Source organism: Flavihumibacter profundi, assembly GCF_020076305.1.
Taxonomy (GTDB): Bacteria; Bacteroidota; Bacteroidia; order Chitinophagales; family Chitinophagaceae; genus Flavihumibacter; species Flavihumibacter profundi.
Window position 1 is genome coordinate 807,401 of the sequence record NZ_JAIQXE010000003.1, and the last position, 44,506, is coordinate 851,906.

37 protein-coding genes and 1 tRNA gene (1 of these 38 only partly in view) are annotated in these 44,506 nt (G+C 41.9%); 20 read left to right on the forward strand and 18 right to left on the reverse strand.

Annotation, left to right across the window (positions count from 1 at the left end; genetic code table 11):
• Positions 1-632 carry the 3' portion of a quinolinate synthase NadA gene (nadA, locus tag LAQ65_RS18180; RefSeq protein ID WP_224118432.1) on the forward strand. The gene continues 385 nt to the left of window position 1, outside the view, so 632 of the gene's 1,017 nt are visible here — the last part of the coding sequence; its start codon lies beyond the left edge, outside the window; its stop codon occupies positions 630-632.
• A 170-nt stretch (positions 633-802) separates the two neighbouring features.
• The gene (locus LAQ65_RS18185) at positions 803-1,939 is read left to right on the forward strand and encodes a DEAD/DEAH box helicase (protein WP_224118433.1); all 1,137 of its coding nucleotides are present in this window, start codon (positions 803-805) and stop codon (positions 1,937-1,939) included.
• Positions 1,940-2,055: 116 nt separating this feature from the next.
• On the opposite strand, the gene mnmG is transcribed toward LAQ65_RS18185, so the two are convergent.
• Both mnmG and ybeY read right to left on the reverse strand, forming a co-directional pair.
• On the reverse strand, positions 2,056-3,924 hold the full coding sequence (gene mnmG / locus LAQ65_RS18190) for a tRNA uridine-5-carboxymethylaminomethyl(34) synthesis enzyme MnmG (RefSeq protein ID WP_224118434.1): 1,869 nt from the start codon (positions 3,922-3,924) through the stop codon (positions 2,056-2,058).
• Positions 3,925-4,031: 107 nt separating this feature from the next.
• Positions 4,032-4,472, reverse strand: coding sequence for an rRNA maturation RNase YbeY (gene ybeY, locus LAQ65_RS18195; protein WP_224118435.1), 441 nt, complete (start codon positions 4,470-4,472; stop codon positions 4,032-4,034).
• A 28-nt stretch (positions 4,473-4,500) separates the two neighbouring features.
• Here ybeY and LAQ65_RS18200 point away from each other — a divergent pair, with 28 nt between their 5' ends.
• The 3 genes from LAQ65_RS18200 (at position 4,501) to LAQ65_RS18210 (ending at position 6,350) form a co-directional block, all read left to right on the forward strand.
• A complete protein-coding gene (locus tag LAQ65_RS18200) occupies positions 4,501-4,758 on the forward strand; it encodes a FeoA family protein (RefSeq protein ID WP_224118436.1) in 258 nt (85 codons plus the stop codon).
• Between the two features lie 42 nt (positions 4,759-4,800).
• Positions 4,801-5,370 (forward strand): nicotinate (nicotinamide) nucleotide adenylyltransferase, encoded by a 570-nt coding sequence (gene nadD, locus LAQ65_RS18205; protein ID WP_224118437.1) that lies wholly within the window; start codon positions 4,801-4,803, stop codon positions 5,368-5,370.
• A gap of 92 nt (positions 5,371-5,462) precedes the next feature.
• On the forward strand, positions 5,463-6,350 hold the full coding sequence (locus LAQ65_RS18210; RefSeq protein WP_224118438.1) for a serine hydrolase: 888 nt from the start codon (positions 5,463-5,465) through the stop codon (positions 6,348-6,350).
• On the opposite strand, the gene dgt is transcribed toward LAQ65_RS18210, so the two are convergent.
• Positions 6,347-7,723 carry a dGTP triphosphohydrolase gene (dgt, locus tag LAQ65_RS18215; protein ID WP_224118439.1) on the reverse strand — a complete coding sequence of 459 codons (1,377 nt, stop codon included), beginning with the start codon at positions 7,721-7,723 and terminating at the stop codon, positions 6,347-6,349. The genes LAQ65_RS18210 and dgt overlap by 4 nt on opposite strands.
• 88 nt (positions 7,724-7,811) lie before the next feature.
• Here dgt and LAQ65_RS18220 point away from each other — a divergent pair, with 88 nt between their 5' ends.
• The 3 genes from LAQ65_RS18220 to LAQ65_RS18230 are packed head-to-tail and all read left to right on the forward strand — an operon-like array spanning position 7,812 to position 15,254.
• Positions 7,812-11,096: a UvrD-helicase domain-containing protein gene (locus LAQ65_RS18220; RefSeq protein WP_224118440.1), complete on the forward strand. Its 3,285-nt coding sequence runs from the start codon at positions 7,812-7,814 to the stop codon at positions 11,094-11,096.
• Between the two features lie 14 nt (positions 11,097-11,110).
• Complete coding sequence (locus tag LAQ65_RS18225; protein WP_224118441.1) at positions 11,111-13,969, forward strand: PD-(D/E)XK nuclease family protein; 2,859 nt, start codon at positions 11,111-11,113, stop codon at positions 13,967-13,969.
• Between the two features lie 37 nt (positions 13,970-14,006).
• Positions 14,007-15,254 (forward strand): chromate transporter, encoded by a 1,248-nt coding sequence (locus LAQ65_RS18230; protein ID WP_224118442.1) that lies wholly within the window; start codon positions 14,007-14,009, stop codon positions 15,252-15,254.
• A gap of 13 nt (positions 15,255-15,267) precedes the next feature.
• Here LAQ65_RS18230 and LAQ65_RS18235 read toward each other — a convergent pair whose 3' ends face one another.
• The 5 genes from LAQ65_RS18235 to LAQ65_RS18255 all read right to left on the reverse strand — a co-directional run bounded on the left by LAQ65_RS18235 (position 15,268) and on the right by LAQ65_RS18255 (position 19,909).
• Entirely contained in the window at positions 15,268-16,413 is a 1,146-nt protein-coding gene (locus LAQ65_RS18235) for a methionine aminotransferase (RefSeq protein ID WP_224118443.1), read from the reverse strand.
• A 5-nt stretch (positions 16,414-16,418) separates the two neighbouring features.
• Positions 16,419-17,342 (reverse strand): helix-turn-helix domain-containing protein, encoded by a 924-nt coding sequence (locus tag LAQ65_RS18240; protein ID WP_224118444.1) that lies wholly within the window; start codon positions 17,340-17,342, stop codon positions 16,419-16,421.
• Between the two features lie 18 nt (positions 17,343-17,360).
• Entirely contained in the window at positions 17,361-17,750 is a 390-nt protein-coding gene (locus tag LAQ65_RS18245) for a RidA family protein (protein ID WP_224118445.1), read from the reverse strand.
• 108 nt (positions 17,751-17,858) lie between these two features.
• On the reverse strand, positions 17,859-18,941 hold the full coding sequence (locus tag LAQ65_RS18250) for a mannose-1-phosphate guanylyltransferase (protein ID WP_224118446.1): 1,083 nt from the start codon (positions 18,939-18,941) through the stop codon (positions 17,859-17,861).
• The gene (locus LAQ65_RS18255) at positions 18,941-19,909 is read right to left on the reverse strand and encodes a KpsF/GutQ family sugar-phosphate isomerase (protein WP_224118447.1); all 969 of its coding nucleotides are present in this window, start codon (positions 19,907-19,909) and stop codon (positions 18,941-18,943) included. Before LAQ65_RS18255 ends, LAQ65_RS18250 begins: the two co-directional genes overlap by 1 nt.
• A gap of 351 nt (positions 19,910-20,260) precedes the next feature.
• Here LAQ65_RS18255 and recQ point away from each other — a divergent pair, with 351 nt between their 5' ends.
• Together recQ and LAQ65_RS18265 are read left to right on the forward strand one after the other, a co-directional pair.
• Positions 20,261-22,576 (forward strand): DNA helicase RecQ, encoded by a 2,316-nt coding sequence (gene recQ, locus LAQ65_RS18260; RefSeq protein WP_224118448.1) that lies wholly within the window; start codon positions 20,261-20,263, stop codon positions 22,574-22,576.
• 90 nt (positions 22,577-22,666) lie between these two features.
• A tRNA-Phe gene (locus LAQ65_RS18265) sits at positions 22,667-22,739 on the forward strand.
• 38 nt (positions 22,740-22,777) lie between these two features.
• Here LAQ65_RS18265 and LAQ65_RS18270 read toward each other — a convergent pair.
• Positions 22,778-22,975, reverse strand: coding sequence for a hypothetical protein (locus LAQ65_RS18270; protein WP_224118449.1), 198 nt, complete (start codon positions 22,973-22,975; stop codon positions 22,778-22,780).
• 343 nt (positions 22,976-23,318) lie between these two features.
• Here LAQ65_RS18270 and LAQ65_RS18275 point away from each other — a divergent pair, with 343 nt between their 5' ends.
• From LAQ65_RS18275 to LAQ65_RS18295, 5 genes are all read left to right on the forward strand, one after another.
• Entirely contained in the window at positions 23,319-23,903 is a 585-nt protein-coding gene (locus LAQ65_RS18275) for a hypothetical protein (RefSeq protein WP_224118450.1), read from the forward strand.
• Positions 23,896-25,074 carry an SIR2 family protein gene (locus LAQ65_RS18280; RefSeq protein WP_224118451.1) on the forward strand — a complete coding sequence of 393 codons (1,179 nt, stop codon included), beginning with the start codon at positions 23,896-23,898 and terminating at the stop codon, positions 25,072-25,074. Before LAQ65_RS18275 ends, LAQ65_RS18280 begins: the two co-directional genes overlap by 8 nt.
• Entirely contained in the window at positions 25,067-26,887 is a 1,821-nt protein-coding gene (locus LAQ65_RS18285) for an ATP-binding protein (RefSeq protein WP_224118452.1), read from the forward strand. The genes LAQ65_RS18280 and LAQ65_RS18285 overlap by 8 nt, the downstream gene beginning before the upstream one ends.
• Before the next feature lie 516 nt (positions 26,888-27,403).
• Positions 27,404-27,637 (forward strand): transposase, encoded by a 234-nt coding sequence (locus tag LAQ65_RS21220; RefSeq protein WP_224118473.1) that lies wholly within the window; start codon positions 27,404-27,406, stop codon positions 27,635-27,637.
• A 756-nt stretch (positions 27,638-28,393) separates the two neighbouring features.
• Positions 28,394-28,669, forward strand: a complete 276-nt coding sequence (locus LAQ65_RS18295) for an ATP-binding protein (RefSeq protein ID WP_224118453.1) — start codon at positions 28,394-28,396, stop codon at positions 28,667-28,669.
• 304 nt (positions 28,670-28,973) lie between these two features.
• Here LAQ65_RS18295 and LAQ65_RS18300 read toward each other — a convergent pair whose 3' ends face one another.
• From LAQ65_RS18300 to LAQ65_RS18335, 8 genes are all read right to left on the reverse strand, one after another.
• Positions 28,974-29,291, reverse strand: coding sequence for a DUF6527 family protein (locus LAQ65_RS18300; protein ID WP_224118454.1), 318 nt, complete (start codon positions 29,289-29,291; stop codon positions 28,974-28,976).
• A 13-nt stretch (positions 29,292-29,304) separates the two neighbouring features.
• Positions 29,305-30,483, reverse strand: a complete 1,179-nt coding sequence (locus LAQ65_RS18305) for a ThiF family adenylyltransferase (protein ID WP_224118455.1) — start codon at positions 30,481-30,483, stop codon at positions 29,305-29,307.
• Positions 30,458-30,742 (reverse strand): multiubiquitin domain-containing protein, encoded by a 285-nt coding sequence (locus tag LAQ65_RS18310; protein WP_224118456.1) that lies wholly within the window; start codon positions 30,740-30,742, stop codon positions 30,458-30,460. The genes LAQ65_RS18305 and LAQ65_RS18310 overlap by 26 nt, the downstream gene beginning before the upstream one ends.
• Before the next feature lie 21 nt (positions 30,743-30,763).
• A complete protein-coding gene (locus tag LAQ65_RS18315) occupies positions 30,764-30,997 on the reverse strand; it encodes a DUF2188 domain-containing protein (RefSeq protein WP_224118457.1) in 234 nt (77 codons plus the stop codon).
• A gap of 262 nt (positions 30,998-31,259) precedes the next feature.
• A complete protein-coding gene (locus LAQ65_RS18320; RefSeq protein WP_224118458.1) occupies positions 31,260-33,623 on the reverse strand; it encodes a S8 family peptidase in 2,364 nt (787 codons plus the stop codon).
• A 4-nt stretch (positions 33,624-33,627) separates the two neighbouring features.
• Entirely contained in the window at positions 33,628-34,722 is a 1,095-nt protein-coding gene (locus tag LAQ65_RS18325) for an AAA family ATPase (RefSeq protein ID WP_224118459.1), read from the reverse strand.
• Positions 34,723-34,913: 191 nt separating this feature from the next.
• Positions 34,914-35,111, reverse strand: coding sequence for an Arm DNA-binding domain-containing protein (locus tag LAQ65_RS18330; protein WP_317197004.1), 198 nt, complete (start codon positions 35,109-35,111; stop codon positions 34,914-34,916).
• Between the two features lie 195 nt (positions 35,112-35,306).
• Entirely contained in the window at positions 35,307-35,744 is a 438-nt protein-coding gene (locus LAQ65_RS18335; protein ID WP_224118460.1) for a hypothetical protein, read from the reverse strand.
• 106 nt (positions 35,745-35,850) lie between these two features.
• On the opposite strand from LAQ65_RS18335, the gene LAQ65_RS18340 reads away from it, so the two are divergent.
• From LAQ65_RS18340 to LAQ65_RS21225, 3 genes are all read left to right on the forward strand, one after another.
• A complete protein-coding gene (locus LAQ65_RS18340; protein WP_394369736.1) occupies positions 35,851-36,051 on the forward strand; it encodes a hypothetical protein in 201 nt (66 codons plus the stop codon).
• Positions 36,052-36,185: 134 nt separating this feature from the next.
• Complete coding sequence (locus tag LAQ65_RS18345) at positions 36,186-37,679, forward strand: amidohydrolase family protein (RefSeq protein WP_224118462.1); 1,494 nt, start codon at positions 36,186-36,188, stop codon at positions 37,677-37,679.
• A 197-nt stretch (positions 37,680-37,876) separates the two neighbouring features.
• Entirely contained in the window at positions 37,877-38,095 is a 219-nt protein-coding gene (locus LAQ65_RS21225) for a hypothetical protein (RefSeq protein WP_394369733.1), read from the forward strand.
• Between the two features lie 131 nt (positions 38,096-38,226).
• On the opposite strand, the gene LAQ65_RS18350 is transcribed toward LAQ65_RS21225, so the two are convergent.
• Positions 38,227-40,656, reverse strand: coding sequence for an ABC transporter permease (locus LAQ65_RS18350; RefSeq protein WP_224118463.1), 2,430 nt, complete (start codon positions 40,654-40,656; stop codon positions 38,227-38,229).
• An 838-nt stretch (positions 40,657-41,494) separates the two neighbouring features.
• Between LAQ65_RS18350 and LAQ65_RS18355 the strand changes: the two genes are divergently transcribed.
• Both LAQ65_RS18355 and LAQ65_RS18360 read left to right on the forward strand, forming a co-directional pair.
• Complete coding sequence (locus LAQ65_RS18355; protein WP_224118464.1) at positions 41,495-43,213, forward strand: tetratricopeptide repeat protein; 1,719 nt, start codon at positions 41,495-41,497, stop codon at positions 43,211-43,213.
• Positions 43,214-43,800: 587 nt separating this feature from the next.
• Positions 43,801-43,962, forward strand: a complete 162-nt coding sequence (locus tag LAQ65_RS18360; protein ID WP_224118465.1) for a LytTR family transcriptional regulator DNA-binding domain-containing protein — start codon at positions 43,801-43,803, stop codon at positions 43,960-43,962.
• Positions 43,963-44,506: the final 544 nt, after the last annotated feature.

Sequence of the window (44,506 nt, forward strand, 5' to 3'; positions counted from 1 at the left end):
ACCATATTGTGATTTCATATATTAATTGTTCTGCAGATATAAAAGCGCTGAGTGATATCATTTGTACCAGTAGCAATGCAGAAAAAATTATTGAAAGTTTACCTGCTGACCAGCCTATTATTTTTGCGCCAGATAAGAACCTTGGGGCATACCTTAACAAGAAAACCGGGAGGAATATGGTTTTGTGGAATGGTGCCTGCATGGTTCATGAAATTTTTAGCCTGGAAAAAATAACAAAGCTGAAAATACGGCACCCGAATGCAAAATTGATTGCTCACCCTGAGTGTGAAGCGCCTTTGTTGCGCATTGCGGACTTCATAGGGAGCACAACGCAGCTTTTGAAGTATTCTCAACAGGATAGTGGAAATGAGTTCATTGTTGCGACGGAAACAGGCATTTTACACCAAATGCAAAAAGCGAGTCCTGGTAAAATATTTATTCCGGCTCCTCCGGATAATAGTTGTGCCTGCAATGATTGTCCGCATATGAAACTGAACACCCTGGAGAAGTTATATCTCTGCATGGAATACGAAACACCTGAAATTACAATGGAAGAATCTCTCCGGCTTGCGGCAAAGAAACCAATTGACAGAATGTTAGAAATCAGCAGGGCTGCAGGTTTGGTAGGTTAATCGGGTTTATTGACATATGTTATCGTTTTTTTGTGTACCTTTGCATTTCTGTACATCGCTCCCTCTATTCCGAATCCCACACTTCGTTATGGGTTGGTTCGTTTGTAAGGCTGGTAAAGTAACAATCCCAATTGTTAGCCTTACCATTTTTATCATTTAAATATTTTGTTTTGAATTTTTCGCAATTAGCGGTCATTGAGCCTGTTTTAAAGGCACTGACTGATGCTGGTTATACCCAGCCCACCCCTATTCAGGAAAAAGCTATCCCCGTTGTCCTTGCCAGGAAAGATCTGCTGGCCTGTGCCCAGACAGGTACCGGTAAAACCGCTGGTTTTGCCATACCCGTACTGCAGCTTCTTAAAGAAGATAAAGAATCAGGTAAACGCTTTAACGGAATCCAGGTGCTGGTTTTAACGCCCACACGTGAATTGGCTATCCAGGTAGAGGAGAGTTTCAGGAATTATGGCAAGTATCTCGGTTTTAGCAGCATGACCATTTTTGGTGGTGTTTCCCAGGTACCCCAGGTTCAATCGCTTCAAAGAGGAGTTGACATTTTGATTGCAACTCCAGGCCGGCTCCTTGATTTATTGGGGCAGAACCTTATTTCGTTGAACCATCTGCGTTATTTTATACTTGATGAAGCTGACCGCATGCTGGACATGGGTTTTGTTCATGATGTAAAGCGGGTGTTGAAGGTTATTCCACAGCAAAGGCAATCCTTGTTTTTCTCAGCTACAATGCCTGCCGAAATAAGGCAATTGGCTGATACCATTCTGAAATCGCCGGTTAGTATTGCGGTTAATCCTGTTTCATCTACCGCAGAATTAATCAGCCAGTTTATGTTCCATGTTGGTAAAGAAGAAAAACGTTTTCTTTTGATGAACCTGTTGCATAACAGTAATATTGACAATGTGCTTGTTTTTACCCGCACAAAATATGGTGCTGATAAAGTGGCTAAATTCCTGGTTAGGGAAGGCGTACCTGCTGCTGCCATTCATGGGGATAAATCCCAGGGTGCACGCCAGCAAGCTTTGAATAATTTTAAGGCTGGAAAAATAAGGGTATTAGTCGCTACGGATATTGCTGCCCGCGGAATAGATATTGATTCCCTGGCGCACGTTATAAATTTTGACGTTCCGAATGTTGCTGAAACCTACGTTCACCGGATTGGCCGTACTGGTCGTGCAGGTGCCTCAGGAACAGCCATTTCTTTTTGTGAACCTGAAGAACGTGCCTATGTAAGGGAAATTGAAAAACTGATCGGTAAGAAAATTCCTATCAGGCAGGCTGGACAGGTAGCTGTTTAATCAAAGACTTTTGTAAGTTCTGTTTTATAGAAAAGTGAACCATTGGTTCACTTTTTTTATGTCCTGGGTTTTCTAAGGGATGATATTTTAGATATAAATAATTGAATAACAAATACTTATCTACCCATATAGACCATCAGGATCTGAACATCGCTGGGATTAATACCGGAAATCCTGCTGGCTTGTCCAAGTGTTCTCGGGCGGATTCTCTTTAATTTCTCCCTGGCTTCATTACTGATTGCTGCTACTTTAGTGTAGTCAAACTTTTCAGGGATTTCCAGGCTCTCCATCTGGTTCATCCTGTTTACCAGTTCCTTTTCTTTCTCGATATAGACATCATATTTAAGTTGGACTTCTGCTTGTTCATAAGCATTATCCTTCTGGTTAACCAGGTTTTCCTTTAACCTGGGAATTGCCTGGATCAGGTTTTTTAAATTGATATTGGGTCGCAGTAACAATTGTGCTGCCCTTTGTTTTTGGGTGATCGGGGCTGACTGATTAGTTTCCAGGTAAGCATTTACTTCGCCTGGTTCAATGGCAAACTCCTGTAATAATTTAATGACTTCCTCTGTATCTGATTTTTTCTTGGTTACATTGTCCATTCTCTCCTGGCTGGCCAATCCCATTTTATAACTTCTTTCAGTAAGCCGCAAATCAGCATTATCCTGGCGAAGTAAAGTCCTGAATTCTGCGCGGCTGGTAAACATTCTATAAGGCTCTTCGGTGCCTTTGCTAATCAGGTCATCTATTAGTACACCAATATAGGCATCACTTCTTTTTAAAATAAAAGGTTCTTCTTCTTTTACTTTTAAGTGTGCATTAATCCCTGCCATTAATCCCTGGCAGGCGGCCTCCTCATAACCGGTAGTTCCATTAATTTGTCCGGCAAAAAAGAGGTTTTTGATAAGTTTTGTTTCCAGGGAATAAGTTAACTGCGTTGGTGGAAAATAGTCGTATTCAATAGCATACCCTGGCCGGAACATTTTTGCTTGTTCAAATCCCGGAATTGACTGCAGTGCCTTGTATTGTACATCTTCCGGAAGGGAAGTTGAAAAACCATTGACATAGATTTCCACCGTATTCCAGCCTTCTGGTTCTACGAAAATCTGGTGTCTTTCCCGGTCGGCGAAACGGTTGATTTTGTCTTCAATACTTGGACAGTATCTTGGACCAACACCTTCTATCCTGCCTGTATACATGGGGCTCCTGTCAAAACCCGTTTTGAGTAATTCATGGGTTTTGGTATTTGTATAGGTAATATGACAACTTCTTTGCTGTTCTGGCCGGATAGTCTCAATATCGAGGTAAGAAAACCCTATAATGGTTTCATCACCCGCTTGAGCTTCCATTTTCGAATAATCCAGGCTTCTGCCATCAATACGGGGTGGGGTTCCTGTTTTTAGCCGGTCTGCTTCAAATCCCAGTTCAACCAGTTGTTCTGTTATTCCGGTTGCTGCTTTTTCAGCGACCCGGCCACCGCCAAAGGTTTTTTCACCGATATGTATTATGCCATTCAGGAAGGTACCACTTGTAATTACTACTGCTTTTGATGAAATTTCATGTCCAAGTCCTGTTATTACCCCGGCCGCAACACCGTTTTTGATGATAAGGCCTTTCACCATATCCTGGTAGAAATCAACATTGGGTGTTTTTTCCAGCATTTCCCGCCAGGTAGCAGCGAAAAGCATCCTGTCGCTTTGGGCCCTGGGGCTCCACATTGCTGGTCCTTTTGAAAGGTTAAGCATCCGGAACTGAATCATGCTTTTATCAGTAACAACACCTGAATATCCACCAAGGGCATCAATTTCCCGTACAATTTGCCCTTTTGCTATACCACCCATGGCTGGATTACAGCTCATTTGGGCTATAGTTTGCATATTCATGGTAACTAATAGCACCTTACTACCCATATTGGCAGCAGCGGCAGCAGCCTCACAACCGGCATGGCCAGCACCAACAACAATAACATCGTAAAGAGGAAACATCCATTTAATTTAATGGGCAAAAGTACAAAGAGATTAGGAGAACAGCTGTTCCACGTGGAACAATATAAATTGGCAATTTAAATTTTGAAGGTTTGTTCCACGTGGAACTATTTGGAAAAATAGGCAGACAAATATTTGTCTTCCATTTTACGCATTAATTTCTCTTCTTCCTGGGTTTTGTCACGGTAACCACAAAGATGTAAAGCACCGTGAAAAATGACCCGGTGTAATTCCCGGGTAAAACTTTCCTCCAGGTTCTTAGCGTTATCCCTTATCCTGTCGATACTGATATATATTTCACCGGATATGGGGGTACCCGGGTCATTTAGTTCAAAAGTGACGATATCTGTATAGTAATCATGCTGCAGGAAATCCCTGTTTATGGCTAATAAATATTCATCGCTACAAAAGATGTAGTTGAGATTGGCAAGTTTTTTCTTTTCCTGTTTGAAAAGCATCTGCAAAAACCCTTTACAGGCATTTCTGTTGGAGAAATGGAACCCCCCTGCCTGGTAATGAAACTGGATTATATCGGTTGCTTTTTCCATCATTTCCAAAAATCGTAAAACATTCCGAATGCTGGGACATAGTTTTGAGGGTATTATGATGAAAAGACTGTCAGATATAGGTGTTGGGCATACTGTTGTGATAAAGAGCTTTGAGAATAATGATATTTTCCTGAAATTAATGGAGATGGGTTGTGTGCCAGGGGAAAAGGTAAGGGTTGAACAGGTGGCCCCGCTTGGGGATCCCATAGCTATAACGGTGTCTGGCTATAATCTTAGCCTTAGGCTGGATGAAGCCCGGAATATATTTGTTGAAGAAGTTGCCTGACCTCTTTTTTTGTGGCTTGCCCAAGGCTTCTTAATTTGAACTATGAAAATTGGTTGCTACTTTGGATCTTTTAATCCCATTCATATCGGCCATTGTATAATCGCCAATACCATTGCGAATAACACAGATCTTCACCAGGTTTGGCTGGTGGTGTCTCCTCAAAACCCCTTCAAACCATCAGCTGGATTATTAAATGAATACCATCGCCTGCACCTGGTTCAGTTGGCAATTGAAGGTATTCCAGCCCTGAAAGCCAGCAATATTGAATTCCATTTGCCAAAACCATCTTATACTATTGATACCCTCACCTATTTAAAGGAAAAATTTCCTCAGCACCAGTTTGCCGTAATCCTGGGTAGCGATGGCCTCCAGAACCTTGACAAGTGGAAGAACGCCTCGGTATTACTGGAGGAATATGATTTTTATGTGTATACAAGGCCGGGCTTCCCTGTATTGGAACCATTACCCGGACGAATTAAAGTGGTCGATGCACCAATGCTCGATATTTCTGCAACGGCAATCCGGGAAATGATAAAGTCCGGGAAAGACATAAAATTCCTGGTACCCGATCCGGTGAAAGAAGAGATTGAAAAAAATGGGTATTATCGCTGATTCATCGATTTTAATAATGGGATAACATTAATAATCAACCACTTATAATTTTTATGAAGAGGGTTTGCACTTTCATACTGCTGTATTTTGCAATGTTTACAGCAAATTCACAGGGAACTGACCACAAGCTGGAAAAACAGGTTCAGGAATTATTGAATGGATTTAACGGCCAGGCAGGTGTTTATATCAAGTATCTCCGTTCCGGGAAATCAGTGGCTATTGCCGCAGATACGATATTCCCAACCGCGAGTATGGTCAAAATCCCGATTCTGATCGGAATTATGGATAAAATACAAAAAGGCGAATTGTCTTATCACCAACCCCTTATTTACAGGGATTCCTTACTGTATGAAGGGGAAGACATCCTGGGCTCTTTTAAGGATGGTGAGAAAATTGGTTTGGCTAAAGTTATGATGCTGATGATGACTACAAGTGATAATACAGCCAGCCTTTGGTTACAGTCACTGGCGGGAACAGGCACCCGTATCAACCAGCTGCTGGATAGCATGGGGTATAAAAATACGCGTGTTAATTCCAGGACTCCCGGAAGGGAGGAAAACAAGGCATTATTTGGGTGGGGACAAACTACACCACGTGAAATGGTTTCCCTGTTGGAGAAAATTTATCAAAGGGAAATGATTAATCCTGCTGTTTCTGACCGAATGCTTAGGGTCATGGGCCGTAATTATTGGGATGAAGAAGCCCTTTCCCAGCTGCCGCCGGAAATTTTTGTGGCTTGTAAGAATGGTGCGGTGGATGCATCAAGAAGCGAAACCATGCTGGTTATGGCCCCTCATGGCCCATATATTTTTTCTATTATTACAAAAAACCAGAAAGATACCCGGTGGGATAGTGATAATGAAGGCTGGGTGCTGGCCAGGAAATTATCAAAGCTGCTTTGGAATTATTATGAACCCCGGTCTTCCTGGAAACCGATACTGGGAACCGATGGAAATCCCAGCGCAATCCGCAATGACTAGGTATGTGTTGGCAAGGATATTCCCCTCAGGTTTTTATATAGTTCCATGGCATAGGAATCAGTCATGCCCGAAATAAAATCAATGACCGATAGCGCTTTTTCATAATCACTGTCATCTTCCCCCCGGAACTGTTGCGGCAATAATTTTAAAACCTTTTTTTCCCGGTGTGATGGGGAATGGTGCAGCACAGCAGGAATGAAGGACTGCAATAGGGCACTCATCACTTCATATCCGGCCAGTTCAATTTTTACTACGGTTTCGTGGTTATAAATTTTCTTAACGGTCACTTTATTGATTTCCTCTAAAGCCTTTATGGATGCAGGTTCTATGCCTTCTATCAAAGAGCGGTTGTATCTTCCCGTTAGTATATCTTCCCTGTTCCGGATAAACTCCTCCACACAGCTTATGGCCAGGTAATTAATGCATTTTGCCCTTAAATAGGCCAGTTGCTCCCGGGGGTCATTTTCCAGCTCAGCCAGGGTTTTTCGGATACGGTCCATTTTATCCCAGGGGGAGGTTTCCAATAGCTGCACCAAAAGGTTCACGGCCATATCGGCTTCTATGATCCCCAACCGGTGTGCATCTTCCCAATCTATTACCCGGTAGCAGATATCATCAGCGGCTTCCACTAAATATACAAAAGGATGCCTCCGGTAAACGAGGGGCTCAATAGTATCTACCACCATTCCCAGCACGTTGGCTACTTCTGTGAAAGCAGGTTTTTCGGACTGGAAAAACCCATACTTTTTGGTATGGATCTGGCCCGGGTCACTGGCAATGGATTCACAGGGATATTTGGCAATGGCCGCCAGCGTGGTATAAGTTAGTTGGTAGCCTCCCTTCTGGCGGTTGGCATAATGGTGGGTAAGGATCCTGAACGCATTTGCATTGCCTTCAAAATGGGTAAGGTCCTGCCACTCCGCTGCACTGAAATGCTGCTGGAGGGGTTGTCCGTTTAATATTGTCCCGGCTTTATCAATAAAATAGGCTGAAATGGCTGCTTCACCAGAATGGCCAAAGGAAGGATTCCCGATATCATGGGCCAGGCAGGCGGCCGCAATAACACTGGAAAGATCAGCTACATAAAAATGCCTGGAAGCCTCATCCAATGAATCCTTCAACACTTCGGTAAGCCGCTCCCCTACCAGCTTCCCCAACGACCGGCCTACACTGGCCACTTCAAGCGAATGGGTAAGCCTGTTATGTACCAAAACAGGTCCGGGTAACGGAAAAACCTGCGTCTTATCCTGCAGGCGCCTGAATGCTGCTGAAAATATCAGCCGGTCAAAATCGCGTTCATAGGGAGTTCTTGGTGTGGCAGAAATTACGCCCTGTCCAAAGCGCCCATGTGAAAAACAGTTGTTCCAGTCCATTGTATTGTTCTAAATACCAAAGATGCAAATTGCTGCTGGTAATCTCCTTAAAAAACAGGTAATTTGATTCTTTCCATGTCTTTTCCTTATGCCATTAACTCCCTCTTCCAGACCGTTACATATTTATCGTGCCTCAGCTGGCTCCGGTAAAACTTTTCTACTGGCTGCAGAATACCTCTGCCTGATTTTCGGGCAACCTGATAAATACAGGGAAATCCTTGCGGTTACTTTTACAAATAAGGCCACGGAAGAAATGAAGCACCGCATCCTCGAAGAGCTGCGGCAATTGGCATTGGGAAAGGAAACGGAATACCGGAAAATCATTATTGAAAGATACCCCGGACTTACTGGGGATGGCTTACTGGCCAGGCAAGCTGACCTTGCCTACCGGACTATTTTGCATGACTATGCGAAATTTTCAGTTACTACCATTGATAGTTTTGTACAGCAGGTAATCCGCTCTTTTGCCTACGAAATTGGCCTGGATGCCGGGTATGAACTGCAGTTGAACCAGGATTTGGTTAAGCAGGACCTGGCCGACCGCCTTTTTGAATTACTGGAAACTAATGATGAGCTGCTGCAATGGATTAAGCGATTGGCGATTGAACGTATTGAAAACGGGAAATCCTGGGATTTCAGTGACGAGATGTTAAACTTCGCCGGCGAAATATTCAAGGAAAGGTTCTACCTGTTCGAGGCCAATATGCGTAACCTTGAGCATCCCGCCGACAGTTTCGAAGCTTTGCGTAAAAGATTGCAGCTGCAGGTCGAAAACCTCGAAAACCCAATGTCTGCATTTGGTGCAAGGGCCCTGGCGATATTGGCAACAGCCGGACTTACAACTGAAGACTTTCCTTATGGAAAATCGGGATTTGCTAACTATTTCAATAACCTGCAACAAAAAAAAGAGGTGGCCCCGGGCACCAGGGTGCTGGCTGTTTTAGATACCCCGGAAAGCTGGGTTACCAAAAAAACAAATCAGGATACCCGAAGCAGGATAGAAAGGATCTACCCTGAATTAAATGACCTGCTGAATAAAGCAGTTAGCCTTTACCGTGAGCATGCATTGAATTACCATACAGCAAAGGCCGTGCTGCAACAATTGAATAACCTCAATTTACTTCGCTTACTCGCAGAGCAGCTGGCCGGTTATCGCCGCGATAATAATGCACTCTTGATGTCAGATACCCAGCAATTGCTCAGGGAACTGGTTCGCGATAATGACGCCCCCTTCATTTACGAGAAAACAGGAAACCGTTACCAGCATTTCCTGCTTGATGAATTCCAGGATACCAGCACATTTCAATGGGAAAATTTTCGTCCGCTTGTTGAACAATCTGTGTCCACCGGCCAGTTTAACCTGATTGTCGGGGATGTGAAACAATCTATTTACAGGTGGCGGAACGGCGACTGGCGTTTATTGCAGGAACAGGTTAGGAAAGATATTGGCGACTATAATGTCCAGCCAGAAACCCTGAAGGAAAATTACCGCAGCAATAAGCTGGTCATTGACTTCAACAATTTTTTATTCCAGGCTGCACCCGCTTTATTACAGCAGCATTTCAATAATGAAATGAATACGGTTGACAATGCAGCCATCCATAACAGGCTTGAAAAAAATGGTTACTACACTATTATCCAGGAAGCCTATGCTGACGCATTTCAGCAGGCTCCTGCAAATGCGGCAGAGGGCGGCGTTGTGGATATCAGGTTCTTTGAAAAGGAAGACAGCCGTTCACCAAATTCCTGGCGGCCATCTGCAGAAGCGTGGTTATGTGAACTGATTGAAAAACTAATCCTGGAGAAAGGCATTGATCCGGCCCGCATTACTTTACTTACCCGCGGCAACAGGGACGCGAGGTATCTTATTGACCTGCTGTTGCAATACCAGCAAACCCCTGCGTCTAAATGTTCTTATGGCCTTGTGTCTACAGATGCCCTTGTGGTGAATGCATCCCCGGCGATCCAGTTGCTATTGTCAGCGCTGAAATTCCTGATTAATGAAAAGGACAGCTTATCACTCGTGGAACTGGTCCAGGCTAATGCTATGCGTCTCCAGCTCGGACTGAGTAACCAGGACTGGTACCGTGCTGAAATAAACCACGCCCTGCAACAACTTCCGGAAGCATTCCGCTTTCGCAGGAAGTATTTATTGCAAACGGGTTTGTATGAATGTGTTGAAGAACTGATCAGTATTTTCTCAATTGATGAATGGACCAGCGAGCAGGCTTATACACTGGCCTTCCGCGATCTTGTAAATTCTTTTAGCGGCAAGGGCAAAGCAGATATTCGCGGTTTTTTACAGTGGTGGGAAGTTGAAGGCCAGGAAAAAGCCCTGCCGATGTCTTCGGCCCTGAATGCTATACAGGTAATGACCATCCACAAATCAAAGGGACTGGCTTTTGACGTGGTGATTATTCCTTACGCCGACTGGAAGCTGGTGAATGAAGGCGGCTTGCTTTGGTGCGAATGGCAGGACCCTGCTGAAGGCATAACCATCCTGCCCGTAAATATTACCAGTAGCCTGGCGCGCACTAGTTTTGCCTATGAATATTTTGAAGAACTGCTGATGTCAAGGATGGATTCGCTGAACCTCTTGTATGTAGCCCTTACCCGTACACGCCAGGCAATGTATATCATGGCGCCTAAACCATCAACAAAAAAGAATGATGATGGTGGCATGTCTGTTATTGGAGACCTGTTATGGCAATCAATAAAAGGAACCGATAATATTTTGGTGAACTTTGAAAATGACAGGATGATTATCGATGGGGATATACAACCCCGCAAAGATGCCGGGAAGGAAAAGGCTACCATTGCTATCCTTCCCGTATCCACCCATTCCTCTTTAATTACAGATTTGCGCGAGCCCGCAAAACATGAATTGATATTGCAATCGGCGAGTTCCGCCCAGCAAATGATCGGACAATTAGCCCACCTGGTACTTTCCAGGGTTTCTGCTCTTGCCGACCTCGATATGGAAATACAGAAAATGGAATTGGAGGGCTTATTGACTTCTGCGCATTCCGGCCAGGTTAAGGAAACTGTTCAGCAGGCGTTGCAGAACCCGCAATTGTCGGCCTGGTTCAACGGTAATTTTATTACCCTGAATGAAAAAGCCATCTTGCTGAAAGGCGGGGCAATTCGCCGGCCAGATAAAGTACTGGTAGGGGAAGGCGAAACAATCCTGCTTGATTTCAAATTTACACAGCAGGCTTCACCTTCGCACGGCAAACAATTAAAACAATACCAGGACCTCCTGGAGGAAATGGGCTACCACGGGGTGCGTTCTTTCATTTATTATGGTTATAACCAGGCGCTTGTTCCTTTAGCGCAATTATCAGCAGAACAGGGAAATTTATTTGAAAATTGATCAACGGCAGTATTATGTTTCTGAAAGAAGTTGCAGAGGAATTGTATAAACGCTTTGGACCGGAATTATCTCGGCTTGCCATTGTATTTCCCAATAAACGTCCTGCTGTTTATTTCAGGCAGCACCTTGGCAACCTGATCAACCAACCCATCTGGAGTCCTGATTTGCTGACCATATATGAGTTTATACAACTTTCTGAAAGAAAACTTCCTGCCGACCGCCTCCTGCAATCATTTCTTTTGTATGATGCATACCGTGAGGTTATGCAGGAACAGGACCCAGGCAATACAACAACCTATGAAAGATTTTTTGCCCTTGGGGAAATTTTACTGAATGATTATGCAGAGCTGGAATCTAACGTGATTTCTATTGCTGACCTGTACAGCAATATGGCAAATATTGCAGCTATCGACCAGGGCCTTGACTACCTGACGGAAGAACAACAGGAATACCTGCAAAAATTCTGGAAGAATTTTTCGGCAGAAAGACTGAGTGCACAAAAGGAAAAATTCCTGCAGTTATGGAGAAATTTGCCTGCAATTTTTAAACGCTTTGAACAGCTGCTGGATGAAAAAGGGGTTTCCACAACTGGCACATTGTACAGGAACCTTGTCAGCGGTAAAAATAGCAATCAGGATTTTATAGATGGCTATAAACAACTTGTGTTTGTTGGCTTTAACGCCCTGAACCGTGCAGAACTTCAGCTATTCAGCCAATGGCAAAAAGCTGGGAAGGCTATATTCTTTTTTGATGCCGACCTGCATTATATTGCTGACCCCCTCCAGGAAGCCGGATTGTTTTTACGCAGGAACCTGCAGTTATTTGGCAATGAACTGGAAACGAAGAACCAGGTCAATCGTGCCGATCGCCCTGTCCATGTTATTGCCGCCGAAGGCAATGCCGCACAGGTAAGGTTATTGCCGCAAATACTGTCAAAAATTCCAGGCCTTGCTGAACACCCCGAAAGAGTAGCCCTTTTTCTTTCAGACGAACAACAGCTGATGCCAGTATTGCACGCATTGCCGGACAGTATCCCTTATATAAATATCACGATGGGTTATGGATTGGTACAGTCGCCGGTATTTTCATTGATGCAGGCAATAATCCATGTGCAGCAATCCTTGCAAAAGAATTCAGGCAAAAGAATTTATTACCAGCCTTTATTGCAGTTATTGCAGCACCCATACCTCTATGAAGTAAAAGCGGCAGCCGACCTGGTAACGGAAATTAATAAACGAAGCCTGGTATCTATATCCGCTGTACAATGGTCTGTTATCGAAGAAAAAAGAATCCGGCATATTCTTACACCGGTTGAAAACCCGGTCGAAATAATCGGACTGATAAAAAAAGTGCTTGAGTTGCAGGCCGAATCTATGGGCGAAGGCGCCATTGCAAGCCTTGAATCACAATTATTATCTGCTGCATATTTCCAGCTCAACCGGCTGGAAGACTTGTTACAGCAATTTGCTCATACCCTTAGTCTACCATTTGTTGGTGATACAATTTTACAGGTTATGCGATCCTTATCGGTTCCATTGGAAGGCGAGCCGCTTAAAGGCCTGCAGGTGATGGGCCTGCTGGAAAGCAGGGGACTGGACTTTGAACATATAATCCTGCTTAATGTAAATGAAGGAACACTGCCAAAGAAATCGGTGGCGCCGACCTTTATTCCGGATAGTATCCGCCGTGCATACGGGTTAAGTGTAATGGAAAAGCAGGATGCGATTTTTGCCTATGTGTTTTACCGCTTACTGCAAAAAAGCCATTCAGTATTTTGTCTATACAATAGTACCGTAGACGATAGCGGAACCGGTGAACAAAGCAGGTTCCTGAGCCAGCTGGAATATGAAACAACAATTCCTTTTATTAAGGAAACGGTACAAATAAATATAACACCGGAGGCAAAACCACCCATCCAGATCAGTAAGGACGAAAAGGTGATGCAAACAATGCGGAAGTTTTTAGCTTCTCCCCTGTCACCATCGGCCATTAATAATTATCTCGATTGCAGGCTTCGTTTTTATTTCAGGCACCTTTTGAATATTCAGGAGCCGGAAACATTCCAGGATGAAATTGATGCGAGAATGCTCGGCAATATTTTACATAAAGCGATGCAGGAACTTTATGTTAATCTGGCCGATGCCAGGAACGGGAATAATTTGGTGGAAGCCGCAGATTTCAGTTTGTTGGAAAAAAACATTGATGAAGCAATTGACCGGGCATTCGGGCAGGAGCTGGCGGGTGATGCAACCTATACCATTCAATACTCGGGCAGTTATAAAGTTATCGTCGCCGTTATTAAAATATATATCCAGGCAATTTTGAAAGAAGATGAAAGATATGCGCCCTTCAGGATCCATTATCTTGAACAGAAAGTGGAAACCATTTTTCCATTGCAGGTAAACAACAAGGAATGGAAAATAAAACTAGGCGGGTATATTGACCGGGTGGATGAGAAAAATGGTGTCTACCGGATTATCGATTATAAGACCGGCAAGGATAAAAAATCCTATGCTTCAATCGAAACACTTTTCAACCGACTTGATAAAGACAGGAATAAGGCAGCACTGCAAACCTTTATTTACACGCATATACTGCAACAGCAATTGCCGGGTTCACCACCAGTGGTTGCCGGCATTTATGATGTTCGCAATATGCGTAAGGAAGGCGAAGCTTTTGACTGGCAGTTTACGGAAACGGGCGGCAGTGGTGGTGCGGTTACACACCTGCGGATGCCCGGACTTGTTCAGGAAACAATGCAACACCTTAAAATGGTAATGGAAGAGTTGTTCGATGAAAGGGTATTATTTGATCAAACTGCCAATGTTGAAAAATGCCAGTATTGCACGTACAAAGTATTATGCGGAAGATAATATTTGCCGCATGGAATAATTGAATATTTTTAGTAGCATGGTTTTAATTAGGCACATTCCTTTTTTAAGAGCAGTTTTCCTGCATAGCCTTACGGCCTTCGGTGGCCCGCAAGGCCATATAGGGATGATGTTGAAAACTTTTGTTACACAGCGAAGGGACCTTACCCAGGAAGAACTGATGGAATACAATGCTTTCTGCCAGATGCTGCCAGGGGCATCTTCAACCCAGGTGTTAACACTTATCGGGTATAAGCGGGGCGGACTGCCATTAGCCATACTAACCCTTATTGTCTGGATACTTCCAGCCTGTACCTTAATGGGTGCCCTGTCATTTTTAGTCCGGTATTTTGAACATCATGATGGAGAACAGGCGGTACTGAAATATATAGCACCGATGACCATTGGGTTTCTCGCTTATGCCTCCACGATAGCTTTCCGCCTTGCAATCCATAATACCATTACCAGGGTAATTATGGTGATGTGCACCATACTAAGCCTTGCATTTTTCAAAATTCCCTGGATGATCCCCCTGCTGATCGTTATCGGTGGCTTTGTTACAAACCTGAGTGATCGCAGGATTCCGCAGGGTAATGAAGTACCCAAGAAAATCAAATGGGGAAATATCTGGCTGTTTGCTTTTATTTTCATCATGGCTGGTGTGCTGAGTGAGCAGGCAAGGAAATATGACTGGCCTAACAGGCGCCCGATAAATCTTTTTGAAAACACTTATCGTTTCGGCAGCATTGTTTTTGGTGGCGGACAGGTGCTGGTAGCCCTGATGTATGAGCAGTTTGTAATAAGGCCCGAATCGGAAAAAGTGATCCAAAAAAATCCGAATGCGGTAAAAATTGACAGGGAGGCATTTTATACCGGTGCCGGACTTGTGCGGGCCATACCCGGACCTGTTTTTTCAATTGCTGCATTTATGGGCGGTATGGCAATGAGCGACCGGGGCACAGGTTGGCAGGTTATTGGTTGTATTATTGGTACGGTAGCTATTTTTTTACCGAGTGCCTTATTGGTGCTTTTCTTTTTCCCGGTTTGGAGCAACCTGAAAAAATATGCTGTTGTATTCAGGGCCCTCGAAGGTATTAACGCTACGGTTGTTGGATTCCTCGTAGCCTCAACCCTTTATATGATCAAGGATATTTCTATGACCGAATGGGTGGACCATGGCTGGATGAATACTATTGTAATGGTGGGTACCTGGCTGATGTTGTATTACTCGCGCTTACCCTCTCCCATTATAGTTATTATCTGCCTGGTGCTTGGCTACCTGTTTTAGGCAGAACTTATTACTATAGCCTGGTTAACTGCTGTACTGCTTTTTCAAGGGTCTCCTGTTTTTTAGCAAAGCAAAACCGGATCAGTTTTCCCGTGGTTCCATATTGGTAAAAAGCAGAAACGGGTATCGTTGCAACCCCAAACTCACGCGTTACGCGAAGTGCGAAATCAATATCTGGTTCACTGCTGATGGCTTCATACCCTGCACAAATAAAATAACTTCCGTATGATGGTTTTAGGGTAAACCTGGTTTGTTGCATCAGGGTAATAAAATAATCCCTTTTTTGCTGGAGGAATGCATTCAGGGAAAGATAGGATTCCCTGTCCTGCAAAAATTCGGCTATACCAACCTGTGAAGGGGTATGGCAACTGAAACAATTAAACTGGTGGATTTTCCTGAACTCTTTCATTAAAGCAGCAGGGGCAACACAATAACCCAATTTCCAACCGGTACAATGGAATACTTTCCCGAAAGAGAAACAGACAAAACTCCTTGCCAGCAGGTCGGGATACCGGAGCATGGACTGGTGTTCCTTTCCATCATAAATAAGGTGTTCATAAACCTCATCACTTATAATGAAAAGGTCGTGCTGCTCAACAATTGAACGCAATTCCCTTATATCATGTTCACCAAGGATTGCCCCTGTCGGGTTATGTGGCGAATTGATAATGATCGCTTTTGTTTTTGGGGTCACTGCTGCCCGCACTGCAGGCCAGTTGATGGACAGGTCTTCCAGGTTCATGGGCACCAGGACCGCCTTCCCGCCGTTTACTTCAATATTGGGAACATAACTATCATATGCCGGTTCAAGGACAATAACTTCATCGCCCGGTAATAGTATGGTGGTTAAAGCTGTGTATATGGCATAAGTGCCGCCTGGTGTAATCGTGATCTCGGTATCCGGATTCACCGTGCTTTTATATAATGACCCGATTTTTTCAGCCAGTATTTCCCGCAGCGGAAGCCATCCTGCCATTGGTGCATACTGGTTGAATTGGTTATCCATAGCCCTTGCAACGGCATCGCTCAGCCGCTTATCCATCGGAAAATCAGGAAATCCCTGTCCCAGGTTCACGGCATTTAACTCGGTTGCCAATGCACTCATTGTAGTAAAAATGGTCGTGCCAACCCGGGGAAGTTTAAAGGGAATGGAAGTCATATACTTTATTTTCCGTTTTGCAGGGCCTGGTCGCGGTATTCGGAAGGACTCTTTCCTACCTGGTGGCGGAAGAATTTGGCAAAGTTCGAATTGTCTTTGAAATGCAGGTAATACGCGACTTCGGCGACTGTCATATCAGTATTCCTGAGCAGCGATTGCGCTTCAAGGATCAATCGTTCACGTACAAGTTGTGCAGCGGTTTTGCCGGTTTGGACTTTTAACAGGTTACTCAGGTAAGTCGGGTGAAGGTGCATCTCATTGGCCACATATTTCAGGGTAAGCGCTTTTTCCATATTCCCTTTGTTAAGCTCAATGAAATAGTTGTTGAGGGAGTATAAAAAATTATTAAGGGTTGTGTCTTTGGTGGCTCCGCCCTGGGGATTGTCAGCAGAGAAAGCGGACTTGCATTCGTAGAGGAAAATGTTGATATAATGAAACAGCATTTTCATTTTCTCCGGATGGTTACTGCGCAATAACTGGTACATTTTTTCAAACTGGCTGACCAGCATTTCAGCACTATTTTCATTCGGATGGACCAGCATGCCATTTTCAGTATGAAAGAAACGGAATTCCCGGAAAATATATTCCCCCTGCGGATATTGGAAAATAAAGTCTGGGGTAAAAAACAGGATATACCCCTTCCAATCTTTAACCTGGGCATATTGCCTGATATGCCAGGGTGAAGTGAAATACAAACTGTTTTTTTCTACTACATATTCTTTATTGGAAATATTAAGGTTAAAACCTCCATCGGTAACAAATCCAACTACGAAGGCATTCAACCTGAAAGGGTTGCCGGTGTTATCCTGGAGAAGATGGGGAATGTCCTCAAACTTTAAAATATCGAGATGCGGAGAATTGGGTTCAATTACATTTGAATTGTGAAATGATTCTACCAGGGTTTCGTAATAAGTTACCTGTTTCTGCATGGTAATTAGCTATATGGATTAATGGTTCAAAATTGCTGTTACTTCAATTTCCACCAGGTATTCCGGGGAAATAAGGGCGCTCACCTCAACCATTGTCGTACATGGGCGGATTAAGGAAAAATATTCGCCATGGGCCCGGCCATATTCTTCCCAACGGCTGATATCGGTAACGAATAGGCGCGTACGAACCACGTCTTTCATTTCAGCATCGGCCTTTTCCAGCACTTTGGCGATTTTTCCAAGGATATAGTGTGTTTGGGCATAGGCATCATTAACTCCAACAACCTCGTTTTGTTCATTAACAGCAACAGTTCCTGTGACTTCAATAATGTTACCCATTTTTACAGCCCTGCTGTATCCAATAATATTTTCCCAGGGAGCGCCGGAGGAGAAATTTATCCTTGTCATTTGTTTTGTTTTTTTACCCGGTAAGTTAATATTGTAATATTACTGGTAAAAATAAAATACCCTGTGATACTATCACAGGGTATTCAAATTATATGATGAACGGTAAGCTTAAAGGTACTTCTCCCCCTTTTTACGCCTTACCTCCGCTACATATTCCTTTATTTCCTGTTCCTTGTTTTTCCGGCAGATCAGGAGAACATCATCAGTGTCGACTACGATAAAATCATCCAGTCCCTGCAACAACACAAGTTTATCATCGGGAACATGTACCATACATTTGGTGGCATCAATAACCACTACGTTATTACCCGCTACTGCATTTTCGAGGTAGTCCTTTTCAAAATTATCATAGGCACTGTTCCAGGTGCCAAGGTCGCTCCAACCAAAGGAAGACGGGATGATATACACATTATTGGCTTTCTCCATGATACCAAAATCGATGGAAATATTAGTGCATTGCGGGTAAATTTCTTCCAGGGCTTTCTTCTCTCCAGGGGTATTGAATTTATCTTTCTCGGCTGCAAAAACTTCGTGCATTTCCGGCAGGTACTGCTCAAAGGCCGTGATGATATTCTTTACCTGCCAAACGAAAATGCCCGCATTCCACAGGAAATCGCCACTGGCAAGGAATGTTTTTGCTAATTCGAGATTGGGTTTTTCCGTGAAGGTTTTTACTTTAAACACATTATCTGAAACAGCATGCTGTTCGAACTGGATATAGCCATAGCCGGTATTTGGATGCGTCGGCTGTATGCCCAGGGTAATTAATGCATTGTGTTTATTCACGAAACTGAGTGCTTCAAGGCAAACCTTTTTAAAGGCGATCTTATCAAGAATCAGGTGATCAGCCGGAGCAATGATCAATGATGCCTTAGGATCCTTTTGCATCAGCTTAAAAGAGATATAAGCAATGCAGGGCGCAGTATTTTTCCGGGAAGGCTCACCTAAAATATTGGCAACAGGAAGGTTTGGTAATTGCTCAGCTACAATACCTGCGTATTCTTCTGAGGTAACTACAAAGATGTTTTCAACCGGAATAAAATCTGCATAACGTTCGTAGGTCCACTGAATAAGCGTTTTACCCGTATTCAGGATATCGAGGAACTGTTTTGGGTAATTGGTACGGCTCATTGGCCAGAAACGGCTTCCTATACCGCCGGCCATAATGGCCACATAATTGTGTTGATTCATTAGATAAGGCCTTCTTTTATTAAATCGTGTAAATGTAGGATTCCCTGGTATTTGTTTGTATCATCAGTTACCACCAACTGGGTAATATCATGTTTTCGTAACAATTCCAATGCGTTTACAGCCATTGCATCGGGACTGATTTTTTTGGGATTCCGGGTCATGATCTCCGAAGCTTTTACGTCCGACAGGCTAAAGTCTTTTTCGAGCATCCGGCGCAGGTCGCCATCGGTAATTACACCAAGCACCTGGTTTTGCCCATCGGTCACTGCCGTTATGCCGAGCCGGCTTCCGGAAATTGCAATAATGATTTCTTTTAAAGGCGCATCCGGCCCGATAGCCGGACTTTCGTTGTTAACATAAAGGTCACGGACCCTGAGGTAAAGCCTTTTACCCAGGTTGCCACCCGGGTGGAATTTGGCGAAATCCTGCCCGTTGAAGCCACTAAGCTCCATCAGGCAAACCGCCAGCGCATCTCCCATCACCATTTGTGCAGTTGTACTGCTGGTTGGTGCCAGGTTATTCGGGCATGCTTCCTTTGAAACAGTCGTATTTAAAACAAAATCAGCCTGGCGCGCCAGGAATGACTGGTCATTTCCGACCATCCCGATAATGGGGTTGCCGAAATTGCGGATAAGCGGGACAAGCACTTTAATTTCAGGACTTTCACCGCTTTTGCTGATCACCATTACGACATCAGCGGCCTGGACCATCCCCAGGTCGCCATGGATAGCGTCTGCGGCGTGCATATACAGCGATGGCGTTCCTGTGGAATTAAGGGTGGCGACAATCTTTTGGGCCACAATGGCGCTTTTGCCAATACCACTCACAACCAGCCGCCCCTTGCTTTCAAATACCGCCTGGACGGCTTTCGCAAAGTCCTCATTGATGAAAGCCTGCAATCCCGCCAGTGAGGCGGTCTCTAACTCAATAGTCCTGCGGGCAATGGCCTGTATGTTTTGATAATTCATATAGAAGCGGCACAAAAGTAATCGACTGTAAACAAGGGAAGGATTTTTTTTAGTGTTTTTTCCTTCACCCGCCGGGTATTACCCGCCGGGTAATACCCGGCGGGTGAAACCTGTAAACGCTAAGAAAAGCATGAAGGAAGCTAAAACCACTTAGTATTAACATTTTACAGGCTTGTAAGCCTTTATTTTTAAGTAATTTCGCTGTCCTGAAAAAAGCGGCTTGAATTTACGGCAAGCTCTTGCTGGTTAAGTCTGATGATTTAGTTCCCTGGCTTTATACTGAAATGTTCTGCTGCTTTTTTGGTATCTTATGAACGTTCTGCAAGAATGTGAGATTGAAAACAAATGAGCATGGCAACAACTACAAAATCCCGGAAAACCGCAGCAGCAAAACCGGTCACAAAAAAAAGCACTGCCGGTCCAAAGACCGCAAAATCAACACCAGCTGAAAACACTTCAAATAGCGCTTTAGCGGGTAATCTACCCGAATCACTGGAAGAATATTTCGGGTTTTCACAGTTTAAGGGAGACCAGGAAGAAATTATTCAATGCCTCATGGGGGGCAGGGATACTTTCGTGATTATGCCCACTGGTGGCGGAAAAAGCCTTTGTTACCAGCTTCCGGCCATGATTTTACCCGGGGTTGCCATCATCGTTTCGCCACTTATTGCCCTGATGAAGAACCAGGTTGACCTGGTCAGGGGTTATAGCAGCAACGATGAAGTTGCACACTTCCTGAATTCAACGCTGACAAAAAAAGAAATCAGGGAAGTGCATGATGACCTGCTGAACGGGCGCACGAAAATGCTGTATGTAGCCCCTGAAACCCTTACCAAACAGGAAAACCTTGATTTTTTCAACGACCTTAATATTTCATTTTTTGCCGTAGATGAGGCCCATTGTATTTCTGAGTGGGGCCACGATTTTCGCCCCGAGTACCGCCGCCTAAGGGAAATGATGGATGAGATCAATAAGGATGTACCCGTAATTGCCCTAACGGCTACGGCTACTCCAAAAGTGCAGAGTGATATCGTGAAGAACCTGGGACTGCGTAACCCTAAGATCTTTATTTCTTCCTTTAACCGCGACAACCTTTATTACGAGATCCAGCCCAAGGTGAAGAAGGAACAAACCATTAAAAGCATGGTGAAGTTCATTGTGAATTTTGAAGGGAAGAGCGGTATCATTTACACCCTGAACCGTAAAACAACGGAAGAACTGGCAGAGGTACTGGTGGCCAATGGTATTAAAGCTGTAGCCTACCATGCCGGGCTTGACAGCAAACTCCGCGCTGAAAGGCAGGATATGTTTTTGAAGGAAGATACCCAGGTAATTGTAGCGACCATCGCATTTGGAATGGGTATTGACAAGCCCGATGTGCGGTTTGTTATGCACTATAATATCCCGAAAAGCATTGAAAATTATTACCAGGAAACCGGTCGTGCGGGTCGCGACGGACTGGAAGGAATTTGTATTTTATATTATTCCCATAAGGATGTTTCCAAACTGGAGCACCTGATGCGGGATAAGCCGCTAAGCGAGCGGGAAGTAGGTGCGCAACTGATCAATGAAACGGTAGCGTACGCCGAAACCGGGGTTTGCCGCCGTAAATTCCTGCTGAATTATTTCGGGGAAGACTATACGGAGGAGAATTGCGGGAAATGTGATAATTGCAAGCATCCGAAGGAGCAGCTGGAGGCCAAGGCCGATGCGGTGAAAGTGCTGAAACTGGTGAAAGCCCTGGATGAACGATTTGCTACAGATTATACCGTGAATATCCTGGTGGGCAGGTTAACGCCCCAGAACCATATGTATAAGCACAATACCCTGGATTCATTTGGTACGGGAAAAAATCAAACCGATCAATACTGGGGTTCGCTGATCAGACAGATGTTGCTGGCAGGTTTCCTTTCCAAAGACATTGAAGAATATGGTGTACTGAAAATTACAAAGGCCGGTGAAGCGTTCCTGAAAAAGCCGAAGAGTTTCAAGATCGTGATGAATAACCTGTATGAGGAAGCCAATGAGGATGATGAAGAAGGTGCTGAAGGAAACGGGGGTGGCGCAATGGCAGCCGATGAGAAGCTTTTCGAAATGCTGAAAGACCTTCGGCAGAAAGAGGCGAAGAAAAAAGGCCTTCCGCCTTTTGTGATATTCCTGGAAAACTCCCTGCAGGATATGGCAACCTTGTACCCTACTGCGGTAAGTGAATTGGATAAATGCCAGGGCGTTAGTAAGGGTAAGGCGATCCGCTACGGAAAACCTTTCGTGGAACTGATTGCCAAATATGTGGAGGAAAATAATATTGAGAAGCCCGACGAGTTCGTCATGAAGAGCGTGGTGAATAAGAGCGGGTTGAAAGTATATATTATACAGCAGACCGATAAGCGGATACCGCTGGAAACCATTGCGAAGAACAAGGAGCTGCGGCTGGATGCCATGCTGGAAGAGATGGAGACTATAGCCGCCAGCGGAACCAAGCTGAACCTTGATTACGCCATAGATGAAATGCTGGACGAATACGAGCAGGAGGAGATCCTGGACTATTTCAAAGGTTGCGAAACGTCTTCCCTGCAGGTAGCCCAGGAAGAACTGGCCGACAGCAACTTCACCTGGGAGCAGCTTAAGATAATGCGCATCAAATTTTTGTCGCAATACGGGATGTAAATAAAAAAATGTTGATAACCGCGGGATATTTGTTGAAATCCCCCTATTTTTGCGTCCCGATTTGATGATTACGGTCATTGATTCCCGGATGGTGCGGTAGCTCAGTTGGTAGAGCAAAGGACTGAAAATCCTTGTGTCGCCGGTTCGATTCCGGCCCACACCACAGAAAAGATACCAGCCGCTGATATTCAGCGGCTTTTTTTATGGTTTTTTGGGAATCTTCACTATTTTCTTCTCATCCCTTTTATTTTTCATGAAATCGCTAATGAGGGTGGAATACACTTTTCCCTGTTCGATCTTCAGCGCGATGGCTACGGCCAGTTTCCATTCCGGATTATTCATTAATGTTTTAGGGTACAAAGTGGCCATCACAGTCATGCCTTTGTATTGTTTGATCACTACGCCGTTAAGCTTCCCGAGAAAGCCCGTTAGGGCTTTGCCGGGGTGTTGGTATGTGGAAACTGCGGATACGGGAATTTTCCCGGTATGACGGGAATGGAGATTTGATTATATTAAGGGTGTTTTCGGATAGGTGTGACCGATGTAGCGAAGCCGCGGGTTTTTGATAGTGTGGGTATCGACAATCTGGAAAGGGAAATAGTGTGGTGGGTGGCTTTAGTGAAATCGGATTGTCCTAACGGCAATTAGTAATGTATAATAGAATGTGAATGATAATCAAGCACACTTTTAAAGATAGGGATCATTTAATTTCTTAAATATTTGCGTTATAGCCAATTGTAAAATGACGACCAAAGAATATCAAAATATAATTCATCCATTAATTCAAACTAAACTTGAAGGTTTGGAAGTGAAAAATGAATGGACTGCATTTACAGGATATCGCAATCACTATTCACCTAGAGTTGACATTGCTGTTGGACCATTTAGTATGGTTGCTGGACAAAATCAGACTAACGATTATAATCAACTTGTAGCAACTGAAAACATTAATCTATTTATTAGAAAATTATATCACATACACATTGAAAATATAGGATTAGAAGTAAATAATGAAATCACAATTCCGCCTTTTGAAGAGTTGATTTACAAAAATCAAAATGCTAGATGTTTTCTTGCAATAGAAATAGAAAATGAGAATTCAAAGAAACACATTATGGGAAGTCTAATTAATGCCGCCTCTCTAGGAAGAATAGGTATTGGAGTAGCTTATACTGAAAAGACCATGAGAACTTTTATTAGAATCATGAATTATCTAGGGTTCTTAAGAAGGGTCGAAAAGAACACATATGATACTACAAATTTTTTGATTATTTCAAAAAATCAAATGCAAAATATATTTACTGAAATAAATGACAACAATGGCTAACCATGACTTTGAATCAATAACTGAAGAGCTAAAAAAGCAGCTCGATTCTAGTAGACAAAATTGGCTTTTTGGAGCTGGTATAAGTTACAAATCAAATATTCCTTTGATGTACCAATTGACTGCTCGAGTAAAAAGTATTATTGATGCTTCTAAAATCGACAAGGATATTGAAATCTATAATTTACTTACGGCTGAATTGCAAGACAAGTCACATATTGAACACTATTTAAGTCATATCGGTGATTTGATTGCATTAGCGGACAGGTCCAAAACTCAATCAGCAACTGTGAGTGCAAAATCGTTCACTAAAGATGAACTATTAAACCTTCACAAATCCATAATTTCCGCAATTGGTGAAACTGTTCGATATGGTTATTCAAATGACGGAACTGAAATAATTGGTGATTTTTCAAATCCAATTGTTGAAATAGAACATCATATCAAATTTGTTCAAGCGATATATTCAAATAGATCAAATTTGCTGTCTAGGTCTAAACTCACCTTTTTTTCAACCAATTATGACACATTATTAGAGGATGCTTTAGGGTTAGAAAAATTCACTGTTGTTGATGGTTTCTCAGGTGGTGCAATTGCATATTGGAATCCACAATTTGAATTTCAAGATGCTCATAGCTTGCCTAATAAATGTCTGCTTTACAAACTTCATGGGTCAATAGATTGGCATCGAGATGAAAAGAAAGGTTTAGTTAGAACCAGATACGGAACAAAATATTTAGCAAATAAATCTGAGATAATGATTTATCCTCAAGCTACAAAATATGTAGAGACCCAAAAAGACCCATTTTCATATTTGTTTAACGGCTTTAGAAACGCACTAAATTCAAATGAAGACAATGTATTAATTACATGTGGATATAGCTTCGGAGATGACCATATTAATGCTGAAATAGAAGCGGCTCTATCAAGTAGAAACAATAGAACTACAATAATCGCTTTTGCACAAGAAAACCCTAATGGCACTATAGTAATTAACAAAACACTTGATGCATGGCTCACTGATAAACAATTTGGTAGTAGAGTTTATGTTGCTGGACAAAAAGGAGTTTACTATAATTCTAGAGATCCGCTACAAACCACCGATAAGAAAGATTTGTATTGGTGGACATTTTCTGGATTGACAAATTTCATTTTAACTGGAGACCATGAGTAAAGAACTATTTATCACACTACCTTCTTTGAGAATTGGAAAAATTGTAGAAGTATGCAGTAATCAAATTAGAATTGAACTTGATACTAAAATTACTGAACTTACAAGATCAGTTTATGGCCAAGTATATTCGGTAGGTCAAATTGGTAGTATTATTAAAATACACTTCGGCAGAAAAATACTATTCGCATATGTTAGAATGTTGAGAATGCAGTCTGATATTCTTGCTGAAGAGGGTAAAACTTCTATTCTACCTGGTGATGATAGAAGGATATTAGAAGCTGATTTATTTGGCCAAGGTATTTGGAGTTCAAAAGATTGTAAACTTTCATTTGTTAGAGGAGTTGAAACATATCCACTTCCTTTACAAGATGCCTTTCTATGCCTGAATGATGAACTTGAAGGTATTTATCGTGCAGCAGAAGATTTAAAAGACATTGAAAACAATCCAATGGTTCCTATTGGAAATTATGTTGGAGGAAATAATGCCGTTTGTCGAGCAAATATTGATAAATTATTTGGACATCATTGTGCAATTTTAGGTTCTACTGGTTCAGGAAAATCTGGAACAGTTTCATCCATTCTCCACTCCGTTTTGGCGCATCAAACAAAAGGCAAAACATTATCACCTAGGATTGTAATTATTGACCCACATGGTGAGTATGCTAAGGCATTTGGGGATAAAGCAGTTGTATATAAAGCCTATAACGAAGCGTCCACAAAGGCTGTTAAATCTGAGCAATTGAAATTGCCGTATTGGCTAATGTCAAGCGATGAATTTAGATCATTAGTTATCGGTAAAACTGAATTTGAAGCTACCTCACAGACAAATATGGTTTATCAAGCAGTAACCTATGCAAGATTATTAAATTCAGGTTTAGTTGAAAATGTTGGTGTCGATCCACTAGGAGAAGCAAATTCAGAAATTCCAACAGGAGGTAAAACCGAGAGTGATATTTTAAACTTCGACAGAGATAAACCAATTCCATTTCTACTTTCTGAGTTTCTCAAACACATTGATAAAGTACAAGGGCGTAAAGCAGGTAAAACAGACTTTTTACCTCCAAGCGATTCCAACAGACAAAAAATAGAATCGATTCTTAAAAAACTAAAAGTCTTGCGTTCTAATCCACAATTGTCATTTTTAATGGAGGAGTTTGGTGCAACTTCACCGACACTGGAAACTGTGCTCCATCAATTTGTAGGTGATATTGAAGATAAGAACCTAAGAATTATTGATATCTCAGGATTACCTAATGAAGTTGCTGGCCCATTAACTGCTCTAATCGCAAGGCTATTATTTCAATACAAATTATGGCAAACAAGAGAGGAGAGAGAAAAGGATCCTGTTCTGTTTATCTGTGAGGAAGCTCACCGTTATGTACCAAATCATGGAGAGGCACAATACAAAGAAGCGCAAGAAGCAGTAAGGCGTATTGCCAAAGAAGGTCGAAAATATGGTGTAGGTTTAATGCTTATTTCCCAAAGACCATCAGATGTTGAGGCAACTGTTTTATCACAATGCAATTCGTGGATAATCCTTAGACTTACGAACTCGAATGACCAAGAACATGTTGCTAAATTCTTACCAGATAGCTTAGTAGGCTTGACAAAAATGCTGCCTTCTCTTACTAGACGGGAGGCAATTTTTGTTGGAGAGGCTGCTGCATTACCAAGTAGAATTAGGATAAACAAACTTATACCAGAACAATTGCCAGACTCCAATGACATCAGTTTTGTAAAAGGCTGGGTTAACGCACCAACAAAAACAATTGAACTTAAAAAAATAAGCGACAGATGGATTGGGACAGCATAACAACAGGCTATAACATGAACTGTGCAAAAAACAAAATAATATAACCTTTTTTATGCCTTAACCGAGCAATAATTCGGTTGATACAGACAATTGTGTTTTACCGGTATGATTCTATAGGGAATATCATAAGTGATATAAGGCAAAAAATATATTTAGATTCGATATCGACTCAAATAGATTCTAATAATAACTACTCTTTTCAAATATTACTTATAATATCAAATCCATTTAGGGCTTCGAACAAGATATTTATAAATAATTTAGGGCCTGCTAATAATCTTATAGATTTTGATTCGATAAAGAGCGCTAATACTCCTTATATATTTTTGAATAAAAATTTCAAACCCGATCTAACAAAAGTTGACCTCCCCCCAAAAAACTGGACACTGCTAAACTAGAAAAATGAGGCAATTATTCATAACTTAAACAAGAATGATTGCGCATGAAAAAGTCAAAATTTACGGAAGCGCAGATTGTATTTGCGATCAATAACAAGTGTAAAGTAAAATCAGGATTATTTATAAAACATGTAAGGTTTATTTAGGACGAGTCACCGAAGAGATCTGTCGCAAGATGGGCGTCAGTGAAGCTACTTTTTACAATTGGAAAAAGAAGTATGGTGGCCTTGGCGTATCTGAACTTAGGGAACTGCGGCAACTCAAGGAGGAAAATGTAAGATTAAAGCAAATGGTGGCTGACCTTAGCTTGGACAAGCAAATGCTTCAAGATGTAATCAAAAAAAAGCTCTGAGGCCAGCCCAAAAGAAGGAGCTGGCCGCACATATAATAAGTCAATTCAAAGTGTCTATTCGGCGCGCTTGTAGGCTTCTGCATAATCGTCATTCGGTTTACTATTACCAACACCATCGCCGTGAAGACCGGCCTGTCCGCGCCAGGATAAAAGAAATAGCAGAAACAAAAATCCGATTTGGCATGTGGCGCGTTTATACGGTGCTGCGAAGAGAAGGCTGGCCAGATAATCACAAGGGGGTCCACAGGATCTAAAAAGAGGAAGGCCTCAATCTTCGACGCAGAACCAACCCTCGAACTGTTTCATCCGCTGATGATGGGGTGGCATGTGGTCAGCAAGTGTGGTATAGGATTTCTGGTGGTTTTTTCGCACTGTAATAGAGGCCATCATCCCGAAGCTGGATATGGTAATTGCGTTGTATGGACAGGATTCTGCATTTTTTCAACACGCAGGGCGTGGCAGGCAACTGGCGAAGCAGCGGGCGCTCGAGCTGTTCAAAAGATCTTTTCTGCTAATAGACGATCCTTTAAGTACACCATTAACGATAGGGATCTTTTTAATTTCGTAAATATTTGCATTGCCTGCAAGCGTAGTATGACACCCTAAAAGTTCAGGCAGACAAAACTCGATATGAATTTCAACAATATTGACAACATAAAGAAAGCAGGTTTTGTAGGATTCAGTCAGATCTTATCTGGCGCGCATAGCGGAAGACAGCAGTAATGCATCCAGGCCGACCGATAGAGAACTGGCAGATTGTTTTTACAACTGAACCACCTGGAACGCCAGGCGCTGATCATACTGGACGACTTTGGCCTGCAACCCATGCAACAGGATGTAAAACTTGCCTTGTTGCAAATCCTCGAAGAACGCCATGGTAAGTATGCTACGCTGATCACCTCCCAATTACCCGTTAGTGCCAGGCACGAGTACATTAATGAACCAACCGTCGCCTATGCTCTAATGGTCAGATTGACAGCCGGCGCTCACCGGATCGAACTGAAAGGCGAATCTATTAGAAGAAAAAAATGAACGAAGGTCACTTAGGATAAATACTTTTGAAATCACTAACCGCTCTTTACATTACTGTTCTTCATTGACCCTAAACAGAGGCGTCAACATCACCCGGAATACCGGGGTCAGTATCACCGGAATTTACAGCTAAGCTAATAAACTGGAAAAGTAATTTACATCCGAAGGGTTTAATACGTAGGAATTTGAAAGCTTTTTAAACAAACTGGATGCCTGCAAAGTACTTGATCTAAAGTCAGAAGTTAGCTTTGAATAGTACCAACAATAATGGTTTTCAATTCCAGTACTACCGGAGCACTCATTATTATTTTTTACTTTTATTTCGATAATATTTTTTCTGTGATTTTTGTTCGTTCTTTCGCCCTTTTTCGATTGGATTTTTTTTCCACTTGAGCGCATGTTGAACAACATTGTTTATTATCCAGTAGTGGCTTTGACACACGAAGCTCCAGTTGCCAATTGAGGGTGTCAGGGTAATCGTATCGCCATCATAACTAAGCTGCCATCCCACAGGAGACAGCGGAGTAACGACCTTTTGGCCGCAGCCGCAAGGACACTTATGAATAACAGTGCCAAATTCCATAGATACATAAAGAATTCCTTCTTCAAGTTCCGTAGGCATTAGTTCTACAAATTTATTCTGCAGTTTCATCATTCAAAAGTTGTGATTCATTAACCGTATAAGTCGTGTGATGCTCTTTTTCCATATCATGGTAGAAGCCAAACATCTTCTTCCATTTGACAATGGCCAGAGCCGCATTTAAAGCATTGAGTTCCGCAATCTGAATATTGGAGTGATACCCATCGTCTTCCTGATCAACGAAAGAAATCCGTCTTTCTAAATGATCTTTTTTTGCCAAATTGCATGAGGTTACTCTTAACGTGCCAAGCAATGTATTGTTTTTTACATTTAACCCCATGCCAACATCAATGAAAGGCACATTTGTATTTAAGAGGGCGTCAATGATAAGCCTCTTGATTTCTCCTTTATCAATGGCAATGAAAACAATGTCCATACCGGATAGCTCATTCACCGTTTGCGGAGTGATAAAATAGTCATGCGGAATAATATATCGGTGCATTTGAGAATACTTCGTATGCAGGTAATGAACCTTTTTTAAATTGCTGTTTAGCTCCTCAACCGTTGCCGCTCCTGGCGCACGAAATGCGTTGTGTACATGAAAATGATCTCCGTCAAAAAGATGGATCTCCTGGACAGGTGTTTTAGAAATAAAATCAAGAAGGTATGATCCCGTTCCACCACTGCCTACGATAGCAATTTTTTGCCCTTGCAGCTTTTCACTGATCGGTGTGATATTGGCTCTGCTGGAATTAGTGTCTATATATCTGAAAACGGTATCCTCTGCATCTTCCTGGATAACCGGGTGTGATTTTTCCGATACATCTTCTCTCAGTGCTTTAGCTGGGGCCGAAATAAGATTTGCATAACTACTAATTTTCTCATAATAATCTATATAGGACCGCCCTGGTTTGTTCGAAAATGAAAAATCTATCACAACTCCTTTGGTGATTTCCTGAGTTGCGCTTGCGTGTTGCAGTGCAGTAATGGGACTGCCATCGGGATAACATGGATAAGCTCCGGCAAAATGAATAACATGTGTATTCGGAACTCCTGTTTTGCCCGGACTGCTTAAGGTAAGTTCGCTCACAAGCTTGCCAAATTGTACTTCTTTTTTGTCATTAACGTACGGAATCTGGTGGACTACCAGGAGTCCACCTTTTATCTGAATTCCGTAGCCTTCATCCTTTAATCTCTTCAGATCCGGACTATGACTGATTAGCTGGTGTGACATTAAATCTCATTAGATCTTTAACGTGAACAGATTGGCCTTTTGTTAAGGAACCTTCAGGCTTTTTATCATTCCCTTTCTTATAAGTGACCGTATAGGTTTGTGAAGCATTTTCAGGTTGCACACCAAACGCCAATACGACAACTTGTTCAAATGAAATTGATTTTTCCTTCCAATCCTTTGTTTCGGCATTTACATAGATGGTGACATCTTTTTTGTCATCATATTTTTCATTGTCTTTTTTTTCAATTGCCTCGCTCATTTTAAAAACTATTTTAATTGATTAATATTTTTTGTCTTTCGGTGGTACAGGATCGTTGCCGTAAGAGTCCTTATCTCTTATTCTCCCGTTTTTTCCATGAATGATAACTTCTGACTTTTGATGCTTGGCTATGTTGGTAGCCACATTAATCGCTTTCTTTTGAGTCTCGGTAACTTTTGTTGCTTTTTCATTACCGGCTCCTTTAACCTGCCAGCCACCTCCAGGGTGCTTGGTCACATGCTGATTCTTTCCCATTTCTTTACATTTTTTAATGGGTTAACAAAACTGCCCCAACCTTATAACGGAGTAGAGGAATAGTCGCCGGAAAGCTGTATAGAGAGGAAATCACTGAGAGAGTTAATGTACTCTGGCAGGGATTGTAAATCGGCGGGAACCCCTACTTTTGTACTGAACTTGAAAAAGGAAACGAGCAGCTTTCAATCTCTTTTCCTGAAAGCCCTTTGGAGGTATGAACTCAGAGGGCTTTTCCCTTTCTATAAAGAACTTATTCAATAATTTATTGGTTCAGTCTAACTCTTACTTCTTCTTTGAGCTTAACATTTGTATGCACAAAGCTGAAGTTGTCAAGTAAATGAGTTACCTCATTGTAAATATTACCACGCTTCTTAGTGTCTTTGATGGTGATGACCAAACAAAACTCATGGCTTGGCGTTATTTTTTGTGCCTCACATTTTGTTTCAGTAAAATGCCTGAATAGCCCCTCTAGCTTTAAATACCAGTTTTTAGGCCCTTTTAAATACTTCTCTTTATTTGCATTGGTGAAGTCATCAAAATTTACACACCACTTCTTCACCGGCTGATATTTGTCTCCATAAGACACCAACATCCTTTCCGAAGCAAATGCCGTCGTTACATCATGTGAAGCCTTCTTGCTATAAACAGCAGTTGACAATACATTCTGTCTGCCGTCAGCTCCGATAGGATTTTTAATTGTGGCCTTACTCGTGTCCCTGGCAACCTTTTCATCATAGCTGCCGAACATTACATCAATGTTGGACTGACAATATTCAGCACCCTGAGAAACTTCAAGAATTGGTGCAGTTACCAGGGTTACTGTAACTTCGCCATAATGATATCCTTCTTCATCAACCATGCTGGGCGGAAAAGGGAAGTCCAGAATATCAATGAAATTTCCCCTCTCAAGAGTATCCTGCAGGATTAATGTTATTTCGTTGGGTTGGTTAAAGAGAATTTCGTTTACGTTTGATGGCAGCCCAAATCCAGCTGTATCAATTTTTTCCGCAATGGCCACTTTCATTTCTGGCGGGTATTTGGCAGAATGGATGATCAGTGCCTTTAAAAGTAACGGATTAAATTTCTCGCTGATCATCGCATCCAATCCTGCGGCAATAGCAGAAACCCGAGGCGTAGAAAAGCTGGTACCAACCTTACCCGCAACTCGTCCATCAGGAGCGAAGGAATAAACATGGTTGTAAACAGGATTGTTTCTATGGTCCAGGCCTGCATTGCCTCCAATGTGAACTACATCGGGTTTTATCAGGTAAGCAGGTCCGGGGCCTTTTCTCGAAAAAGGGGAGGGTGTATGTTTATCTGATATGTCAGTTCCGTTTTTATCATGTGTAAGCGAGCCGACAACCAACCCTCTTACAGTGTCTGCTGATTTAGAGATCCTTTTTGTTGGTGCACTTCTTGTAAAAGCGTCACAGTTCCCGGCTGACTTGCAGATCAATACGTCATGATGCTCCTGTATTTCGTCTAAAGCTTTAGCAAAATCTGAGAATTCATGGTGATCAGCTTCCATGCTAGTACCAAGAGAAAGATTCCAAATCTTTATCTCGTCATTTTTGCCGATTGCCTCACGAATATGCTCAATCAATTCATCTTCATAAATTCTCTGCTTTTTTATATCGGGCATTACAATCGCCTCAAATATCTTGCAGCCTTCAACGCCGGTGTAACCTTGCCCCTCCAATTCATCGCCATAAATCAATACGCCAGCTACGAATGTACCATGACTTTTATCTACATCATTGGTATGATATTTAGAAAAGCTATTTTTGTGGAGCCAGGGCTTGAGATGCGGAATATCTGCCACTCCGGTGTCCAGCACACCAACCACCGGGTAATTAACTCCTTCTTTCGGAACTTTTACCGGTATCTGTTTCTCTTCCATAATTTCATCAAGCGTTATATCGTAAACAGGCATTTCGCTTATCAACTGTACACCATCAAAATTTTTTAGTTCTTCAAAAGCGTCCTGTGTTACATCACTTAGCCGGTAAATATTTAGATCTCCGGAATAGGCAGCTCTTTCATATCGCAGTTTTTTATCATCGCAGTAGCTCTCAAACTGTTTTGTCACAATGCTATTCAATTCATTGTTCTCATAATTAATAAGCTTCAATTTTAATACGGTTTCCTTATCCGGTTCTACATCTATCACCGGCTTAAACTCTTCTACATTTGTAATTGCAGAGACACCCACAGTAGTAGAAAAGCTTGGAAAAGCATCATTTATATTTTCAAATTTCTTTAGTATAGATAGCACGTCATTCTGGCTATCAATCTTAACCAGAACTTCATCCTCGCCTGCAATACCGATCATATTTATTTTACCGATATTGAAAAGTGTGGCAATTTCCTTTCGATGGCTTTTTGCCAATGCTTCTTCGTTAAGTTTCACCTTTACAACAGATGGCACGTAGTTGTTCTGGTTCACTTTTTCGGCCAATGATCTGGAAATATTTGTGAGAACGTTGCTAACATAGGAGACTTTTTCCTGCAGTTCTGAAGGAGTATTCACCCATTTTGGCAGTCTCCTTTCGCCACCACCTTCGGTGTCCAATTCATCTTTCTGCCTCTTCTGAAAGAATTTTATAGGAAGGTTTCTTTCTGCCATTACTTTAAGATTGTTTGTTTAAATAATTTCTTATTTGCCTGACTGAAATTTTCATCCTCTCTGCTATTGCGGCCTGGGGTATTCCATTATCGTTTAAGAATTCAACAAGCTTTTCTATCACTAAGTCACCATGATGATTAAATTCAAATAGTTCAACTAACAGGTCTTCATATTTAAGTATGCTGTTGCCGCTTATGATTGCATGTGCCTTGGCATTGTTTACGATACTTTTTATATCAGAGGGAGTTTTCCCTTCCATTAATTTGATAGCCTTATCCAACTTCTTCTCGTCAGAAATAAAATCAGTTTTGAAGTCTGTTGTGAACGTTTTCAATAATTCAGTGATTTCATTTTCTTGAGGTGCACCAATCTCTATAACCGTATTAAATCTTCTCCAAATAGCTTTATCAAGTAGCTCCGGATGATTTGTCGCCGCTATGAGAATATTATGCGATGCAAAAGCGTCGATATTCTGCAAAAGACTATTGATAACTCTTTTCAATTCACCTAATTCGTATTGATCGTCTCTTGCCTTTGCAATGGCATCGAATTCATCCAGGAAAAGAATGCATGGTTTGTTATCTGCAAAGTCAAATATTTTCCTGATGTTTTTGGCTGTATTTCCCAAAAGAGATGAAACGATTGCATCGAATCTTGCGATAACCAGCGGAAGTCCCGTCTTTTCAGAAATATACCTTGCTACTGTAGTTTTACCGCAGCCTGGCTTGCCATAAAGCAGAAGGGTATTTGAAACTTCTATACCATTTTTGATCAAATCATCTTGATGCTTTACAATGCTAATAAAGTCGCTTACTTTATTACCAACCAGTTTGGGCAATACGATGGTGGTAGCCTCCTTGGCTGGCATTTCAACATCAACAATACTTAGCCTGCTTTCATTATCCACGGGCGTGGTTAGCAATTCATCCATGCTAACGGTTGTAGTATGTCCGGTCTCAATTGCTCTAAGAATCATTTTTGCCATTTTATTATCGCCGTCGTATCCTAATTTGTCGGCTAGCATTTTTGCATAGTTGTAAACCTTTTTAGGATCTCTAGCTAATCCTCCTTCTATTATCCGTAATATTTCCGTGTACATGGTAAGATTTTTCGTGTTTCTGTACCAAAAGTAAGCTAAAATGTATAAATAATACGTAAATACGGAAAAAATATCATTAAACGGGTTTAAATAACAAGTATACCGGACATTTTCTGATTATGGGACCTTTTTTCTGTAAAGTGTGAGTTATACAGAACAAGCCTTCAGCCATTGGGGCTTTTGCACGGAGTTCAGTTTGTAGATGGTGTTACCACAACAAGAATTTTACGCGAAGAAGTCTCCTTTATCGAATATCCAAGGTGGATAAGGCTGGTTTTCCGATCTTTTGTAATACGAAGGCAGAGCGGCAAACTGCCGTCCTTACTGGGCTTTTGAAAAAGAACAATTTTTACGCTGGCCATGTTGTACCCACTGAATTGGTACAACATTTACCGTATTTATATGCTTTTTCGCGATTTAATTTAAAATAAATACTATTGATTATCAGTCATTTAGTTCCATATCGAACCATATGAATCCATTAATTTTAAGACTGAAAATCCTTGTGTCGCCGGTTCGATTCCGGCCCACACCACGTTCAAAATGAAGCAGCTACAGAATAAAATCAGTAGCTGCTTTTTTCTTTATTGTTCTTGCAAAGCTTTTACCAGGATGGGTCCGAAATTCAACATGCCGTCACGCCCCAGGTTATCATTTTCTACATAAAAAAGGTTAAGCCCTGTATTGGCCAGGGCTGTTTTTTCTGCATTGGGGAAAACACCCAGGTTAGTCATGCAGATAGGTTTATCCCGCACACCATTTTCTCTGAAGATTTGTAGAAACTCAATTAGCCTGCTTTGTTCTTTTGAAATATCAAAAACCTTTGTCCCAAGTGCAATCACATCACATAAAGGAATGCTTTCCCTTATCCGCTCTAATGCAGTCGCTACGCCTTCGGGAATTTCAATCGGATCCAATACCACGGGTATGATTGTAAAACCATTTTGCATCGCAAAATCATCGACTATGCCCAGGCTTTTTTCATGACGCAGGATAACGAGAATTTTCTTGGATGAAGTCATATAGTATCATTTTGAAGATTGAAAGCAGGCGAAGATCTGATTTCTTTAATTCATTGCCTATTCTTAGCAGAAGGGAAAAATAAAGGACCCTACACTATCTGCAGCTCTGGCATCCTGTTTTGAAACTGCACTCAGGATGATTGCAAACCGTTTGCAGATCGCTCTGTACAAAACTAAAGTTAGAGCTACGGCAAATGTTGATGTGCGCGGGACTTTGAAAGTTGATAAAAATGTGCCCGTTCACTGGGTATATTTCAGAATTGAACCACAGTTTAAAGACAAGACCGATGAAAGCACAAGCCGCTAACAGTACATTTGCAATAGGCGAAGTTTCGTGCTCCGCATGAACAGTTAAGCCAAAAATCCCGCCCATCGCAAATCTGCAAAACATTAGTGGCAATTTTGTAAAGACATTTCATTGACATCAAAAAACAATTCTAAATGACAAGAGTATTAAAATCATTATTTCTCTTTTTTACATTGACAATATGGTTTTGTCATTTTGCAATTGGTCAATCAACTATTGAATATGATATTGTATTAACGGGTGGAAGAGTTATTGACCCGGAAACTAAACTTGATGCAATAAAAAATGTGGGCATCATCAATAATCGTATTGCCCAAATTTCATCAGAACGGTTAAAAGGTAAACAAACGATTAATGTACCAGGTTTAGTGGTAGCTCCTGGCTTTATTGATTTGCATGTACATGGCCGAACCAACACAGAACAAGAATATCAATTGCATGATGGACTTACTACTGCACTGGAACTGGAATGGGGAATTGAGAACCTTAAAGAGTGGTATGCAACAAGACAGTCAAAGGCATTGATAAACTACGGAGCAAGTGTATGCTGGCCTTATGAACGGTTTAAAGCAATAGATAAATATAAAGATGCTGTAAGTAAATTGCTTGAAACAAGTATCAAAGGAGAATCATCAATAGAAAAGCGTAATAGTGCTATTCTTCCTGCTGCAACAGAGCAGCTTACAACGGAAGAAATGAATAAAACACTTGATAACATTAAATCATCGTTGAGCGAAGGCGGGATTGGTATCGGAGTTCCTATCGGGTACTTGCCTAAAACAAATCCAACTGAAATGTACAAGGTGTTTCAGTTGGCTGGCGAAATGAATGTCCTTGTTTTCACGCACGTAAGAAATCCCGATATTATTTCAATTCAGGAAGTCATAGCTGATGCCGCCCTCACAAACGCTCCGCTGCATATTGTTCATATCAATAGTATGGCATTAGGTAATATTCAATTAGGCCTTGATATGGTGAATGCCGCACAAAAAAGAGGATTTGATATTACAACCGAACTTTATTCTTACACCGCCGGATCAACGAGTTTGGAAAGTGCAATGTTCTCTGACGGATGGCAGGATAGGTTAGGCATTAGTTATGGTGACCTGCAATGGGTTGCAACTGGCGAACGCCTTACTAAGGAAACATTTGAAACCTATCGCAAAACCGGGGGAACAGTAATCTTGCATGTGATGAAACCTGAATGGATTAGGACTGGCATTGCAGCACCTGGTGTTATTATTGCATCAGACGGAATGCCATATGCAAAATTGGCACATCCAAGAACCGGTGGAACTTTCTCAAGAGTGTTAGGTAAATATGTAAGAGAAGAGAAAGTAATTGACCTTATGACCGCTATTGAAAAAATGACTTTGTTGCCAGCTAAAAGACTGGAAAATATTGCACCAATGATGAGGTTCAAAGGAAGGATACAAATTGGTGCTGATGCTGATATTACTATTTTCAACCCCAATACAATAATTGATAAAGGAACTTTTGAAAATGGCCCTGCCTTTTCAGAAGGCATTGAATATGTAATTGTGAATGGTGTGGTTGTTTTAAGAAATGGGAAAACAGTTGACAATGTTTTTGCCGGACAACCAATTTACGGTAAGTACAAGCAATAGTACAAAGTATAATTCAAGAGACTCAAAACCTTTTGACAAATCGTAAATCTGTAGGACAGAAAAATTCCCCACCTGCGCCAATGCCCTGCCGGTTAGCGGAAATTCAATCTGGAAATATTCATCCTTCTGGCAATTAAAAAATTAAGGATTATGATTTTTACTTCAATTGTAAAGGAAAGACAACAACCATTGTTGATGTGCGTGGGACTATGAAAGTTGATAAAAATGTGCCCGTATGTTTTCAGGCAATGGGATTAGAAGTTGAGATTACCATAAATAATAGTGTTAAAGAAGAAATAGCAAATAAACTAATTAGTGCTACAGAGCAAAGTTGTATAGTATTACAAACGCTGATTAAAGGAATCCCGGTTCTGGTGGATGCGAAAATATTATACTGTGATAATACGTCTATTTAAACTTCCGCCAACAGGTGGTCCAGACAGGATTTGAATTTCAAATGCCGTTGAGCGGATTGTTGCTTATGTGAAGGATCGCCTTCGCGATACAACTGTTGGTGGCAGTTTCTTATTTAAAGGTGATCATTTAGTCATTCCGTTTGCAATGACTTCACAGGGTTTGCAACGGCGGCGGTTATGGATTGGAAACTGATCGTTGCTAAAGCAATAATTACTGCAAGTGATCCTGCAGCAAAAAATATCCACCAACTAATCTGGATACGAAAGGCAAAATTCTGCAGCCACTTGTTCATTACAAACCATGCCACAGGCCATGCAATTGCGAAAGCAATGATGACCAGTTTGATAAAATCTTTTGATATCAGCATTACAATAGTTGATACTGACGCGCCAAGAACTTTGCGTATGCCGATTTCCTTTGTGCGTTGCAAGATGGTCAAAAGTGACAACCCAAACAAACCCAAACAGGCGATGAAAATAGCAAAGCCGGAAAAAATCGAGAACACTATTCCAAAAAGCCTATCGTTGCCGTATTGTTCATTAAATTTTTCATCCAGGAAATAGTAGTCGAATAAATTACCTGGGAAAAATGAGTCATATTTCTTCTTAATTGCGGTAATTTTAGAGGAAAGATCCCGTGGGTCAACTTTTACAGAAAAACGGTGAAACATACTGTAGGTAGGTTTAAACATGGTTGGCTCAATGGGATAGTGGAGGGATCTTTGATGAAAATTCGCCACTACGCCGATAACATCGTATTTGTTTCCTTCGTCATTAATTTGCTTTCCCATCGCGTCATTTGCTGATTTAAAACCAAACAATTTCAGGGCTGCATTATTGATGATAATATTATGCGGCTTATCCCCGTAATCTGTTGCAATAAATTCTCTTCCTGCAACTAATCTCATTTGGTAGAGATCAACGAAACCAGGGCCAACGCCATTATGATGAACGGTGAAATGCGGTTCAGCAGGATCATCTGTTCTTTTTACGTCGGAATCTGTCCATAGTTCCTCCCCAGGCAAACTCTGAGAATATGATGCGCCTAAAACGCCCGGTATTTGCATTAATTCATTGGTAAAACTGTTTTCCTTTCTCAAAAATGTGGTATCCCATTGTGTGAGTGCGGGTCCCTTTACAATGAGCATTTGCGAAATGTTCATTCCCAGGTTCTGCTCATTTATAAATTTTATTTGCCGGAACACCACAAAGGAACCAATGATCAGCGCAATAGTCACCGCAAATTGCCCAATGACAAGAACCTTGCGTAATAAAATTCCCCTGTTAGATCTTGTAAATTTTCCCTTTAATACCATGATCGGCTTAAAAGAAGAAAGCACAACAGAGGGATAGAAACCAGAGACGAAAATGCCAACCACAATGAATGCGATCAATGTAAAAATACTGCTGTAACCATTTAGTCCCTTTTCAAACAAATAAAATAATGAAAGCTGGTGTTGAACCAATCTGTTAAATCCGTCCTGGGCAAGATTTACAAGAAGCAAAGCAATGAGTAATGCCACAATATTGATGATAAAAGATTCGGTGAGAAACTGCCCGATCAATTGTTGCCGGGTTGCTCCTGTAACTTTCCTGATGCCGACTTCTTTTGCCCGTTCCAATGCTTTTGCAGTGGCAAGGTTAATATAGTTTATCCATGCAATGACAATGATCAGCACGGCAATGATGAGTAAGCCCCAGACTGCAACTGCACTTCCCGTTTTACCAATCTCATCTTCGAAATCGGAATAAAGATGTGCTTTTGAAAGTGGCTGCAGGTAAAATTTTTCAACACTGCCGGAGATTTTGTTTCCCTGGAAATATTTCTGGCTGAAGGCTGAAAGCTTTGTTTCAAATACTTTATAATTTGTACCCGGCTTTAATTGTATGTAATGGTACATTCCTGGATACGTCAATTCATTTTCAGCCGTTATCCAATCTAATGAGCTATAGGATAAGAGCATGTCGAATTGCAGATGCGAATTTTCAGGAACGTCCCGAAAAATTCCGGTTATTTTAATAGGACGGCGACCTTCGTCGCTGATCACTTTGCCGATTAAGGATTCAAGATGATTATTAGCACCAAATATCTTTTTAGCAAGGGTTTCAGAAATAACTGTTGTGCCGGGTTCTATTAACGCGGTTGCAGCGTTTCCGGCAAGCAGAGGATAGCTAAACATTGCGAGGAAGGAATTTTCAACCCAGAGTAAATTTTGTCCCCCAATCCTTTTTGTGTTGTAAGAAATAATCCGCTGCCCTCCTCTCTGCATCGGGGTAAAATTGATCAGTTCGGGATAATCATGGGCCATCGCTTTACTGATTGCCGAATAGGTCATGGTAGTATGTTTAACCTGTTTGCCATTCTGATAACGGTCGTTCACCACCCGATAGATATCATCTGCATTTTTATTGAATTGATCGTAGCTCAATTCAAAGTGTACATATTCCAAAATCAAAAGACAGGCTGCCATGCCAATGGCGAGCCCTGCAATATTGATGAATGAAAACATTTTATTCTTCATCAAATTTCGCCAGGCGGTTTTGAAATAATATTTAAACATACTTAGGTAGGTTTAGGGTTAAATAAGAGCTATTAACAGGCCATCAATTTACATTTCTGCTAATCAGTCATTTGGTTATATTAGCACCCAGGCAAGGTGTTCGTTTTCGGTACAGTAGTGTCCGGTTTTGGTACACTGTAAACTATCTGACCAGGCATTTGTCATGTAGCCTGGATAAAATAAGTTAGTCCAAGCCGCGACAAGTTTCTCCCGTAAATAGTTTCCCGGGACAATTGGCTGCAGTATTTATCATGTTCTTTATCCGGCCCGGACAATAACCGGAATATGAAATATTGGAACGGGGGATACCCCGACCGGTCGCGGCTGAACGGTTTATGCCTTTGCGCGGTGGTGGATCTGGTGTGCGATCATGACCCAGCGTACAAAGGCATTCTTCCAATTTTCCCCATACATTTTGGACTCATCAGCCGGTGTGGCGTCATTCCATTTCAGGCGGATGGCATTGACCAGTTTGTCATTGGCTTTTTTTATATGCCGAAATCAATTCTGGAAAACTGGTATAGGATAGGCATTAGTGCTATGCGGTTGGGACGGATCCGCTGTTCGAAAAACAAAACACCTTTTAACACCAAACGGGCTGGAAGATCGGGTAGGGCATTGCCTTGTTGGCCTATGGAAACTGCAGATACGGGGATTTTCCCGGTATGTCGGATTTGGAAATTTTATTATTTTAATGGAGTTTTCGTTTAGGTGTGACCACTGTAGCGAATCTACGCGGCTATTCGTTGCCGGATGATTGACAACATTAATTTTCAACGACAATCCTGAAAGGGAAAGCCCGCGGATAATGTATGTAGATAAATCAAATAGTTTTTATATGGCCAGAGTTTTATTAACCTCCTTCATGGTTATTCTTTTCCTTGCATGTAATAACAAAAAGGAAGCAAAAGAAAAAGACAGCCAGGTTATTGGCTGCTATACCACAAAAACTACTGACAAGGATTGGTACTCCTCAGGCAAAAAAGCGCCGAAATTCAATGGATTGGAAGGTATTGCTTTCCAGGTTTCAACTTCTAACCAGGAAGCACAGGAATATTTTAACCAGGGAATGATGCTGGCTTATGGTTTCAATCATGCTGAAGCCGCAAGGTCATTTTATGAAGCTACCAGGCTGGATTCCACCTGTGCGATGGCTTATTGGGGCTATGCGTATGTATTAGGGCCAAACTATAATGGGGGTATGGAAAAAGATAATTTCCAACGGGCCTATGATGCTACCATTAAGGCGCAATCACTTTCTAAGAATTGCACACCAAAAGAGAAAGCGCTCATCGAAGCATTGGGGTACCGATACGCTGCAAACCCTCCGGTAGACCGCAGTTCACTGGATATAGCGTATGCATCAGCTATGAAAAAAGTGTATGGCCAGTATTCTTCAGATCCCGACATTGGGGCGCTTTACGCCGAAGCATTGATGGACTTACATCCATGGGATTTATATGACAAGCAAACAAAAAAACCGCGGGCGTGGACACCGGAATTGGTTACGGTATTGGAACACCTTATGAAAGTTAATCCCAAACATCCTGGAGCACATCACTTTTATATTCATGCGCTGGAAACTTCTGCCACTCCTGAAAAAGCATTGGAGAGTGCAAAATTGCTATACACATTAGTTCCCGGGTCAGGGCACCTGGTTCACATGCCTTCTCACATTTACATTAACACCGGGGACTATCATCTTGGTTCACTTTCTAACCTTAGGGCCGTGGAAGCAGATAGCATTTATACTACTGCCTGTCATGCGCAGGGCATGTATCCATTAAGCTATTATCCGCATAATTATCATTTTTTAGCAGCCACGGCTACATTGGAAGGCAATTCATCACTGGCATGGATGGCAGCTAAAAAATTACAAAAACATACTGCAAAGGATATTATGCACCTGCCCGAATGGGGTACATTGCAGCATTACTACACGATACCATATTATGTGGCAGCAAAATTGTCTATGTGGGATACCCTGCTTTCGCTTTCGCCACCTCCAAAAGACCTGGTCTACCCGAATGCAATATGGCACTACGCTAAAGGGATGGCTTACCTGGGAAAAGATGATGTATCGAATGCCCGTGAAGAATTGAACAGCCTCACTGGTTTGGCTGCTGACTCCACGCTACAACAGCTGACAGTCTGGGGTATTAATACTACTGCCGATCTTGCGCAAATTGCTTCAAAAGTACTGGCAGCATGCATCGCAACAAAGCAAAATGACTATGAACAATCAATTTCGTTGTTTAACCAGGCTGTTGCTATAGAAGACAATCTTAATTATAATGAACCACCCGACTGGTTTTTTTCTGTAAGGCATCATTTGGGAGCCGTTTTGCTTAAAGCGGGAAAATATAATGAGGCAGAAATAGTGTATCAAAAAGACCTGCAAACATGGAAGAAAAACGGATGGGCTTTAATTGGATTGTACAATTCGTTGGTGTTACAGAAAAAAGATACAGATGCGCAAACCTGCAAAGCCACTTTTGATGAAGCATGGAAATATGCAGATATAAAAATTGCATCATCATCGGATATTATTGATTAGCGATACGGTGAAAACCAAAAAACAAGAACCTTGATTTGGATACATCATTCAGGGATTTGACTACACCAGCCTGTATCAGTTGACTGACCTTTGTGTCATCAATGAAAATTAAATTTTAAAAAGTGCCATCAACAAATTGGACAGCAGGCAATATTCCTTCACAGCAAGGGAAAATCATTCTTATTACAGGTGAAAACAGCGGACTTGGATTAGTATCCCGCTTAGTTTAAGTCCGATTTTTGATTCTGGAATAAACAAAATATTTAAAGCCCCAACAGAATTATATCAAAGAGAAAAACGGCTTTTGTAAAATCGGAACCTGAACGCAACGGGAACTTATACTGAAAGCCCCCAAAACGTCAATTTCGGGAGCGATTTGCCACTCATTTTTCCTTCCTTTTTTTATCCCCCTGTCCTTTTTACCTGCCAGCCCCTACCGGTTGATCAACGGTTGATACCGTTGAATCAACTTTTTGTGCAGTTGGAGCAGAAACTATAATCCAGGAACACATTTTCTTCAAAGCTGAAAAACATGTCACCCGCGTCCGTTTCGCCGATATCATGTTTGTCGAGTGCATCCACCCCACATGTTTGTACGCATTCACCGGTCCTGCCTGGTGGCTATTCAGCCTATCACTTTTTATATGGAGGGTATTGTTTACCTGTGCGATTTTGAACTTCCGGCTCATACCCTAAGCGCCTGCCCGCTCGGCTTACCGGGAGGAGCGGCCCCGGTAACCAGCGCTTAATGATTCCGGTTATGCCAGATTGACGGCTAATGGCCTGGCTGTTTTCCTGGCAAATTGCGGGAGTTTGGTGAGTGTTTTTAAGGACCACTTAAGGACCACATGAAGACCATGTGAAGATTCCCAAAAATGCATTCCCGTAATCCGTAAATAACAGTACATCCAATTTTTGTGAAACTTAAAATCTGACAAAATGACTAAGGCCTGATAACCTGATCACCCGCAACATGAGTGGCTCGCCACATTCCTTAATTTGTATTGGCCTGAAGCCTGCAGGAAGCCTTCAATAAGCCCTCCATTTGCCTTCCATAAGCCTGTTTGAAGCCTGCCGGAAGCCCGGAGCGAGCCTATTTGGTGCAGCCGGGAAGCCTAATTAAAGCCAAAATAAGGCCTGATTAAGGCCGAAAAATTTACACCCACCGGGAGTGTAAAATAAACTGTGTCAATTTTTCAAAGTTCTATTTTTCAATGCGCTGTGCAGATTGATAATTATTCCGACACAGCCGATCTATGTTCTAAAGATGCAATAATTATCAATCAGTACAGC

Coding starts and splice junctions, on each gene's coding strand:
- LAQ65_RS18300 (WP_224118454.1), bottom strand. CDS start 29,291: ATGCCTACGGAACTTGAAGAAGGAATTCTTTATGTATCTATGGAATTT.
- nadD (WP_224118437.1), top strand. CDS start 4,801: ATGAAAATTGGTTGCTACTTTGGATCTTTTAATCCCATTCATATCGGC.
- LAQ65_RS18275 (WP_224118450.1), top strand. CDS start 23,319: ATGACGACCAAAGAATATCAAAATATAATTCATCCATTAATTCAAACT.
- LAQ65_RS18330 (WP_317197004.1), bottom strand. CDS start 35,111: ATGTTGTACCAATTCAGTGGGTACAACATGGCCAGCGTAAAAATTGTT.
- LAQ65_RS18305 (WP_224118455.1), bottom strand. CDS start 30,483: ATGTCACACCAGCTAATCAGTCATAGTCCGGATCTGAAGAGATTAAAG.
- mnmG (WP_224118434.1), bottom strand. CDS start 3,924: ATGTTTCCTCTTTACGATGTTATTGTTGTTGGTGCTGGCCATGCCGGT.
- LAQ65_RS18320 (WP_224118458.1), bottom strand. CDS start 33,623: ATGGCAGAAAGAAACCTTCCTATAAAATTCTTTCAGAAGAGGCAGAAA.
- LAQ65_RS18325 (WP_224118459.1), bottom strand. CDS start 34,722: ATGTACACGGAAATATTACGGATAATAGAAGGAGGATTAGCTAGAGAT.
- LAQ65_RS18350 (WP_224118463.1), bottom strand. CDS start 40,656: ATGTTTAAATATTATTTCAAAACCGCCTGGCGAAATTTGATGAAGAAT.
- LAQ65_RS18345 (WP_224118462.1), top strand. CDS start 36,186: ATGACAAGAGTATTAAAATCATTATTTCTCTTTTTTACATTGACAATA.
- LAQ65_RS18230 (WP_224118442.1), top strand. CDS start 14,007: ATGGTTTTAATTAGGCACATTCCTTTTTTAAGAGCAGTTTTCCTGCAT.
- LAQ65_RS18245 (WP_224118445.1), bottom strand. CDS start 17,750: ATGACAAGGATAAATTTCTCCTCCGGCGCTCCCTGGGAAAATATTATT.
- LAQ65_RS18210 (WP_224118438.1), top strand. CDS start 5,463: ATGTTTACAGCAAATTCACAGGGAACTGACCACAAGCTGGAAAAACAG.
- LAQ65_RS18310 (WP_224118456.1), bottom strand. CDS start 30,742: ATGAGCGAGGCAATTGAAAAAAAAGACAATGAAAAATATGATGACAAA.
- LAQ65_RS18255 (WP_224118447.1), bottom strand. CDS start 19,909: ATGAATTATCAAAACATACAGGCCATTGCCCGCAGGACTATTGAGTTA.
- LAQ65_RS18200 (WP_224118436.1), top strand. CDS start 4,501: ATGCTGGGACATAGTTTTGAGGGTATTATGATGAAAAGACTGTCAGAT.
- LAQ65_RS18225 (WP_224118441.1), top strand. CDS start 11,111: ATGTTTCTGAAAGAAGTTGCAGAGGAATTGTATAAACGCTTTGGACCG.
- dgt (WP_224118439.1), bottom strand. CDS start 7,723: ATGGACTGGAACAACTGTTTTTCACATGGGCGCTTTGGACAGGGCGTA.
- LAQ65_RS18315 (WP_224118457.1), bottom strand. CDS start 30,997: ATGGGAAAGAATCAGCATGTGACCAAGCACCCTGGAGGTGGCTGGCAG.
- recQ (WP_224118448.1), top strand. CDS start 20,261: ATGGCAACAACTACAAAATCCCGGAAAACCGCAGCAGCAAAACCGGTC.
- LAQ65_RS18360 (WP_224118465.1), top strand. CDS start 43,801: ATGTTTGTACGCATTCACCGGTCCTGCCTGGTGGCTATTCAGCCTATC.
- ybeY (WP_224118435.1), bottom strand. CDS start 4,472: ATGGAAAAAGCAACCGATATAATCCAGTTTCATTACCAGGCAGGGGGG.
- LAQ65_RS18335 (WP_224118460.1), bottom strand. CDS start 35,744: ATGACTTCATCCAAGAAAATTCTCGTTATCCTGCGTCATGAAAAAAGC.
- LAQ65_RS18285 (WP_224118452.1), top strand. CDS start 25,067: ATGAGTAAAGAACTATTTATCACACTACCTTCTTTGAGAATTGGAAAA.
- LAQ65_RS18355 (WP_224118464.1), top strand. CDS start 41,495: ATGGCCAGAGTTTTATTAACCTCCTTCATGGTTATTCTTTTCCTTGCA.
- LAQ65_RS18250 (WP_224118446.1), bottom strand. CDS start 18,941: ATGAATCAACACAATTATGTGGCCATTATGGCCGGCGGTATAGGAAGC.
- LAQ65_RS18220 (WP_224118440.1), top strand. CDS start 7,812: ATGCCATTAACTCCCTCTTCCAGACCGTTACATATTTATCGTGCCTCA.
- LAQ65_RS18240 (WP_224118444.1), bottom strand. CDS start 17,342: ATGCAGAAACAGGTAACTTATTACGAAACCCTGGTAGAATCATTTCAC.
- LAQ65_RS18280 (WP_224118451.1), top strand. CDS start 23,896: ATGGCTAACCATGACTTTGAATCAATAACTGAAGAGCTAAAAAAGCAG.
- LAQ65_RS18235 (WP_224118443.1), bottom strand. CDS start 16,413: ATGACTTCCATTCCCTTTAAACTTCCCCGGGTTGGCACGACCATTTTT.